This is a genomic window from Paenibacillus ferrarius (assembly GCF_002027705.1).
GTDB lineage: Bacteria > Bacillota > Bacilli > Paenibacillales > NBRC-103111 > Paenibacillus_E > Paenibacillus_E ferrarius.
The window spans coordinates 173,014-230,684 of sequence record NZ_MBTG01000005.1; the positions used below are offsets into that span (position 1 = coordinate 173,014).

A 57,671-nucleotide genomic window follows, 5' to 3' on the forward strand; every position below is an offset into this window, starting at 1 on the left:
AGCAGCGGGAATGTGACAGCGAGCACTAGGGCTGACAGCCAATCCAAGCCTGACACAAAACAAAATACGGCAGCAGGAATGAGCATGGACAAGGCCATCTGCGGCAAATAGCGGGCCAAGTATGTCTCCAATTGTTCAACGCCTTCGTATACAGTGCTGATTAATTCTCCGCTGCGCTCGCCTTTGGCGTAGTTCGGTCCTAAATCGGCGATTTTTTGCAGCAGCCTTATACGAAGATCGCTCTTAATGCGCAGCGCCATACGGGACGATACATAGTCACTCGCTGTTTGAATTGCCGCTCTCAGGCCAATCCATCCGAGAAGCACAACCAACACTGGAAACAGCGCAGCAAGCCCAAGCCCTTTCATAAACGCCCCGTTAACAATTTGAGCCAAATAGGAAGCTTCTACGATAATGAGAGCTCCCCCGGCTAGGCCAAGCCCAATACAGATGGCAAACAGTTGCATCGTCCCCGGCACTTTCAGTAATAGCTTCTTCATCATACTAGTATTCCAAGTGATCTTTCACACTGATCCGTTTGCGGAATACCCAATACGTCCATGCCTGATAAGCGATGACCAAAGGCACGGTTGTTAAAGCAATGATCGTCATCACTTTAAGCGTATACGTATTAGAAGCCGTGTTATATATCGTAAGTGTCCATTCGGGATTCAGCGAAGAAATCATCACTCTTGGAAACAGCGACATGAACACCATGATGGTGGACAGCGTGATCGTTAATCCCGTCATGATGAATCCCCAACCGTCACGACCTGCCTTAAGGAAGAAATGGACGGACAGTAAAGCCATTCCCGCCGTAAGTGGAACCATTCCCGGGATAATGCCGTCACGGGTAAACATGTCTGTCTGGAAGTAACACAGCAGAACGAAGAGCAGAAGCACTGCGCTAGCCCACGCTCCAAAGCGTTTGGCAGCTTGGCGAGCTCGTTCACGGAGTTCTCCTTCTGTTTTGAGCGCAAGATAGAGCGCGCCATGTAGTAAAAACAACAGTACGATGCTAATCCCAGCCATAACCGAGAAAGGTGAAATCAAATCCCAAAACGTACCGACGTAATTCGTCTTGGCATCAATCGGCACCCCTTTCATCAAATTCGCCAACGCAACACCCCATAGCAGCGGAGGCAGCAAGCTGCCGAAAAAGATGATCCAATCCCAAGTTTGGCGCCATTTGGTATTCGGCAATTTGCTCCGAAACTCGAACGCCACACCTCTTCCGATCAGGGCAATGAGCATAAGAAACAAAGCCATATAAAATCCACTGAATAAAGTCGCGTACCAACCTGGAAATGCGGCAAACATGGCACCTCCCGCTGTAATGAACCACACTTCGTTGCCATCCCAGACGGGTCCAATCGCATTGATAAGAACACGTCTTTCTGTATCCGTCTTGCCAAGGAAAGGCGTCAGCATGCCCACGCCGAAATCAAATCCTTCCAGAAAGAAAAAGCCGACAAACAACACCGTGATCAGTACAAACCATAAGGTTTCAAGCATAGGTGATTTCCCCTCACTTTCTTATTAGTCATCAGCTCCCTGTCTTACAGCAGGGTTGCCATGGTTTCCTCACGTTCATCCCGATCATGAAGACCGTGTCCTTCCTCCTCGACTCCCTTGCGTACAAAATGGACGATAAGGTACACAAACACGACGGCCAAAATGCCATAAACAAGCATAAAGCCGATTAACGAGGTGGCTACCATGGAGGAGGAAACGAGAGGTGACACCCCTACCTCTGTCTTATGCAATCCGAACACAGTCCAAGGCTGCCTACCGACTTCTGTCATGATCCAGCCCGCTGAGTTCGCAATAAATGGAAGACTAATGGCAGGTATCATCCATTTCAAATAATGACGATACCCTTCCAAGCGATTGCGCAATGCGGCGTAAGTTCCTAACAGACTTAGCAGAATCATAAGCACGCCAGCCGCTACCATGATGCGGAAGCTCCAGAAGGTCGTCTTCACTGGCGGAATATAGTTGCCAGGACCGTATTTCACCTCGTACTCAGCTTGCAGCTGATTCATACCAGGCACACTGCCTGTAAGCTTGTTATACGAAAGAATGCTTAACGCATAGGGAATTTCTAGTTGAGACTTGTTCTCCTGCTTCTTGACATCAATTCGGGCAAATACGGTCCACGGGGCGCTGTCTCCCGTTGTATTCCATAGTGCTTCTGATGCAGCCATCTTCATCGGCTGAGATTTCATCAAATGCTGCGCTTGCTCATGTCCAGCTACAGCTGTCATCAAGCTTGCCGCGAGCGCGATTGCGATCCCTATTGTAAAAGAGGCTTTAAATAAATCCACCCTGTGTTTGCGTAAAATTTGATAAGCGCTGATGCCTGTTACGAACAATGATCCTGTAGCCAGTGCCCCATAAATAACATGCGGGAACTCAACCCATAGCTGTGTGTTGCCTAGCAGCGCGAAGAAATTCGTCATCTCCGCACGCCCATTCTGAATCGTATAGCCAACGGGCTCTTGCATGAATGAGTTCGCGCTCAGAATCCAGAGTGCAGATAACGTTGCTCCAATCGCTACTATCCATATACATGCCAAATGCACCTTTTTCGGAAGTCGATCCCAACCGAAGATCCATAACCCTAGGAACGTAGATTCCAAGAAAAAAGAAACTAAAGCTTCTACGGCAAGAGGTCCCCCAAACACAGCGCCCACAAACCGAGAATAATCCGCCCAGTTCATGCCGAACTGGAACTCTTGCATAATCCCTGTCACAACACCTACTGCAAAATTAAGGAGAAACAATTTCCCCCAGAATTGTGCCATTGCTTTGTATTTGTCATCCTTCTTGACCACATACATCGTTTGCATACAAGCAATCAGATAAGCGAGACCGATAGATAAAGGTACGAAAAAAAAGTGGTAAACTGTTGTTATTCCAAACTGCCACCGACTCAAGTCTAATGCTTCCAAAAATAGCGCCTCCCTTCTTTTCGTTGTAAGTATAAATCGTGGCGAATTGTTTGCATGTGAGGAATATCACAGCCGCGGCAATTTCTTTTGAACAAAGTTTGAACGCAGAAAAAGCGACCTAAGCGGTCGCTTTTTCTGTCTTTTCCTATTTGCCAGACCTATTATCTAGACATCACCGGACGGATTGATAAGAGCCAGAACCTGATGATCCTCCCACACTCCGTTAATCTTCACGTTGCTCCGCGAGATGCCTTCTTTGTGAAAGCCGGCATTCTCCAGCACGCGCATAGATCCCGGATTGTGGGGAGAGACTTCTCCGATGATCCGGTGAAACTTCAGCTCCTCGAAAGCATAGCGCACTACCTGCTTCAGTGCCTCTGTCATATAACCCTTGCCGTTTTCAGCCTGGTCTAGGCTGTATCCGATCATGCAGCTCTGAAGCGATCCCCGCGCTACAAAGAACAGCCCTATGTTGCCAATAATCCGGTCGTCCTTCTTGTGGCATATCACAAAGTTATATTTCCGATCCTCTTCCTTATCGGCCTTGCTCTTAATAATCGCTTGAAGCTGGTGCTCCTCCGTAAAGTACTCCTCCGTGTTGCTTGGCGAAAACTTCTCAAAGAACTCCCGATTACGCTTGTACATGGCTGCCAATGCTTTGGCGTCTGCTTCCTCAGGGAACCGAACGTACACTTGCTGCTCTGACATCTGCCTCATCCCTTCAAACTTTAATAATAAATAATTATATCACAGGATAATAGGTTCCGATAATGATTCCGTTAACGCAAAAAAGACAGCCATTGATATTGGCTGCCTCGTTGTTGCTATTAAGCTATCGAGATTACTGAGGTTGCAATCAGAATCCGACACTCGTAATCGTTATGCTTGAAAGTGGACCGCCGTAGGAATATCTGACGACGTACGTGTCTTGTGATAATCCATTGATACTAATGTTAAAATTAGCTGTGCGAGGACCGCCGCTGATAACATTTGAACCTCTGGCAACATGCTGTTCTGTACCGTTTACTACACGGTAAACATCAGCAAATACCGCTCCGGATCCGCTGCTTTTAACATACAAATAGCCAGAAATATTCAGTGTCCCTTGACCTGTAACGGTATCTGTTCGGCTTATTATAGTATTAGCGCTGGCGGTGACCGAAAATAAGAAGAGCAACATGGCAGTTAGCATTAATATTGTTAACCTCTTCGCTTTCATTACATCCATCCTTTCATATGTGAGACTAGTAGAAGGAGTCTCTAAGGTGTGAATGCTGGCCAGCTTTCTATTGTATGTGCATAAGCCTTCTATCAACCACTATATCATAATGCGGTCAAGTGAACACTAAATATTTGAATTTTAGTAAATTACAGTAAACCCTTAAAGCTTCTTCAAAAGCAATCCCAGCCTGTCTAAATTTTGTTCATTAGCTTCTTCACACATGGGTTTTAGCTTTTTATAATCTTCCTCTGTTTCGAAAGTCTGCCGGAACGTAATTTCTGTCTTACCGCCAACGTCCTCGAATGTAGAAGTCAGGGTAAAGCGGGGGGTGGAGTCGTGCCGCAGCACAATACATTCTGGTCCGATTTCTTGAAAAACGTTGCGGTTCGGATAGTCAGCTCCACCCGGGCCATGCATCGTAAATTCCCAGACTCCTCCGGGCTTTAAGTCGAATGCGTGGAACGTGTTAGTAAAACCGTTAGGTCCCCACCACTGGGCAAGCAGCTCCGGTTCCGTCCAAGCCCGGTAGACCAAATTCCGCGGGGCATCCAGCTTTCGACGGGACACAAGTTCAAAGTTTTCTGCGTTGCTTTCCCCAAGGGATTGCCCGAGAAGATCCAGCATTTCATTCGTTCCATGCTCACGTTGTTCCGGTGTATCCAGGCCGTCGAAAAACGCTCCTTGTTCTGTAAACACCACTTTAGTGCCATCGATCGTTGGGATCAATTCAATGGTTGCGATGGAAACCGACATCCGGGTATCTCCTTGGTCCAGGCTGTAAGTGTACACTAGTCGCTCATTAGGCACGATTTCTTGATAATAAGCGTCAAAGGTAAAAACAGGTCCTCCTGCAGGGCCACCTTGACATAATTCTCGCCCTCCAACTTGAAAGTCAAACACCTCGGCAGGCTGAAACCAGCGCTCTTTGGCGCTACGGTTCGACCATGCTGCGAATACGCGTTCAGGAGCGGCACGGTAAATGCGCTCAATTTGGAATGTAGAGTGGGTTGTATATCGTTGTTTCATAAAGTAACTCCTTCCTCCCTATAGGGAAATCATGTCTCATTATCGTTCAGGAAATCACCAAGCAGATCCAAACGGCGTTCCCAGTTCAACCTGCGCTCAATAATATGTTTTTCGTGGCTTAACTTCATCGTTTCCAGCAATGATATAAATGCCTCAACGGAAGGCGGTTCCTGCTTGTTCATTCGTTCAGCAACGCGTTCGAGTTCTGCGAGAAGTTTCTGTTGGGCTTTCACATTTTTCCGCACCCGTTCAATCTGAATCTCGACAATGTCAGACGGGGTATAGGTATGTTCTTTAAGTATTGACTGAATTTCCTCTAGTGATAAGCCCAAGTCTTTGAGAGATACAATTTGGTGCAGCCGTTTGATATCGGCTTCGTTATACAACCGATGACCGGTATCGGAATGCCCTGACGGCGAAAATAAGCCAATCTGATCGTAAAACCGCAGGGTGCGAACTGTAAGTCCGGTCAATTTGGCAAGATCCCCCACCTTCCAATACTGCTGCATAACCCACTCCTTTCTTTGGTGCTAGCTGTTTACCGGTGTCTTTAGTATAAAACATGACGTAACGTAAGGTGCAAGAGTTTGTTACTATTTTTTTCGTATGGAAAACAGCAGCGTCGCCAGAGTCCGGTTTTTCGAGCTAGCCTCACCGTAGCGTATTTCCGTCGATACAGCCATCCTATGAGGTTGTGAACACGAAGCAACGTAGCTTAGCTGCTCGATAGCGGAAAAAAGGCAGCCGAGCTCGCGGCTGCCTTTTTCTTTGTTTTTGTAGTGCTCTCAATTCTCCTTACACAGCTTACAAGAAATTCGAAGTTCTCCATTTGGAGTAAGTTACCTATTTCTTCATAAGAAAGTTATATAACGCTTCAGCGGTTTCCATTCGTAAAGCCGTGGAAGAAGGAGAGAAGCGCTCGTTTGATAGGCCCGAGAGAATACCTAGCTCGATCGCCTTGTTCACATCTTCTAAAGCCCATGTGGAAATTTCTCTTTGATCTGTATAGCTTTCAAGTTTACGATGGATTGACGTATAGCTGCCATTCAAATACTCATAAGCTCTGACTAGTAGGATCGCCATCTGTTCACGAGTCATTTCCGCATTTGGATCGAATGTCTGTTCCGTGACTCCCGAGACCAAACCGGTTTGACTCGCTGCAGCAACATCTTGGGCATACCAGGCATCTTGCTGAACATCTTCGAAATTCGAAGTCCATGTTGCCTGCTTCTTTAAATGCAAGGAACGTACCAACAACGCAGTAAACTGCGCTCTAGTGGTTATCCCATTGGGGTTAAACTCACCCGAAGTAATGCCTTCAATGATATGCTTCGCAGTCAATACCTGTACCCCACGAAAAGCCCAGTGCGTTTCAGGCACATCTTCAAACTTTTTATGAAACTCTAACATAGCGTAAATGCCCGGTTGGTCCGGCGTGAATGTAACTTCTTTAGACGATAGGTCAATCTTTCCACCTACGTATTCCCATTTCCCGCTCGCTTTATCATAACAATATACGCCAAGCAGTGCCGGATCCTTGCCTGTAGGATCAAACGGCAGAACAAGTTGAACGCTTGATTGAAGTTCTTTTGCTAACCAAATCTTACCTTCATCCGAACGTAAGCTGAGTGAAAATTCAATGGCAGGACTTGCTAGATATACATCAACAGTTGGATCTTTTACACCATTATGCGTAAGGTATGACTCCAAGATTGGCCGCGCTATAATATCTAGTATTGTTTGACTACCATCGCCACCTGCTTTCTCCTTAAGCACTTTAAGAATTTCAGGAAGAATTGTAATCTGAGCGGTTTCTAGGTGAACTTCCAGAGGGAGACTCGGAATCTGCGCAGTTGGCACAGAGACGGCATTCGTTCCTTGTTCAACATCAACCTTAGCTTTACCGTCCTTCACTATGACTTTAGCTGGCTGAGCCGTTGGTTCAGACTCTGTTTGTTTAGGATCAGCGGGGCTAGATCCTGTTTCTTCTTCCGGCTCAGCAGGTTTATTTAATGTGCGCACCGTTACGACAAGTGATTCTGCACTCCAATTTCCAGCTAAATCTTTCGCTTTTACATGGAATGTATACAAGTGATTTGGCAGTAAACCTTCAATTTGTTGATTATGCCTTTGGCCTGAAACCAAGAGAGACTGCTCATCTTCCCATTGAATTTGATATTCTGTAACCTCGATATCATCAACCGCTGGAGTCCAATTCAATGTCACTTTGGATGAGGTCACATCCGATATTGTCATCTGAGCTGCATGCCCCCAGGTCGGTGCTGCCGTATCAGGCTCAGGTACCATTTGCATCGATACCAGCTGAGATTTACCCATTGTATCTTTTACATTTACTTTCAATTTCAATTTAGGGCTTAGCTGTAGAATCTCTATTCGATCATCCTTGCTAATCACGTTTTGGGCTGACTTATCCAACTCAAGTTCAATATAACCCTTATTCTCCAAAGTAGGATCAGCAACTGCTATCTCATAAGCTCCTGTATATTTGTTCCCTTTCATCATGACGGATGCTTTGCTATTTGAAGTCAAGCCATCTAGGGTAGTAACTTTATCCTTCCAGAAATTGAAGCCTGTTATTCCCAGCTTATTCTCACGAACAGCTTGAACGTCCTGTGAATTGGCCAAAACTGTATAATCTGGAGACGAGGCATACACAGAGCTTTCAGACTTGCTTGCATTAGGCAGGATGGCATATTGATAGGTATCATGGCTTGGATTAGAACCATGATCGAACCACATCGTCAAAAAATTATTTTTCAAAAGCTCTGAAGGAACCGTTGAAGATGGCGGATTACTAAGGCTCGTATCTGAATATCTACCCTCTTGTTCTGTGCGCATAAATTGAAGTGATTGTGTACCAGGAAATACGTAGCCAACATCCGCTCCAGCCACATTTCCTTGCAAATGTACCCACTCAGGATGCTCCAGGGTTTCCTCTTCAAAGAATCCGTTCTTCAACTCCCCATTTACATAAAGTTCATTCGCATTATTTTCTTTAAGCTTACGCTGTTCTACGATTGTCTCTACGTTCTTATTATCTGTACTCGAAATGTCAGAACCTAATGCAACAATTTCATTATCAAAAGTAAACCACGACTTATTCGCTTTCATCTGTGTGCCGTTTTGGATTAAATTCATTCCTGTAACACCATATTGACCCAATACGGCACCACCCGCCCAGGAGTTCGCAGGAGCCGTTTCCCCATCTCCATACTGGTACTGGTCTGAAGCTCTAGGTCTCACAACGACAGTCGTACCTGGCAAGCGATACCAATTAATGGTTTGCCAATAATGATCTGTGTATTGAGATAAATCGTTATTGTACAGATAGGTCATGCCATCACCGGTATACCAGCCTTTCGCATTTTCACCATTCGTCAATTCATAGGTTGCTATTCTCTTAGAACTCTTACTAACTCCAAACAGATAGCCATCGCTGGCATGTACGCTGCGAGCCATCGCATTCATTTCGAAGTGTTCCGGTAGTTCATCTATAGGTTGAATAGTTGGGTCTTCCATCCATCCTTTTATCGTGTCTCCCAAGTCCAAAGGAAGTTGATCGTATGACAAACCTCTAGCCAAAAGAAACTGGACATGATATTTAATAAAGCTTTTTAAATAGGCAGCCCTCTCCTCTGAAGCTGTTTGCGCAATACGGGAAATACCAATTAATATATTTTTGGCCGAACCATAGGCATCCAAACCTTCCCTAACGATCGCACGTCCACGAGTCATATCCAGTATCTGCCCTTTGTACATGACCGGAGCATATCCTTCTTTGATCCATCGATAAACATGCTCTACCTCAGGAACAACTGGCTGCCAAGTGCTCCCGTTCAATAACAGAAGCAAATTGCCCATGCCATTAATTAGAACTTCGCCATAACTTCCTGTATAAGGAACCGTACCGTGCTGAATAAATGAACCATCCTCATAGAAACCATCGCCAGTTGTCACATAATCAAAAAGTGGCGTCAGTCCATCACGTGCATGAATAAGACGATCATAATTTTTCTCAACGAGACCCATTCTCGTTTCAATCAGCATAATATCTGAACGGTTTGCTCCCTGCTGTGTAAACGTAGGCAAGCTCACATCTCCAATGAAATGATCAATGCTTGCCGTGTTTTTTAAAATCTGTTCTGGCGTCAACTCGTCATACATGAAGATGAGAATATCCGCCAGCCGCGTAGGTGTACCGATATCCCAGTTCCACCAATTTCCAAACTCAATCCCTGTATTCGTGTATAAATGATCTAACATCCAATTCATAGCTTGAAGAATGTCTGCCTTTAAATCAGGGTTATTATACAGAGATGTTCCCTTCGTTGCGAATGATTGTGCCATAGCTTTCAAACGTGTATAGTGATCCACAACATAAGTTGAATCCGTAGTGGAACTCGGTAAATCTGCCCATAGTGTCGTACGGGTGCCACTAATTTGCATGCTGTCCCAATACATTTGTGCTTTCGCTGCGTTGGCCTCAATTCTGTTTCTAACCTCTCTGTTGTCAAGGTCCAATGAATCTTTGCCTGTTAATGTTTCCTTCCAGCGAATTCTAATTTTATCGTATTCTTGCGGATCTTTCAGTTCGGGAGCTTTAACCTCAATCGTCGCAGATGCTTGCTTACTATTCGACGATGTTGCTGTTATAGTTGCCACGCCTAATTTCAAAGCCCTTAAACTTCCATTCTCATCAACACGGATAACACCAGGATTATTGGATTGCCATGTCAGTAGCTTGTCGGTTGCATTAGCCGGCTCCACGAAGGCCTCCAATTGAAAGGTATCGTAGTTGGTCATTTGTAATGGCGCATTCGTGAAACTTACACTTGTTAGAGGAACGAACCGAGTTACGGTAACCGAAGTATGGCTTGTTATTGTCGCATCCAGGTCAGATGTAGCCGTAATCATCGTATTTCCTTCAGCAAGTCCCGTTACTACCCCACTCGCATTAACAGTTGCGATATTCGTATCGGACGAATGCCAGTTGAGCTTTGTATTCGTCGCGTTTTCAGGTTGGAATATAACGGGCAACGAAAGCGATTTCCCTTCTACTAAAGAAGCTTGGTTGGGTAAGGCAATGTTTTCTAAAAGGATTGGTTTGACGACAGTTATCGGAATTATTTTCGCGTAAGCGCCTCCATAAGTACTCACAGTAACGGTCGTGTTGCCTTCCTTCACTGCGCTAATCCTGCCATAGGTGACGGTAGCAACGGTTGGATCGTCAATACTCCATAATAGACGTTGATCAGATGCATCTGTGGGTACGGTTAATGCCGTAATGGTAGAACTGGTCGTCTCTGATAATTCAAGTGCATCAGGAGAGACTTTTATCCCTGTCACTGGGACATAATCAGAGAGCTTCAAATCGTCCACATACCACTCGCCCTGAACCCCGGCCTTAAAATATTGATACAGGTAGATGTGTCTTATATTTAACCAAGCTGCGGGAAGCGAACATTCTCCGAGATATTGATCATTAACAAAATAGGTTACCTTCCTGGCAGCGTTGTCAACGAATAGTTTCAAACGGTACCATGAATTAGCCTCATAATTGGCCAACACTTGATTATTCGCATCCTTTATCTTACCCGTGTTATCAAATGAGATGACAGACACATTCGTAGTTGTCGTGGCGGGAACTGGTGCGTTTAAGCTTCTGAATTGAATGTCCCTGCGATGCTGGGTACTATTCATGTTTACGGAAGCCTCGAACACAAGATTCCCCGAAATTCCGGTACTCCCTGTTGTTGCTCCACCCAAATTGTTTCTTCCCGTATTTATGTTTGTCGCATTGGAAACAATCTTGAGACTGTAGTCACTACGTAAGGGGGCTTGTTCCATCATGAGATAATCTGTATTCGCAGCGGAACTATAAATACCCCACGCGCCCCCGATAGTACCGTTGTAGGTTGTCCCACTGTAAAGCTTCGTGTTTTTAGCCGTCGTACTTTCATCATAATTCACATGAACGTGCACGGTTGCAGCCGCTTTTGCGACTGACAAGCCCCCATGACTTGGACTTATCCACAATGAGAAGAAAATCATAAGAACCAGTACGCCTGCCAAACATTTCCTGATCAAGAGTCTCATACTACGCCCCCCTCGTTTTTCAAATTTCCATCTGCAAAACAAACTCCCGTGGCATTGCGTCCTTACACACTATTTCGATTACTGTCGTATGGTCATCTCTATTTTCTGCGAGTCGACATCCCAAGAAGTCTCCTTTCATGATCCAACTTCCCTTCAAGACGATACGTATCGTGGATGGCATACTTTCAGCATGGATCCACTTTCGAGAATAAACGCTTACTTCTACTTGATTTCCAGCCTCATCATATTGATCTGATTCCTTGCCATCATATAATCGTAAATCAGGATCGACAGCGCTTACGATGAGTTCATCGCCTGCTTCCCGAATCATGATCATCGCAGGTGTGTCAACAGCAAGAACCCATCCTGTTCTGACGTCTGCATTTGCTTCGAACAACGCATAGGCCGTCGTTTGGTTAACATGATCCTTCACGATGTGTGCGCTATGATCTTTGCGAAGCACTCTATATGCCGCGGATTCCAAACTTCGCATGTTCTTGCAAAATGCTTCAATATTAGCGCGATTCGTTTTCACAAGTATCGTATATTCATAGCTGCCTTGTTTAGGTGCACATCCATGCCCCAATATGGCAGTAGCAAAACTGCCCTGCGTATCCGCATCCGTAGCTTGATGCTTGGAATGCTGAACACTTTTAGACAACGAGAGCATTTGTCCTTCTGGGATGTAATAACCATTCTCCAAATGATCCAGAAGCCATATAGGTTCGTCCAATACACGCTCATATGCATATGGAAACTCACAAATAGAGTTGTTGTCATTCACCCAGATTGGACTTCCTAGATCAGCAAGGTGATTCTGAAACAGTGTCGTTTCGGTAGGATAGACTAAGTTCGTATTCTCAATATCCGAACCAAGACAAATAATTCGGTTATCAAAAAAGAAGACGGATTTGCGTGCACGGTGGCTTCCTTCATATTTCGGATGCTCGTGCAGCTTCATCGCGAACATACCGTTCCGTCCTTCCAAATTCAATCCTCCGGCATACGTTTCATCCGAAAGCAGCATCTCTTCGAAGCCGCTAAAGGTATCCACGTTCCGAACATTCGAGCGCAGATCGGCTATCGGTTTATGCACGGTCGTTGTCCCTGGCCAGCGGTTCCAATCCCAGCCGTCGTGATGATAACCGCTGTCCGTATGATTTATGGGCTCACCTTGGCTCATGATTTGCAAATGGCCATGCGAAATGTACCGACCATATAGGTTGGCGCTTACGTACGTTTCGTTCGCCCACAAATACCTGCTGTGCCCTCTTGCGCCTGCAAGCCAAGAATCTCGGCGATGAATCGCCAGCGCTGCAAAATTCATCGTCCAATGTCCGTCTGGATCCGCTTCCGGTGCAATGCGCATAGTTAAAAACTGCTCAGCTGCTTCGGATTCCTCCTTGTGAGGGAGCAGCCGTAAATAGGCGGCCGCCACCTCTTCGTCAACCGGTTTCGATCCATCCGGGGTACCCGATAACGCCATATATTTGTAGGGTTCTACTTCCAATGCTCCCTTACCTGTAGGATGACGGGCCGAAAGACTAAGCAGCCATTCGTATTTGTTGGCATATAATCGCATTGCTAGCAGCGCCTTGCGAATAGATGCGTGGGCTCGTTCATCAATTCGATAGACGGTACCGCTTATCAGATAGATGACTGGCGTAACCCCCAGAAAGCCCCCTATTGCATACGCTGGGTAATGATTAACATGATGGTAGGCAGAACCGTCTGATTTGTAGGCGGATCTTAGGCCGGGTGCGGGTATAAGAGATTGGCTGAGCCATTCTCTGAACGAAGACAGCTCGCGCACTTTCGTGAGCGTGTCGTACATAATCAGAAGACTTGCTAGAATGCCATGCAGCGTGGTGTTGAAAATATCGATATTTCCTTCAATATCTTCAAGCGGTGAATGTATTCGTCCAGCGCCGCTAAACCAATACATCGTTTTCTGTGTTCGTTCAAGTCGCCCCGCTTGTTCAAGCTCAGCTCGCATCAAAAAAACAGCCGGATAATAATGACGGAAATTGTAACCGAAATGATGGACCGTCCCTTGGGAGCTACCATACGCCCACCCTTGCTCATCCAAATGATCCAGTAAATCAATAAAGATAACTTGCAATTCTTGTTTCCAACTCGAACGTCCTGCAGAACGATAGTGCAAAGCAATTTCCAGCATGAAATCTGTGTAGGAAGATAGCTGTATACTGTTCGCGAGCTTCTTCAAGCGTTCTTTGTCCGACTTTGGAAAATGGTCGAAGAATGGAAGATCGATGGGCCTTCCAGAGATTACATCTCCGTTTCGTGAAATTCCGAAGGTGGAAAAAATCTCCCTTATTCGTTTGATGTCCTCAAGGGCGACGAATCGATCTTGTAGGATCAGCTTCTCGAAACGCTCATTGATCATGCCATGCGTCCCTTGCTGCTCGGATGCACCGACTTCGGGCACCGAATTCCTGTGCTCCAGCTCAGCAAAAGCATACAAGCTGAGCCAGTGTGCGTTAGCATTTTTATCTGCCTCTAGATTAACGAATGGCACTTGCTTATCCCGTGTATGAAAGCGAGGATCAATCGGTGTATTTAGCATAAGCTGATTGATGTACAACTTCCCCATGCCAATTCTTCTCGGTGCGAGAATGATCAGCGTGTCCATTTCGGGATGCGGGTCCCCTTGCATATCTCGCTCATAAGCAACCCAGGCCGTACGCCACCCGCGAAAATTGAGGTGAAACACAAACTGGCAATCCACCTCTTTGTTTCGTCCAAATTGAAACGTAAGCACATCTTCTAATGGTTCTGGGTTATAGATCCATACAACGAATGAATCGCGTTCCTGACTGATCGAGCCCTCTTGAAAAGGACGGTAAAAAATGGGTTCATTCACTTCCAAATAGGAATTTGAGGTATATTCCCATTGCAAACTATGCGTACCATATTTGTATTGCTGATCGCTTAGAGATAAGTGTGAGCTGTGATCACACGAGAATTGCGGGGGGATTTCATTTTCAAATGAAAATATCTTCATACTTACGCTCCTATTAACTACCGACTATGCATGCCATTTGTAGACGTCCTTATTTCGTGGCCTGATAACGGTCATACACTGTTTGATAAATCTTAATCATTTTATCCAGACCCATTTCATTCAGCTTCTTCACATAGTCTTCCCATTCTTTGTCGATGCCGCCGGACATCATCCATTTGGCATACATCTTGCTAACGTAGGCATCCACATCCGTCAAATAACGTGAAATTTGATCGTTTTCTTCCGCTGTGAAATAAGCTTTGGGAAATGAATCATTGACAAGAAATGGCGCATAAACGTTGTCGATATCGACTTTGGACCTTTTTCCTGATGCTGCTGCTATAGCCATGTCACCTACCGACTTCGTGGTAGCCCAAACAGAATAAGCAGTTGGAGGCACTTGTTTGAAATCATCCTCATTAGCCCCTTGGGGAAGATTCACGGTTTCATACTTGCCATCTGAGCGTCCTTTTAAGCTTTGTCCACCAATCACACCTTTGCTAAGCTGCAAGGAGTTTGTCGGATCATACATGTTATCAATCCAGCGAATGGTGGCTTCGGGATGCTTGTTAACATTCGTAATCGCGAACGAACCTCTCAGCAGAATTCCTGCAGGATACTCCGCCCACACCTGCTTCTGTCCAGCCGGCCCTTTCAGTGGCGGAAGCGAAACGTAATCTTGGTTAGCCGGATTCCAATCGAAGGCGACGCCTACAATCCCTTTAGCTGTTTTGGCATTGAAAACCTTGGTGTCCTGGGTGAAGCTTTCTTGGTCGACCAACCCTTCGGAAATAAGCTTGTTCACATATTGGATTGCTGCCTTATATTCCGGCTGAACAGCCGTATAGATCACTTTGTTATTCTCAACGGACAAGTGATTGTTACCCGCTTTATGAACATCACGATCGAGACGACCAAAAGCGCCGAATAAGGAATTCAGATCGTTATTCCAGTTTTGTTGAAATGACGTCGGGATCTGATCCTTTTTATTGTTGCCCCCAAGATCATTATCCTTGAAAGCCTTCAACGTTCGATACAGTTCATCGGTCGTCGTCGGCATAGGCAGCTTCAGCTCATCTAACCATTTCTTATTGATGAACATCGTTGATTTCGTTCTAGAATACGTTTCATCAATTGTCGGCAGTGAATATATATGTCCGTCCGGGGCCGTTAACTGCTTTTTGTAGACTGGATTATCCAGCAACATTTTCTTTAGGTTCGGCGCATAGGTATCGATATATCCTTCCAGCGGAATGAGAATACCCTGTGATCCATATTTAACTACATCCGTATCTTCGCTCAAAATACCATGCGCATAGAAGGCATCCGGTAGCTCTCCGCCGGCAAATAGCAGGTTTTTCTTTTCCTGCCAGCTGCTTCCCGGTGTCAAGTTCCAATTGATATGGATGTTCGTTTTCGTTTCAATATCCTGAAAAAACTTATAATCGTTCAAATCTTTACCTGATGGTGGTTTGAACGCAGCGATGTTTAATGTCAGCTTTTCTTTGGCAATGGGAAAATCAGTTACGTTCAAATCCTTCGGCGCTTGCACCGTCGTTTTTTTGTCATCAACAGTTACAGCTTGCTTATCTCCACAACCTGCAAGTCCAACAGCCATACTTAATGTGAGTGCAACTGTACCTAATCCCCATTTATAATTCATATGCCAGCACCTAACCTTCCGAATGGATAATAATTTATACAATTCGCGACTATCCTTTTAAAGAGCCGACTAACGCCCCTTTCACAAAGTATCTTTGGAGAAAAGGGTACAAGATAAGCATTGGCAGACTGGAAACGATAATAATAGCGTATTTCATCAGCTCAAGCTTTTTCTGTTGCTCTTGTGAGCCATCTAGTAAATTTTGCAAATCAGAGCCTTCATTCATGATGAGTATGTTCCGCAAAATAATTTGCAGGGGCTGCATGCCATTGCTTTTTAAATAAATCAACGCCTGAAAATAGGAATTCCAATGCCCTACTGCATAAAAGAGTACCATCACTGCCACAATCGGCATCGCCAAAGGAATTGCGATTTTAACAAAAAACTTTACATTCGAGCAGCCATCGATCATGGCCGATTCGAGTACCTCAGCTGGCACATTCGATTGAAAAAATGTACGAACAATGATGACATTAAATACGGAAACAGCATTCGGGAGGATCATGGCCCAGGTTGTATTCAGAATGCCCAGATCTTTGACCAGCAGGTAGGTCGGAATAAGCCCGCCACCAAAAAACATCGTAAATACAAGCAGAAACATGAATGCATTTCTTCCAACCAAATCTGATCTGGAAAGCGCGTAGCCGGCCATCACCGTCAGCACTACATTAAGCGTCGTTCCGGTAACCGTATACCATAACGAATTTTTAAAACCAATCCAAATGACCGCATCGGAAAAGAGCCTTTTATAGCCATCCCATGTCACTTGTTGAGGTAAAAACAACAACCTTCCCGAGTAAATCAAATCCGGATTTGTCACCGAAGCTGTTATAACAAAATAAAGCGGGTAGATAACAAGTAAGAGTAAGATCACAATCAACGAATAATTGATTACGTCGAAGGTAATATCTGTCCTATTTTTAGCCAGCTTCATAGATTCCCCTCCGCCCTTTTACCATAAGCTTGTTTGTTTTAACGATTTAGCTATTTGGTTCACACTGATTAATAAGATGAAGTTAATAATGGTATTAAACAAACCAATCGCAGAAGAATAGCTGTACTGTGCTTGAACAAGTCCCGCTTTATAAACATAAGTCTGAATCGTCTCTGATGCATCGATATTCAGTTGATTTTGCATCAAGTACACCTTCTCGAAGCCAACACTCATCATATGACCCATGTTCATGATCAGCATGATAATGACGGTCGGCATGATGGCCGGAATATCTATGTGGAAGACGCGCTGCAGTTTCGTTGCTCCGTCGACAACCGCTGCCTCATGATATTCAGGATTGACAGACGTCAGTGCAGCAAGATAGATGATCGTTCCCCAGCCTACATTTTGCCAAATTCCAGAGAAGACGAATACGGTCTTGAACCAATCGGCACTGCCCATAAAAAAGATGGGCTCAATTTTAAATGCAGCCAATAGACTGTTCACTGCACCTGTTTTGGGTGACAGCAGCAGATACACAATTCCGACGACAACAACTGTGGAGATAAAATGCGGAGCATATGTAACCGTTTGCACAAAACGTTTAAAACGCTCGTTTGTTAATTGATTAATCATTAACGCCAGTATGATTGGAGCAGGGAACGCCACGAGAAGTTCATAGATACTGATACCAAGCGTATTTCTAATAATCGTTCCCAGTTGATACGATTGAAAGAACCGTTCAAAATGATCGAAGCCTACCCATGGACTGCCGACGATCCCTTTTAACGGATTGAAATTTTTAAATGCAATCTGCACGCCATACATCGGTACATAATGAAAAATAATAAAATAGGCAAGCGTCGGCAGCAAAAGCAAATATAAATCATAGTTACGTATAATTCTTTTGATCATTTTCGAATTTAATGACATTTTGTTTTCACCTCCGCTGTATCTTATTTGTTATTGATACACTGCCAAGAATTGAATCCGCCTTTATACATGTCATTTAATCATCCCCACGACAGCCGGTATATAAGTGAGATCGCCAATCCGCCTATGCGAAATTTATGATCTGCCCCATTTCAACCCCATATGTCGAATTTGAACCGCACATATGCTGTTTTCAACGTGTTAATTGTCTACTTTTCTTGTTTTCGGTATTCACCAGGCGTTATCCCAACTTGCTGTTTGAAGGTACGGATAAAACTTGATACATCATAGTAGCCTATCTGCTGTACAATTTCCTTAACGGAGCTGTTCGTGTGTCGAAGCAACCGTTTTGCCTGTTCGATCCTTACCTCTTTCAAATATTCCATGACAGTTCGACCTGTCTGTTCTTTGTAATAACGACTCAAATAGGACAAGGAGAGAGAAAAGTGCTCGGCAATCTTTTGTACGGAGAAATCGTATTCGCTATAGTATTGCAAAATATATTTGTTTATTTGGTCGATCATTACGGCAGGGGATGCCGATTTAGGCTCGTCAAGGGAATGACATAATGCTGTACAAGCGGTAGTGAGTAAGTCAGCAATTTCATCTAATGTCGTATAGTCGGTCAGAGCTAAAATGTCCGGCAAGCGATCACTTGAGCATCCTGGACTTCTATTTTCCATGAACGCAATAAATTTATGAATGATGTCATAACAAAGCTCTTTGGCGATAAACAGGGTCATTCCACTCTGTTTAATTTTAATGGTGATTTGATGGACATCTCTGGTAATCCGCAATGCTTCACCGTACTGCAACACAATTTCCAATTCATCCAGAATACGTCTAGGATTCAACAAATCTGCATGATCATGGGCCATTAAGTCATCGAAAAAGATAACTCGCTGATTCCCTTTAATCATCTTATAATCTATCGCCGTTGATGCTTCCAAATAGGAACGCCCCACTTGCGATAGTGCCCTATACCCGTTTCCAATCCCCAGCGTAATCGGTATGGCATACGTCATATTCAAATGATCGTGTAAACGGTTCAGCCACAGCTTTCTATCCGGTAGCTTGCCTCCCCATGACAAAATAAAAATCGCTCTTCGTTCTTCTAAGCCGATCTTTACATGTCCCACGGCATCTCCTCCGAACTGCCGCTCTACTTCTGCAATCAACTTTTCCTTATAGAACACTTGGGAAACAGGGACTTCCAGGATCATCACCGTAATATCTGGAAAAGGAAAGGTAACGCCAACTTCTTCGCCCCGTTCATTAACATCGTCCAGTGTTTGAAATTCACCCCTCAGTAAACTGCCGAGAAAATGATCTCTTACCGCTGAACGATTTTCTTCCAACTTGCGGCCCAAGGTTCGATTCGAATCGGCAATATCGTTGATAACACTGCCAATGGCTTCGAATATGTTCGTTTTGTGAATCGATTGACCTCGAACTGTTTCTACGAGAGAGGCTAGCTTTTTAACCGGATTGTAATTAAATAGCATAGCAACATAAATGAAAGCGCAACCAATTGTGAAAATGAATAACAAGTAGCCAATCCACTTCAGGATGGCTTGATGAACTGGCGCTACGACTGAAGAGTAGGGAAGCATAATGACATAGGTCAAACCGCTTTGCATTGATTTTTGAAATGAAACAACAAACTTTTGATGTTGAAATTCTTGAATATGTCGTTTGTTCTCCCCATTCACGATTTGCTTGTAAACGTCGAAGGATTTCATGGAATCCAATTGTTTGTAGGCGGATATTACCCTGCCTGCCTGATCGAAAACGATCGCGTTCCCATTCGGCAGCAGTTGCTCTGGATTAAGTCCTTTGAGTAATGTGTCTTCTTTCAGTTCAAACAAGACCGTCCCATACGGTTTTTGGTTCCTCATCGGAATAGGCACGATATAAGTAATCAGACGTTGTATGGGTAACCCCTCTATCCTAACGTCCTCTGCTGGCCGAAGCATAATGGTGTTCACATGGTTCAGATCATCATTAAATTGTTCTTCGGTCCATTCGGAAAAGTGGTACAAATTGCTCGCAAAGTCTTTGACCTTATAAGTACTTAACGAAGAATATAATTTCTCCGATCCGCGAATATGGAGAACAATTTCACGAATACTGTCATCAACAACCTTACCTTCCAATACCTTTTTCCCTTGAAACATATTAAACATATCCTGTGTCAGCATATAGGGTGACAGTTCCGGAGCTTCCGTAATCTGATTGGCAATTTTATTCATCAGAATTAGTTTGTTATCAACCTCGAACTGGAAGCTATTCAAAAGCGACTTATTGTTTCTCTCAACTTCGTCCCCCACAATCGTTGACAATTGATAATATCCTGTAATTCCCAAAAAAAGCATAGGCAAAAAAAGAAGCAAAGTAAACGAAAACAAATATCTATTAAAAACCGACATAACCCTTGGTCTGTATTTCGTAGACTTCATCATCATTGATTACGCTCATCCTTTGGGCTATGACATGAACTTATCCATATCATTATGCATAGTATCAAGACAATCCAACAGGTGAATAATTTATACCCCTGTACAAGATAAACACCTATCCTTTAGAATGTAATCATTTAAATTGCCATCAGAACGATATAAAAAGGGCGCCACATTGTGAAAACTGTGCGCCCTTCTTATGAGCCAATCCGATGAAATTTTCAAGCTTGTACCGTCTCCCGTTCTTTATTTTCATACAATCTCTCGATTGTTCTTTCAATGTTAGGTTCCTTAATATGTAAATCAACAATACTGTTGCCCTCAGTGATTTTAGCAATAGCTTCAGCAATTGCAATCTCGTTCGTATTGATGATAATCGTTTTTCTCGGTCCCTCTTCACTAATAACCCTCAATCGAGAATCATTAAGTGATACATTGTCTTCTGCAAAATCCACGATTAACATGTACCCTTCACTGTATAAGTCTTTTAATTCCCCTATGGATCCGTCAAATATCTTTTGCCCATGATCAATCATGATGATTCGATTGCAGATTTGCTCAATATCGTCCATATCATGAGTGGTTAATAGGACAGTCGTACCTTTTTCTTTATTTAATTCCCTCACAAAACGTCGAATACGACTTTTAGCTACGACATCAAGTCCAATCGTAGGCTCATCTAAATATATAATTTCAGGGTCATGTAGAAGAGCAACCGCCAAATTGGCTCGCATCTTTTGTCCCAAGCTTAGTTGTCTAATCGGTCGATTCATAAATTCCTGCATCTCTAACAACTCAACATAAAGGTTTACATTTGATTTAAACTGTCGCTCTTCAATACGGTACATTTTCTTATACAGTTGAAAAGTCTCTGTCATTGGCAGATCCCAATACAATTGAGATCTTTGTCCGAAAACTACACCCATTTTCTCCGCATTCTTCACTCGATTTTCGTGAGGAACTCTCCCATCAACGCGAACAATTCCAGAAGTTGGTGTCAAAATACCTGTTAAAATCTTGATCGTAGTCGATTTGCCAGCCCCATTTGGACCGATATATCCAACAAGCTCTCCTTTATCAATGCTAATATTTATGTTTTGAATAGCGACCTTTGTTTCAAATTCACGAATAAACAACGATTTTAACGTCTTAGTCCAACTTGAATTTCTTTTATACACTTTAAATTCCTTGCATATATTTTCCATTTCAATATAAGCCACATAATCATCCCTTTCATCAAGACCCTGTGCTGTTATAGTGTTTAATCCCTTTGAAGAAAAACATAAGTGCCAGAGTAAATAACACAATACCGATAATCGGATTAAGAAATTGAACCAATGGATGAAACATTAGAAAATCGTTTTTTTCGAGAAAATATTGTGCTGGATAAAAATTGATGAATGCATAAGGAAACAATAAGGTTAATAACACCTGCAGAAACTTGCTGTACGCAGATATTGGATATTGGATAAACCTTTTTAAATCAAACATAAATAGGTCAATTAATGCTTTATTATTCGTTATCCAAAAGGCGGGCACAGAAGTGAACAGAAATGCTGCGCCTTGTATGAGAGTACCTCCAATTAATACTAGGACAAGGAACAATAGATTCATTGCGCTTAATGTGATTTGAAGTTTGTTGAAACAAATGATGATAACACCGATGGCAACAATCACATTGTTAAAATACCCGGTGCTGAATTCTTTGCATACTAAATATAAAAAAGGATTAATTGGTTTTGTTAAAATTTCATCAAATTCTCCGCTTTGGATGCGTGAAGCTAGTTTCATGCATGGATGAAACAGAAAAAATCCAGCAAAGGAATACGAAGCTAAACTTAATGCATATAAAAACATAACCTCGTATGTTCCCCATCCAGCTATTTGTTTGAATTTAGAGATGAGAATATAAATGAGTAGAAACTCCGTTACCCATACGGATGCTTTGGAGAAAGAGGTGAGTAAAAATGCCCCCCGATATTCTACCACTCCGTTTAGCTTAATTTTGATAAATGCCAAATATAGCGGCAGTCGACTCATTTTAGCCTCCATGGACGATCACTTTTTTTTCAACTTTATTCCAAATTAACTTTTCCACGATGATCAAAAGAATGATCCAAACAAATTGAGTACAAATAACGTTGATAGACTCATGCCAAGACAATTTCCCCAAGAGTATGGCAATTGGCTCGAATGCGACAAGATGAAAAGGCAACATTTTGCTAATGTATAATAAAAAATCTGGATAAAACCACAGGGGGACAAAAGTGCCTGCAAAGAGTTGAAAAAATGCCTTCATAAACCAATCAATATAAAATGAAGTCGTCATCCAGAACGTAGTTAATCCCAAAATATAATTGAAGTAGTAGATGATTATAAAACCGTTAATCAGGCTAATAAAAAACAGCAAAAGGCTATTTGTCTGATATGGCCATGTAAACCCCGAATAAATAATAATAAGCAGAATCGCTGGAACTGTATTGAAGATGAGCATGTACACATTCTCGCCGATTTGGTTAGCAAATATGTAATACTTAAAATTAATTGGCTTGATGAAGTCGGTGCTTATAGAACCATCAACGACTTTGCTCCCGATCTCATTAGCGATATTCGAATAGATCAAAGAACCAATTATTGAATTGACGATGACAAAATTAATCATATCTGTTAATTGAATACCGCTAATAGCCGATTGTCCTTTAAATAAGGCTGTCCATATACTGATTAGTATTAACATCTTAATTAGTGAACTGATGGCGCTAATATAGGAGTTCATTCGATAAACAAACTTTTGAGAAAATGATATTTTAATGAACTCTAGGTATACTCCCACTCAATAGCCTCCTGCTTCTTCTTGTTCCAATGATTTCCAAAGGGTACAAACATCGTAACTTAATTTTTCCCAAAGATGAATTGTCAAAATCTAAAATCAATCTTCAATATTGAAAGTCAAGAAAAAAAGCAGCAAGGCCAGCCCCCTAAGAGGCCAACCTGCTGCATACAACCCTAGCGATCCAACATACGCATAACCACCGTGACGGCTTCCGCTCTCGTCGCCACGTCAAACGGTTTAAAAGCATGATTCTCCCGGCCATCAACTAGCCCAAGTGAGTTAGCCCGCGAAACTAACGGCAATGCCCATGAGGGGATCTGAGAACTGTCGCTAAACGAAGACGCAGTCGATGTTCCCTCGCTTTGTGGCAATGCCCTTACTAACATGGCAACCATTTCAATTCGATTTATTGCCTCATTAGGACGCAGAGATTGGTCTTCATAGCCCTGAATAATGCCTGCTTTCAACGCAGCGCCAAGTTCTCCCGCCGCCCATGCCGGAATACTCGCCTCATCCGTGAAATCCGGCTTCGATGGTTCCGGCTTCAAGCCCAGAGCGCGAACCAGCATAGCAGCGAATTGAAGTCTTGTCATCGGTTCGTCAGGTTTAAAACTGCCATCTGAATAGCCGTTCACAATGCCCTTGGCAGCAGCCTTGCTGATAGCTTCTGATGCCCAATGTTTCGGCACATCTACAAAAGTCCCCGGCGTTGGTACTGATGTGGAGGGACCCGGCGGTTTTGAAGGCTGTGGAATCGTCGGTTCAGGCACCGGGTTAGGCAAAGGCGCTGGATTATACCCAGATGATGAATCCGATGAAGAATTCGATGAAGACGAATTGTTTATCTGCGGGCGTTTTATCATCATGGTATACGTTTTATGAATGCCGGACGGCATCGACACATCAATCAGAACAACACTGCCGCTTTCTGCAATGGCCAGCGGTCCGCTTTCGCTGCCGCTTCTTACCGACTGCGCCGAAGCCCCGTCTACGCTCACCTGAATGTCAGCCCTCTGACTTAAGGAAGCCGGCGTAATTGTCATGCTGCCGATTCCAGTGGGAGCCATCACCGTATAATAGGTAATATCCGAGCGGAAGGCTGGCGTGAGTGTCAGAGTAGAGCTGATCTGAAGGCTGCTTAACTCCGGCTTGCCTTCTTCTTCTGGCATGCTCCTGCCCGCAGATGGCCCAACATCGGCAGCCGTAAGCGGCTTAAGTGTAGGAACGGCTGCTTGGTCGTACTCATCTGCACCAGCGTCGGGAGTATGCGTCCGCCTTTGACCGTCCATATCGTCCAAAGGAACATATGGACCTTGGGCGCTATCAACCGCGGGACTTAGCGGCGACAAGCGAATCAGACCGTCGCTGCCACGGACCAGCTTCAGATCACCTTTGTAAGTGGCGCTAACGACAGTTGCATTCGCCGCCACAGCAGCGAGACCATCGACCATATTGCCGACATAAGTCGGTCGGCCTGCGGACGTGATATCTTTCGTTTCATTGAATATCGTCCCTACGTTACTGAAAATGACATTATTATAAACTTGCGTTCCCGTCGGTTGGAACGTGCGCTGGGCAACTTTGAGGGCCGATGCTTTATTGCTTAAGTTTACGATTGTATTATTGTAAATTTGCACATTATATTGCCGCCAATGCCCACGCAGCAGCTCCTGCTGCCGTTCTGCCGAAAGGCTCCTAAGTTCCGCGAAATCGTTCGGCCCAGTGCCCCAACGTATAATGGGGTTCGTGCCTCCCTCCGGCCCCGCATCTTCCGTTCCGCCATCAAGCTGAATGGCATCATCCGTAAGTCCTTCCATGTAATTATTATAAATCTTGTGATCATTCCCATAGAGACGGAAACCGCTCGTTCCAGGTTTTTTGCCATCTGCGATAATGAAATTGCCATAAAAGCTGTTGCGATGACCGTGCCGGGCTACCATTCCTCCATAGGAATTCAATACGGTGTTGTAGCGGATTATATTATCGCTGCTCTTCACCGAAACGATCTCGTCCTCGCCGTTCAATCCGTCGAACAAATTATATTGAATCGTAACATGTCCAGGCGCCAAAGATAATCCGGAAAGCCCCAGGCGGATCGCTTCCAATCCGTTACTTACCCGTGGACCGATATCATGGAAGTGATTGTATTCAATCACATCGTACTGCGAGACCGAATCCTTGCCGTCATACGTCATCACTGCGCCGAAACCGGTTTTCGGACCGATGTCATTGTAAGCAATCCGATTGTGGCTGCTGGTGCCTTCCACCCGAATATAATGCCGGTCGGTTCCGCCGTCCGTAAGCAGCGCCGAATTCGGGGAGTGCGACGTTTCGCCCGTATAAACAGCTCCGTTCGGATCATAGGTGCTGCCATAACGGCAGCTATTTTCAACGCCAATCACACACCAAATTGGTTTATTGACGCTGTTCTCAGCCTTTGTAAAGCGATATTTCTGCCCCGTTTCATCCAATGCAAAGGTATTGCGCACAATGGAGACATTGCTGGAGTCATATAATTCCACACCTGGGTGCAGTCCCTTCAACGTTGCGATCCTGTCTTCCGGGACCGCTCGGCTCCGCAGCGTATCCTCACCAAGAGCCGATCCGCCACCGGAGTGGAACGTAAGTCCCTCAACCTCAATATAATTTGCATTTTCAATATGCATGTAGCTGTCGCCAGCGATAACGGCCTTCCCTAGTTCAGCAGCGACAATACGAATCGGAAGCGCAGCCGTACCTGCCTTATCTTTGACAACGAATGGACCGTTTTGTTGATACGTACCATTTTGCAATTCAATCGTCGTCCCTTTAGCGGCTTGATCCAGCGCATTTTGCAGTTCTTGCGCGGAATTGACCTTCACCACCCGTACCGGAGGGAGGGGCTCCACGGGTTTATCACCTGCTTGCGGAGGACCGCTTGGCTCTGAAGGCTCATCCACTTTGGGTGCAGTGCCCGTATAAAGTTCAACTTCGGTAATACTATTCCAATTGCCTGAGCTGCCCGAAGCCGTATTTCCATATCCGACCAGCCGCAGATATCGAACTTCTGCCGGAGTAGTCAGCACATAAGGCTGCATAATATCATCTTCGACTTTGAGCAATCTACTTTTTCGTTTAGGCAGCAGCACGGTCGGATTCTGGAAATCCGCTTGATTGGAGCCTATAATTTCGAAATTGCTTTGACGGTCGATCGCGTTCAGGAAAGCAATATTCAAATAGGTAACCTTCTCTGGCTGACCCATATCGAACTGCAGCCACTCCCCTTGTCCAGAAGCCGACCAACGGACATCATTATTCCAAACACCGTCCACGACATTCGCAGGAATATTCGTCGTGTTCGGCTGGTAGGAACTAGCGGTAACCGTACTTGCGTTCATCGGCACTTGGCCATTCGTTCCTTTGGCCGATAGCCGATAGGCTTGCAGCGTATACGTATTCATTGCATCGCCGTTTGATAATCGGATCGTGAGCTTGTTATTGCCCGGCGTGAGATGAACTTGGGTAACATCGCTTATAGGCTGATTCACCCCTGCAAGATTCGTCAGGGTCACCGCCGTTGAAATACCGCCACTGACTTGCATGGCTAAACGGATGGAATCGGCAGCCTGTGGAACGATGACCTCATACCCGTCCATCTTGGAAGACACGAAGGGAATATTCATCCCGATCTTTTGGCCGCCGTTCCAAACATCGAGAGTAGATAACTGGATGGCCGGCATTTTCTCCACAAAGGTGAAAAAGGATCCATCAGTAAGCTCCGTATCCGCAGCGTAGTAAGCTTCGCCATGCACCTCCACAGGAGTTAATGACAGTGGAACCGCGTGGCTGAAATCGCTGCTTCCGCTCGTCAGCAGCAAGCCGCCTAGCGGAAGCATTGCCGCAGGAAAGGCAACTTGCACAGTTCTGACATTTCCCGTATTTCGAACTTTCCATGTCCGCGCTGACTGCTTAAAGTCCGCACCGTAGGGCGCAGAAGGAGCCAAACTTCCGTTATCTCCCCACAGAAGGTACTGCTTGTCCGCCAAAGCTTGTTTAGCGGTAATGATGACCTGCGCAGAGGCTTGTCCTTCGCTGCTCCGGCTTGTTGCTTGCGCCAATGCTCCTTGCTGATCGCGGGCGATACCTGCAATGTTATTGCCATAAGCCATATTGGCATCCGTTGGCCAAACGACCATCGGCGAAGGGCCTGCCGATACATAGTCCTTCCCCTTCAGCGGCGTTCCGAACTTAAGGGCCATGTACGTCTGCACTTGACTTTGCTGTACGTCTGTAAGTGTCTCACCAAACACGATCATCTCGCCAATTTGTCCGTTATAGCCGGATCCTCCACCGACAGCAGAACCGAGAGACATCGGGTTACTTGCGTTTCCAACCATTGGAAGGCGGGCTTGTGTTGATTTGGCTATCGTTTGCCCATCTAGCGTAATTGCTTGATAAACAGCACTGGAAACGGCTGGATGCGAATCATAATGAAACCCCCAACTATTGTATTGAAGAGGAGGGATTGAATAGCCTGTCGTGAGTCGTGGATTTCCAGATAGGGTAGCTCCCGAATCCCACAAAACTTGCGAAGTGCTGGAAGGGATATATGCTCCGAACACTCCTTTTCCTTGCAAAGTTTCGTAAAAGATTTGAGAGTTCTGATTTGATAACGTTAGCCCCCCAGCAACCAAATAAACACTCGCCTGCTCGACCGGCTCATCCTGGTCAAATAACCCATTTTTGTCCAATAAAAGACTTCCATTGCCTGAACTGGCTGAACGAATAAATTGCACCGAAGGCTGGAAATTCAGTGCAGGATTGGACAGAGTATACTTCGGCTTTGCCCTCGGACCCTTGTCGCCAACCGTCCCGTCATTGATGAAATCATTGCCTTGTGGACTGCTGTCCTTCCATACCGTTATATCGCCATTCCCACTACGGGTCACGCTGTCGGAGTCCGCTTTCAGCCACAATTTCAGCATGTTGGCATCCACACCGCCTGGTGTTCCTGCCACTGTGCTATCTGCATGTACTTTGGATCCCCCTAGCGGCAACCACGTCAATGTTAATGCTGCTGCGAGCAGCAAGCTGACTCCCCGTTTCGAACGCACTCTGAATTCTTTGGACATCTTGCTCAAATTCTCATCACCTCTTCTGTATTGTGAAGCTTTTAGGCATCATTGCTGAATACCGTAAAAGCAGCTAAACTCATCCTTAGAAAAACGGTTTCGCCACCCTGAGAGATCAGCCTATTGTTAGCGACCTATCCTATTGAGGGAACTCTGGGAAGCTATTTAGGCAAATAGCAGGGATGCGAGGGTCATAGCGGAACTACAGGGTCTTATTTCCACGAAAAAGCGCTGAATTTCCCATCAAAAGCCAAAATAGCGTACTATAGTTCCCTCAACCTCGCTATAATGCTACTTTTGGCTAGAATAGCGCCCTGTAGTTCCCCCTTACAGGTCCTACATCATCTACTGTGAGCGGTTTCATTGCTAAAGCATGACCGGAATCGTATTCGTCAGCGCCAATGGCTATACTTTGCTCGCTTGCCTCAGCTTGCTGCATCGCACTTGTCTCCAAAATCATCGTTTCCGTATGGCTTACAATTAAGTTGTTATACACCTTCGTGCCCACGGGTTGGTACGTTTTTCCGCCAAGAACAATAAAATTTGTAAGATTCCCCGTGTTCACCAGCGTATTATTGAACACCTGGACATGATATTGCCGCCAATGCCCACGCAGAAGCGCTGTTCGCTCCTCTTGCGAAAGATCCTCCAGAACCGCAGACTTTTCCTCATCTCCACTCATCCACTTTACCGTAGGATTTAGGCTTCCTTCAGCTCCTCCATCATGTGATCCGCCATCCAGTTTTATCACATGATCCGTCAAGCCTTCCATATAGTTGTCATAAATTTTGTGATCGTTGCCATAGATGCGAAAGCCGCTCATCCCCGGCTTTTCCCCGTCACCCAAGAAGAAGTTGCCGTAAAAGCTATTGCGATTCCCGTGTCGAGCGACGAATCCCCCGTACGAATTCCGAGACGTATTATAGCGGATGATGTTGTCGCTGCTCTTCACAGAAATAATCTCATCCTCGCCATCAAAACCGTCAAACAAATTATACTGGATCGTTACATACCCAGGCGCTAATGAAAGGCTTGATAAACCGAGCCGGATCGCCTCCAATCCGTTCGTAACACGCGGGCCGATCCCATGGAAATGATTATATTCAATCACATCATGCTGCGAGATCGTTCGTCCGCCATGCCCCTCTCCGTCATAAATAAGAACGGCGCCAAAACCTCTCTTGGGCCCAATATCATTGTAAGCAATCCGGTTGTAGCTGCTCACTCCCTCCACTCGGATATAATGGCGGTGCGTTCCATTGTCGGTGATCAGTTTAGCATCTTCATAAGGGGTCGGACCGCTATAAACGGCTCCATTCGGATCATAACTGCTGCCATAACGGCAGCTGCCTTCGACGTCATACAACCCCCATACTGGACCTTTATTCGTGAGAAAACGATAAGGCTGGCCGGTCTCATTCAAGGCAAATGTATTGCGAAGAATCGAAATTCGGCTAGAGCTCTGCAGTTGAATTCCTGGATGTACACCTTGCAAGATACGGTGCGATAGACCTCTGTCTCTAAGCGACCGTTCGCTGGAAGAAGAGCCGATCCCACTATGGATCATAAGCCCGGATACTTCGATATAGCTTGAATCCTCTATGTGCAAATAGCTGTCACCTGAGATAATAGCCATTCCCAAGTTAGCAGCCTCAATCCGAATCGGCATGCCGTCCGAACCCTGCTTATCCTTTACAACGAATGGGCCGCTTTGTTCATATATCCCGTTTTGCAGCTCAATGACGCTTCCTGCGACCGCTTCATCCAATGCCATCTGCAATTCTGCAGCCGTGCCAACCTTTATGTATGTCAGCATCGGCCGCACTTCCCTATGATCCCCCATATCCTAACTCCTCCATAATTCTCTGTTATTCACTTGCATGCTTAGAACACACGATGCTTCCAACCTTGCAGCTTGGCAAGAGCTTCAACATAATAGTAGTCGCCATAAATCAACGATACATTCACATTCGTCTCAGCCGGTTTATGCCCCGTTCCCCCACGGAGAATGCCTTCATGCTGCGGTTCATCGAAGGCGGTATATCTCTCCGATAAAGATTTCAGGATGCGCTCAGCAGCCGAGCGGTACTTATTGGCGTCCTCCGCTTGAACGACTTCGGCAAGCTCAAGCAAACCCGACGCCGCAATGCTTGCAGCAGACGTATCCCTTGGCGCCTCGCTGGCATTCGGTACCCGAAAGTCCCAAGGAGGCACCATTGCTTCTGGCAGCGAGCTAATGAAATGATGAGCTACCTGCTGAGCTGCATGCAGGTACTTCTCCTTCTTGGTATAACGATATGTGTTTGTCATGCCGTATAACGCCCAAGCATTCCCTCTGGACCAGCTGGAATCCTCCGCAAAACCTTGCCCGCCCATATGCTCCAGCAATTCCCCAGTTATCGGATCGAATACAGCAATATGACAAGTCGATCCATCGCCACGGATCATATGCTTGATAACTGTATCTGCATGAGCACAGGCGATTTGAGAAAATCGCGGGTCTTGCAGCTCTTCCGAAGCCCAGAACAAGATGGACAAGTTCATCATGCAATCGATGATGGCCCAGCCAGTCATATCACGATTCCAAGCCCTAAGAAACTGCCCAGCCAGATTAAATCGGCCTGCAAGGAAGTTGGCTGCTGCAAGTCCTCGGCGTCGTCCATCCATATCTCCGGTCAGCTTGTACTTGAGTACAGATGTGGGCAAATACTGAAACCCTACATCATGATGAAAATGGTTGTCTTCCAGCAGATGACGTTCCATCCGTATATCCCACTCCCAGGCAGCAAGCTTATAGCGTTCTTCGGCGGTTAAATCATAAAGAATCCACAGCATCCCCGGCCAGAATCCGGAGATCCACTGATCAAGCTTTAAGCCATCATATCCCCCTGACTGGGCGGCATGCGGCGCTAGTTCAATCCCTCGGCTCAGCATGACATCAACCTTGTTCTGCACTCCATTCCACCAAAGATCGAGAGATGCTGGATCAATTATTGTTGGCTTTTGAATTATTGTTGATTTTTCAATTATTGTTGGCTTTTCCATGAATGTGATCTTCTCCTTTTTATCCTTTAATGGCCCCAATTAAAGCGCCTTTCACAAAATATTTCTGCAGGAAAGGGTAGACCATAAGAATCGGCATTGTGGCCACGATAATGGTAGCATGCTTCAAGGTTTCCCCTACGATCGCCACATCCGCACCGCTGGACCCGCTCGCCATCGAGCCTGCTTCGTTCATCAGCAGAAGCTCTCTGAGCACAAGCTGCAGCGGGTACAGCGATCGATCTTGCAAAAAGATTAGCGCGTTAAACCAAGCATTCCAGTGACTCACCCCATAGTAGAGCAGCATAACAGCGACAACAGGCATGCAGAGTGGGAACATAATCCGAAACAAAATAACGAACTCGTTGGCCCCATCTATTTTTGCCGATTCTTCCAGACTATCCGGTATCGCTTCAAATGCTGTTTTCATCAGAATAAGATTAAACGCTGAAATTGCTTGCGGTAAGATTAATGCCCACAAGGTATTCGCCAAGCCCAGCCCCTTGACAGTAAAATAAAAGGGGATCATGCCACCGCTGAAAAACATCGTAAAAACGATATACAGCATGAGAGGCTTCCGATAGCTCAAGCATTTCCTCGACAAGGCATATGCGCCTAAAGACGTGAGAAAAATGTTAAGCGTTAATCCCACGACAACAATGATCATCGTATTGATATAGCCGTTCATGATTGTTCCATTTTGAAACACAAGCTTATAGGAATTCAGATTAAACTGAAGCGGTTTCCAGAGAATTCCGCTATGCTGCATATAGAGAGTAGGATCGCTTAGTGATGCAAACAAGACATACACAATAGGATATATAGTAGCTACAGCGAGCAGTGACAATAACGCATAGTTCCCGATATCAAAAGTCCACTCACCGACTGATTTGCGATACATATTCATCCTCCCTCTACCACAGGCTGGTATCGTTCAGCTTGCGGCTTAACCAGTTGGACCCGACAACAAGCGTAAAGTTAATGGCCGAATTGAATAAACCGACGGCCGAGCTGAAGCTGTAATTGAATTCCTGAAGCCCTACCCGATATACATAGGAACTAATAACATCAGCGGTATCATAGATGGTCGGATTATAAAGCAAAATTATTTTTTCTGTCCCCACACTCAGCATCCGGCCCATCTCAAGAATCAACAAAATGACAATCGTAGGCATGATTCCTGGCAGCGTGACATGGCGCATTTGCTTCCATCGTCCTGCGCCATCGATCTTCGCAGCCTCATACTGCTCGGTATCAATGCCCGCCAATGCCGCTAAATAAATAATGGTGCCCCAACCAATATGCTGCCATACCCCCGATGAGACATAAATCGTCCGGAAAAACTGAGATTCAAGCAGCAGGGAGAGTCTCTCCCCGCCCAAAAAAGCGATAAAATCATTGATTAATCCCCCGCTTACGGTGAATTCCTTGATCATTCCGCATACGACGACGAGTGAGACGAAATGCGGCATATAGGTAATCGTTTGGATAGATCGCTTGAAGATCGTCTTCTTCACTTCGTTAAGCAGCAGAGCCAGGATAATCGGCGCAGGAAAGCCAAAAACGAGATCATACAAGCTGATAAGAACCGTATTTTTAAGCGTGCGCCAGAAATAAATCCCTTCGAAAAAAACTTTAAAATGCTCGAATCCAGCCCACGGGCTTCCTATAATGCCAAGTCTCGGTGAGAAATCCTTGAAGGCAATGATTGCGCCATACATGGGAATATAGTGAAACAGTGAAAAGAATATAAGCACAGGAGCCAACATGAGATAGAGCAGCTTATTTTTGCTAATGTCATTCAACATTCCCCCGCCTGGGAATGAATTTGATTTCACTGAAATACCACCTCTCTATCTCTTGTTATAGCGATCAAGCGAATTCTGATAAATGTTTACGGCGCGATCAATGCCCAGCTTTTTAATTTGTTCCACATATTTGCCATAATTCTCAAGCGGTTCCTTGCCCATAATAAACTTCGCAAACATTTCTTCCTTATAATTGCTTATATCGTTAATAATTTTGCCGAGCTCTTTGCTTTCTTCTGCGGTTGGCGTAAGAAATGCTGGAATTGTATGTTTAGCCGCATCGGTATTTGACCATATTTTGACCGCCTCATCTTGCTGAGGATATGTATTCCAGTTTCGACGTTCATCTGCTTCATAAGGACCGTTTGGCTTTGTAAACTGTGCGACCATTTGCTGCAAGCTGTACTTCTCATTTTTCACGATCTGATCTGTATACACAGGATTTCCGTCTTTCATGACATAACTTTCGCCCTCGACGCCAAAATTGAACAATAGACTGCCTTTTGTGCTGTAAGCATAATCCAGCCAGCGAACAGCCAGCTCCGGATTTTTCGTTGTTGCCGAAACTGCTTTGCTAGGACCAGGATTATACTTGAAATCTCGCTGCCCTGTAAAAGGCTTCTCTCCCTTTTGAAGGACTGGATAAGGCGAACCTACCAAATTGAACTTCGGATCCTTCGTTTTCATGGCATCCATCCATTTTCCCATGCCTCCGCTCAGCAAGGAAACGGTTGCACCTGTTTGACCGCCAAGCATCTTCGTATCCAGCACTTTCCCGTCCGTCAATGCAAAATCTTTATCAAACAAGCCTTCTGCATACCATTTGCGGAACAAGGTTAAAAAGTCCTTATATTGGGGGTCGACAGGTCCATACTTGACTTTGCCTGCGTCATCGAGATAGAAGCTGTTTGAAGTATGATAAGCCCCGATAAAAGCATCGCGAATCTCAAAATTCCCATTGACATAAGTCACACTAAGCGGTGCTTTTGCTCCCTTTTTGTCACGGAACGCTATCAATGTCTTTTCCCAATCATCGATCGTCTCAGGCAAAGGCAATTGAAGTTCATCCAACCAGTCTTTACGAATAATCGGTCCACGGAATACAAGTCCAGAAGGGTTGCGGATCATCGGAAATACGTAGTATTTGCCGCTATCCGTTTTGATCATTTTGTCGAGCTCTTTGTCCTCCTGCAGCTTCTTCTTCAAGTTCGGCGCATATTTATCAATCAAATCATTCAGTTCCAGAATGACTTTATCGCTAATGGCTTTCTCGGGTCCGCCAGGGTAAGACCCCGAGCTTCGCCCTGTCCAATCGTATTCAATGACATCCGGCAGTTTCTCAGAGACAATCATGAGATTGAATTGTTCTTTCAATTGTTGATCATTCGGATGGACATACTTGACTTCAACACCCGTTTCTTTCGCGAGCTGCTTGCCAAAAGGAGTTTCAGCCAAATTTTGATAAAACGTGATAGCATTGTTATTTATGCCTTCCCATGATGTTAGCGTTTCCTTCGTATTCATTGGATAGGTTGCTGTAGACTTGGCTGGATCAGCATTGGGCGTATTTACGCCATCCTTGCCAGTACTTCCGGTTTCCGAGCAAGCCGCAAGTACAATACTTGTTAACATGAGGATACTTAACCCCGCAGCGCCATATTTGCGATGCTTTCCTTGTGATCTTAGGCTTTCCATATTGGTTCCCCCTAATCAATAGTTAACGGTGTGCATGTTTCATTTTGCTTAAAAGATTAGAAAAAGTATATATTCAAAAACTAAACCCGTACGTTAAAACCAGAAATACGAGGTTTTGCGTACGGGTTTAGTTTTTACATTATGGGCTGTCTGGCCCTACATTCGAAGCCGCAAGCGGTGCACGGACAATAGGAGTAGAAGAACTAAAATATTCATCTGCCCCAATATCGTTTGTTGAACGCGTTTGGCCATCCATATCCTCTACTACATAAGGATAGCTGCCAACAGCGGCATTAACGGCTGCGCTTCCAGCAGTTAACTTCTGCAAACCGTTGATCGTTGTGAACGAAGGCGTTATGTTGAGAATTTCCGATGATGATCTTGAACGATTATTTAATGTACTGCCAAAGCCAATATTCCCTTCAAACACAGTGTTCGATGTTTTCACTTCCTCATAAAGCGTCCCTGTACTATTGCGAACGATGTTGTTGGCTATTCGACTATCTACGGGTGCTGAGGTATAGCTTCTGCCGACGATGATGCCAAATGTGCTGTTAACGATCGTGTTGTTCGCAACTTGCGCTCGGTATACTCGCCAATGCTTGCTTAAATCCCCACTGCCGTAGTTCGTCGAATTTGGTCCACCATCCCAATCTCCCCCATCCAGATTAATAGCATCCGTGGTTAGACCTTCGAAGTAGTTATTATAAATGCGATGATCTGTGCCATAAATTCGGAAACCTCCAACTCCGGCTTTAGTTCCGTTGCCCAGAAAGAAATTGCCATAGAACTTGTTGTTATTCCCGTGTCTTGCGGTTACCTGCCCTTGCGAATTCCGAATTGTATTGTAACGGATCGTATTGTTGCTGCTCTTCACCGAAATAACTTCGGGGTCTCCATCGCAATTCTCGAATAAATTATTCTCGACTGTCGAGTTCGCGTTTAATAAAGATACTCCGGATAAGCCAAGACGAATACTCTCTTTCCCGTTATCAATCCTTGGTCCACTGTCATAGAAATAGTTCCCGTCAATCATCGTATACTGTGACATATAGCTGCTTCCGTTTCCATCTACAGCGATGATGGGTCCTGGGTCAGCTTTGGAGCGGAATGCATTTCGGTCAATCCGGTTATAGTCGCTGTTGACACCTCTGATATTCACCCAAGTGTTCTTAACCCCGGTTTCATTCAGATTGAATTCATTACGTGTCAAACGGATATGGCTGGATTCATCGATTTTCACAGCATAGTTGCTTGTGCTCGTTGTAGTTGTGAATTTCAAACCCGAAATCGTCACATAAGACGACTGATAAAGATTGAAATATGCTCCGCCAGCTAGAATAGCTTGCCCGCGATTAGCGGCTTTAATTGTAATTTCATTGCCATCCGTACCGTGAATCCCATTAAGATTGAAAGCGCCTGATTGCGAATAAGTACCGTTCTCCAAATAAATTACCCTGCCTGGAATGGCTTGGTTAATTGCCGTTTGCAGTTGTCCGGGGGTGGAAACCGTTACTGAATCTTCAACGGGAGTTCCGCTTCCATTTCCGTAAATCTCTACCTCCGTATAGCTATTCCAAGCGTTCAGCGAATTGCCGTGCCCAACAATGCGCACATACCTGACAGAGGCAACATCAGGAAAATCAAATGTTTGCAGGCCTTCTACCAAGCTGCTTGTTACATTCGCTTGAATGGTCGTAAAGGTCGTGTTGTCTGAAGAAGTCTGAATATCAAATGATGAGGTGCGTGTCGAACCATTTAAGAAAGCAATTTTGAGATAAGCGACTGTTGCGCTAGAACCAAGATCAAATTTGATCCACTCCCCATCACCGCTGGCTGACCAGCGAGTTGATGCATCTCCATCTACCGTATTAGCAGGAACATTCCCATCATTGGAGCTTGCCGTTACACTAGACCCTGAAATTGTAAATTTGGTGTCTGCAGCAGCAGCTAATCCAGGAATCAAGCTCATAAACAACAATGCGCATACCAGCAGCAGTGAAGCCTTCTTCAGTGACATCCTCATATAACTAACACCTTCCTTTTCATCTAATCTGATTGATTACCGCGACATAAGAGTGCTTACAATAATGTAGTCTTACGAAGTTTTTCTGAACACCACTTCCTTTCCGCGTCTTCTACCTCTAGTTTATCTCGTGTTACATCATTATTGAACCTCATTTGGCTTCATTTGTTGATAGGCAAAAGCAAGTATGATGTGTAAAATATAAACTCAATCGATCGTATTTTGCAAACAACTATGTGAAATCAAAAAAAAAGAGCCCATACCGGACTCTTTACCAAAGTTAGATCTTCTGATACTTGCCAGGAGTCATCCCTTCAAATCTTTTGAATATGCGCAAAAATGTGCTCACATCGGCATAACCCACACGCCCGGCAATTTCGTTAACAGTTAATTTTTGCTCGGAAAGAAGTGCCTTTGCCGCTGTCAATCGCGTTTGGTTGATGAGATCAAGCAGTGTTTCTCCAGTATGTTCTTTAAATATTTTGGACACGTAGGATGGCGTTAACGAAAAGGATTCTCCGATCATCGAAATATTCAAATTCACATCTCGAAAATGCATCTCAATATAGGCTCGTATATCATGAATCAAATAGGTATGATGATTTTTCTTTTCTGTTTGAATCCATTCACATATCTGCATGAGCACCCGGTTCATATGCGTCATCATTTCCTGAATCGTTTCACAAATCAACAAACATTCTACGTCTTTGACATGAGCCTCAAAATTACGCCTGCTGATCGTGCTCACCTCATCCAGCGTTTTGAGCATAGTACTTGCCAGATTGAACAAAAGGCATTTGGCAAGGGCAACCGAAACAGGATGGACCTTGAAATTGGCCTCATAAATCTCTCCTAACAGCATCTGCGCTTTGGGCAAGTTGCCCGTCTTCACATAGTAAATAAGCTGTTGTTCAACGCTTAGAGGGTAATAATAATTCCGCTGAGATTGAGCAGACTCGATACTTTTTTCCTCGTACTGGATCAGTTGTCCACTCCCAAGTACGATTCGATACTCCAGCGCTTCCAATGCCTCATGATACGATTGTGAAATTCCATAAACATCACTGTGAACTCCGCTCACAGCAATCGTCATTTCGGCATAAATATGTTCCTTCATGAAGGCTTGCGTTTGAGAAGCCATCCGATTTAATTCCTTGATTTCTTCTTCCTCACTTAGAGTTGGCTTCAAATTAATGATACAAGCTATCAGTTCGTTCACTTCCGTCGAATAAACCGTCGCGTTCTTTCCGGCCAACTCCTCAATCACATTGCTTAGAATAAAGTGGAGCATCTGCGTCTTTTGCCCGAAAGCGTCCCGCCCTTCATCGGATTGCAGCTTGCCATAAGCATCCACACTGAAAAGCAGCACCGCAAATCGATCGGAATGGAATTGAACGTTGTGGGCGATGAAAGATTCCTGAAGCGGAAATTTCCGTTCCAATTGTCCTTTCAATAAACGTGTCAAGAAATGAGCTCTAATCGTATTATTATGCAGCTTTAAGCGGTCGCTGATGGCATCTTTCTCCACAAACGTATGATGAAGCGCGTTTTGTAGAAATGAGTATTCATTTGATTTCCCATCAAAACGAAACCCTGATTTTTGCGTCATGTTCTGCAGCAGCACCTGTATCGGCATATAATTTTTTCGCAGGAAAATAATCGTAACAATGATGCCAATCAACAAACCTAAAGCAATACTCAATCTTGTTATTTCTTTCAAATATTCCATCTTTTCATTGAAAATATTTGCCGGCAAAACCGATACATATTTCCAACCCGTTAGCTCAGATGTAAAGTAAGACAATGCCGCTTTATCTTGATTCATTTCTGCATAAACCAAACCCTTTTTCCCAAGCAAACGCTCATAAGGCAGCTGGTCTTGAAGCTTCTCTTTATCTTTGGACGATGCAATGAAGTGATTATCTTTATCCAGAATCAAAACTCTCGAATCATTGTATTGCGGAAGGCTTTCCAACAGCTTATTCACATTAATTAGGAAAATAAGAATGGGATGGGGCTGTATCGGATTATTAAAGATGAGCGAGCGGGCAAACATTACCGTAGACGTGGGCTTTCCTTCGTTCCAATACAGCATGGGGGAATACTTGTTGACATATTTACCAGCAAATAACTGAGTCCATTCCTCAAAGGTAGTCTCATCGCGCTGTCTCATGATGGCATGCAGACCACGGGAATCGATGTGGTTAAACGTAGATATAACTGTATCGCTATTCGCGTACATCACGTAAATTTGCTCAATATAATCATTTGCATTCTGATAGGTTCTTAAATTCTCGGCGATATTGAACAGTTGAAAATAATGATCATCGGATAATGGCTTCTCTACATTCGTGAAAGAGACTATATTTTTGTTTAAAGCCACTTCCACACTTAATTGTTCCAAGCCTTTTAGCTTACTGTCAATGGATAATTCGATTTGCGTGAGAAGCAGCTCATTTGCCCGATTAATTTCTTTCTCCACCAGACTATGCGTGGCAGAGTAAAGAATTAAACTAATGACAATAGGAACCAACAATACAGATAAGTAAGAGAATATCCATGTTACAATTACACTCCTATTATATTTTCGGAGCTGCAGCCGCATACGAATGACCTCCTGACCATATTTCTGTACCTATTATACATGGCTTATGAGAGCGATTACAAACGGTGTCATCAAGTTTTTTGGCGATATTCGGTTGGCGTAACCCCCTTGTGCCGTTTGAACATTTTGGAAAAATGGACGTAATCCGGAAATCCTACGGAAGCGCTAATTTCATAAACTTTTTTGGCCGATCCAGATAGTTGTTCGGCTGCTTTATCCATGCGCAGGCGGATCAGATATTGGCTGAATGGAACGCCAAGCTCCGATTTAAACATATGACTGAAATTCGCAGGCTTCACCTGGAGGTCATAAGCCAGCTTGGTTAAGGTGAGTTCAGAATCTCCGTAATGCTTATCCAAATAGGCAATAGCAGCTTGGATCACTTTCCCGTATCCCCAGTTCCTTATCCCTCGGATCGATCCCATTGCGGCATACATCTGGGTGACGAACGCCTCGAATTGTTGGGCATTCTTCTCTACACCTCGCGGAACAGGCAATTCTTGCCCTGCAGATGAGCGAAACTCGTCCTCCAGTAAAGCGAGATACCCCGTAAGTTTTCGCTCCATATCATTGGCCGTTAACCTGTCCGCGATTAATTCATGCTTCAGCGTGCTCAGTTCTTCCTCAATCTCCGCTTCACGCAGATGCCATAAACTGCTCGCCAGCCGTTTGGCACTCAACTTGAACGACCACAACTGCTCCTTGTTGTCATGCACGATGCGCGATCATAGTTGACGTTGAAACCAGACAAACGATTTAGTTCTTTCTTGTAGATGTCGTCTTGTTTCGCCTGTTTGGCATAGGCAAATTCGGAATGGGACAGAAGAATATGAATGGGCGCCGATGCTGGTGCACTCGAAGCTGACGTTGGCGCTGCTTCATTGGTGGCATTGCTGCATCCTGCCAATAGGACAACAGCCATAACAGCGCCGACCATCGTGGTAGTGCTCCGTTTGCGAAGAAAACGGGAGTTATACGTATCTGTTTTCAAATGAAGTAGCCCCTCTCTCAACTCATTACTATCATGGGCCCATGATAGTTTTCATTATATGGGCACTTACAATAAATTTACATGTGTTTTTAGTCAGAATTATGTGTTTATTCAAAATACATGATGATTATGATAAACAAAATGAGGCTGTCCCATAAGCCAAGTTTGTATTTAGCGTCGACGTTCGGTCACCTGGTAGTAAAAACCTGCAAAAATGCAGGCTTTCTCTAAAATAATCCCTTGAAATGTTAAAAAAGATGCAATTGTGCAGGCTTTTTAGACATCTTAAGCCTGAAATGGAAAATAAATCAGAAAAAGATGCATTATCGCAGGAATTTACCTCCAACAGATGAAATCAAGCCTAAAAAGATGCACAATTGCAGGCTTTCTTCTTTTCAGATGATTTTGTTAGGCTATGTTAAACGTTATTGTTGATATTTGTTATTCTTGTTAATACGAATGGGCAGAATTGTTCCAATATATGGTACTATTGTATTGGGAATAAGTCTTCTATATATAAAGGTCAAGGAGAGGAGTATGGTTATGGTTAGCAAAGAAATAAGGGATATAATTGAAAATTATCTTGAGGCATACAATTCATTTGAAATTGAAGGCATGGTTAACCTCTTGCACAAGGATATAATATTTAGGAATATTTCTTATGGAGAAACCACCACGGAAACCAGAGGAATACAAGCATTTAGGGAATTGGCAGAACAGTCGTCAACGATGTTCTCCAGCCGTCGCCAGATAATCACCGAGTACAGTGTCATAGATGACAAAGTAGAGGTTGGAATAGATTATGAAGGTATTCTTGCCGTGGATTTACCTAACGGATTAAAAATAGGGGAAAAGCTGCAACTAAATGGAAAGTCAAAATTCGAGATTGAGGAAGGAAAAATCTCATTGATTGAAGATTACAGTTGAGTAATACAACGTTTCAACTATAGAGGAACGATAGCTCAATAAACCGCCTTTTCACCAAGGCGGTTTATTTATGGTCAAATATCAACATTAGAATTTAACATAGCCTAAAAATCATTTTTCTGAATGGCAGCCGTGTCCTAGAAGTCATTAGTTCTTACTTATGGGACACCCTCATTGTCGTTTGCTAAATTAATTGTATACATTCAATTCGCGAACCGACCACCAATTCGAGACGGTTCCAGTTTGCACCACTTTCAAGTACCTTGCCGATTGCGCGGCAAAAGTGACTGTAATTTTCGCCGTGCTTCCTGTCCCGCTTGCTACCGCGCTGCCCCAGTTCGTACCGTCATTCGAGACGTAAACTTCATAGCCGCGGGCATAATCATTATTGCTGCCAGTTGAATCCATCACGATCTGATTAAAGTTCTTGGTACTCTTCATATCCACGATAAAGTATTGACCAGGAGCCATCGCAGTACCCGTACTCCAGCGAGTAGACATACTGCCATCCAGCAGATTGGCAGGCACATCACCGCTCGTAGGATTCGATGTCGCTGTCCATCCAGACCGGTCAAGCGGCGTTTGAGTTCCTCCGGCTGACGGTGTTGTGGCATTGGCAGTGTTGCTGGCCGCAGAACTATTCCCAGCCGCGTCATTCGCCTTCACGGTATAGCTGTAGGAAGTCGCTGGTGTTAAACCGCTGTCGGCATAAGATGTCGTCACAGAAGAACCGACTTTCGCGCCATTGCGGTAAATATCATAGCTGGTCACGCCTACGTTGTCCGTGGAAGCTCCCCAGCTTAGGTTGATTTGACTGCTGGAAGCCGCTGTTGCCGCTAAATTGGACGGTGCCGTCGGAGCTAGCGTATCGCCAAGGCCAGTGCCTTGGAATTCAGCAACCGTTTGAACCATAGCCGCTGTTGGCGAATTGGCATAAACATTGCCGCCCAAGTTGTTGATGACATGGGTGATTTCACTTCCAGCCATACCGGACAACCATACACTTGTCATATGGTGGATCTTCACACCTGGCACATTGGGAACCTCAATACCGCTTTCCAGCTTTGCCGCTGCATCCCTGAAGAAGGAGTAAACGCCAAGCCCCCAAGCCTCATGGCTAGTTACGGAATCGGCTACTTTATAGGAAGCATAACCATTGACGGTTCCATTCTTGCTCATCCAAGCCGATTGGCTAGGAACATCATAGGGAATCTCGGATTGATAGAAGTATACGCGGCCGCCATTGCCGTTCCATAAGGTTTGGTACTGTTCATGATGTTCATTAAATAAACCGTACATCGTGACATTATTGCCGTTGACAATCAGCCCATTCTTACTGGCATTCGTCGTCCAGCCCGCACCTGCTCCGTGGTCTGCGCGCCATATCCAGAAGTCGTCGCCAATGACATGGTTGCTGTTGATTTTCAGGGCGACGTCTGCCGAGCCTGGTGCAAAGCCGCCTATGCCAAAGAACAAATCATACAAGGATGTCGGATTAGCCGAGTGATCTTGCGAACTTCCTGTAGGACCAACTTCCATTAAGGAAGGTGAGTTCACGGAACCGGCTTCAAACAGCAATCCGGCAACTTTCACGCCGTCCACATCGGCAATCGATAAAGCGACTTGCCCATTATCCGGTACCAACGTCGCGAATCCGAGTCCAAGTACAACCGTGTTCGGGTTCGTGACACGAATCGTATCGTTCAGATGATAAATGCCTGGCGTAAACAATAAGTTCTTGCCTTGACTTAATGCCGCATTAATGCTCGCCGCATTCGATGTTGCCGGATCCGCAATATAGAACTGATTCAGCGAGATCGCCTGACCTGGCGTTGGCGCGGATGCCCAGCTTACACCTTTGGTGTTCGTTTGAAGATCAGGAACGAACACGTTATATTGTCCAGTGTTATCAATGTACAGATATGGTTTTTCCCGCATAACTGGTGTTTGATCAACAACCGTATACGGTTTGGTTGGGAACGTGCCTGCCGGAGGTGTGGCATCACCTACAAACACCATGTTCCAAACGCCGTTCTTCCATTCCGAATATTGATTATTTCTGTTAAACCACTGCTGCTGCGACGCCGGCAGAATGAAGCTGTCGACTTGGGAATCCGCCATATAACCGCCGCTTCCCCAGCCAGCATTCCAGCTTGGATCAAAGTCAAACAAATACATACTGCCTTTCACATGCACGCGCCTCATTGGTGCAGCTTGGGAAACCGCCCACTGCATGGCTCCGCTTGGAATTTGCGCACTGCCGATGGACGGAGTCACGGTAAAGTTTTCGATGGAGCGCCAGAAATTCAGGGTCGCATTGGCGTTCATCCATTTGGCGTTTGCATTCACCCCGCCATTAATATTTACATCACCCGGATTCTGCCCTAGACCTGCTACATGTGTGTAGAAGCCAACTTTGATATTGAGATTATTATAGGTACCTGGTTTAAATAATAGCGCATACCGTTGATTGCCAAATTGATTCGTTTCTTGCGAAGCAAAAATGGTATCTGCCGTGCTTTGAATGCTTGCAGTTGACATCGAGGGATCAACAATATACACATTAGGGCCTAAATTCAACTGTGTAGTTCCAGAAGCCGCTGACGACAAGGCCGATTCGCCTCCAGTGTTAACGGCTGAAACTTTGTAATAGAATGTCGTGCTGGCCGTTAAGCCAACATCTGTATAGCTGCTTGATGGATTAAGCGTAGTATTGACCTTGCTGAACACGCCTCCACTGCTGGAAGAGCGGTATACATTATAGCCCGTTGCCCCGGCTACGGCTGTTACGTTGACATTGCATAAATTCGTCGTACAAGTAACGGCGAGGCCTGTTGGTGTCGTCGGCCCTGCTGCGTAAGAAACGCCCGCATGAAGCGGAAATAGACTGACAACGACCGCTACAGCGGAAAAAATGGAAGACATTCGTTTGAACATATTAGTTCCCTCCTCAGATAAAAATAAGTTTTAAACCGCTTGCAAATCGATCCGATACGGTACCACATCCATCCATTTGCATCGTTGCTGCCATCTCTTGGATTGCCTCACCCCCTTCAAGGAAATTTCTCATTATTACTTATTTTTATTGGCGATTGCGTTAGCCTCTTTCCATGTCCGATCCAGTGCCTTAATAACATCGTCTTTGGAGATTTTGGTCAAATAGTAAGCTTGCAGCGCCTTGCCGACTTCGTCCTTTACCGCAGAAGGCATCGACAAATCCTTATAGGAAAGCCCTCTATTGACATAGCTTGAGGCATCCTCCACCCAAGGATACGGTTTATAGGTATGCTTTTTGGACACAGGATTGAATTTTAGGCTTTGATAAAGCTCATTGGATGCAAGGTCGTCGAGCATATAATTCAGTAAATCGCGGGCAATTTCTTTGTTTTTATTGTCGGGGGGCATAGCTAAGGATGTCGATACGGCAACGTTAATCATCGTTGATCTTGGATCGTCATTGATCGGCAGCGGGGCCACGCCAAATTCCAAACCTTGATTAACCTTGATGATGCCATCCGCATCCCAAGGCCCCTGAACCCACATTGCCGCTTTGCCTGAAGCGAAATCTGCCGCTCCGTCATCATTGCCGACTTCGAACGCGCGGTCCGTCCCGTTTTGATTGACGAGGTCGATAATATCGAACATTTCCTTGATCTCTGCAAAGCTGGCTTGATCCTTATTCATTCTGTCTATAAAGTCGCTATGGCTGGAATGGACAAGCCCGCCAACTGTGAGGGAAAGGAAGAGCTGGGGAATCCAGCTTTCTTTGTAACTAAGCAAGAAAGGTTTAATCTGATGATCGTTCAATTTCTGTGTAATCGTTCTCATTTCTGTTAACGTTGATGGAGGTGTTATTCCCAACTCGTTAAAGATCTTTTTGTTGTACAAATAGCCCCATTCCAAGCTCTCCAGTGGCACGGCTACTACTTGATTGTTGATCGTGACAAGCGGCTTAATTCCGTCAAGAAGCTTGCCGGCAAGCGGCTGGTCGGATAAGTCCGCTAAATACCCGGCTTTGTAGTAATCCGGCAGATCGTTCATCGCATGGATGTTGAAAATATCCGGTACGTCGCCAGTAGCCAAACGGGTCTTTAAAATTTGTGAAGCATTATCATTGCCAGGGTACTCGGTATTAAATGATACAACGATATTTTTTTCTTTCCGCTCTTTCTCCGCGAACTGGATGAAATAATTGTCCAACTGATCACGGAATCGATCCATGCCTCCGAGGAAAATGTTCAATTCTACTTTTTTGGGAGCTCTTTCGAACTTCGTCCCCTGATCTTTGGCAGAGCACGCGAAACACACTCCCAAATTGACTAAGATCATGACGATGGTAAGTGCTCTCTTCATGGAATTTTCATTCCCCTCAAAATGATAACGCTTACTTTATTTAGTATATACGTTTGCTTGCTGGCTCACAGTAGACTGGATTTGCGTCTTCGACTGGATAATATTGATATAAAAGGATAACGTTCACCTCAATTGCGCTGGGGTATTTCCGGTCATTTTTTTGAATATCCGATGAAAATAGTTTAAATCCGAATACCCTACTGCTTCCGCTGCACTTTTGATGGAGACAGAGGGGTCCTGCAGCAGCAGCTTCGCTTTTTCCATACGTTTGAAAATGATATAGTCCATTACGGTCGAGCCCGTCTCTTGTTTAAACGTCCTGGAAAGATGTTCTTTGCTGATAAAAAATCGGTTTGCGATGGATTCCAGCGTAATCGGCTCCGCAAAAGAGCGTTCTATAAATTGTCTGATGTCCTCAATGTCAATCCTACTTTTGCTTTTCCTCCTAAGAATGAGCTCCTCCAATACGGCCGCATATGCGCTTGATAATACCTCAATCCATTGCATAATTGGCGTATTGTCTGTCACGAAAAAGGCCCCCGTATGAATGGGCAGCATAAAAGTGATATCCGCACCTGCCATAGACGCTTGCTCTTCCAGCAATAACATAAACTGTTTATACAACGAATTGTTGATCCCCGGCTGCAATGCCCCTTGCTCTTCCAATTGGCGGCCTAATTCCAAGAAGCGTCCCTGTATGTCCTCAAGATGAAGCTCCTGAAACGTTCGCGCAATGATCTGTTTATACGTCGTAATGACTTTCAGTATTTCCTTATCCAAGGGTTGCACGGCATGCAGCCCACGGGAAATTCGCAATTCGCGAATTGCCTTCTCCAAGCCTTGATTCAGTTCCTCCGGATTAATCGGCTTTAATATGTATTCATCGACCCTAGACAGGATGGCTTGCTTCGTATAAGAGAAATCTTCATAACCGCTCACGACAATCTTCCGAACAAAAGGGTAGTCTTCCGTTAATTTTTGCAATAGCTCAATCCCGCCCATGCCTCGCATTTTCATATCGGTAATGACAATTTCCGGCAAGATGTCTTGAATGATGTTCAGACCTTTCAACCCATCTTCCGCTTCCTCAATCTGAGTAATTCCGAAACGTGTCCAATCCCCCAATCGCCGAATACTGTCCCTCGTCCAAAATTCATCATCAATAATGACAACTTTCATCAGGCATTCCCCTCTCCTTGCGAAAATTCTTCCGGAATAACAACTTTGATGATGGTTCCAACTCCTAATGAACTCGTCAGGAAGAGGCCATATGCATCACCGAAAAAAAGCTTAATTCGCGCATGAACATTGGTTAATCCCAAGCTTCCTCCTAAGCCTCGATCCTCTGACTCCCGGTCCAAATGCTGACGCAGCTCTTCTAATCTCATGACGTCCATCCCCACGCCGTTGTCTTCGATGCTGATCTCAACCTCGTCCATGATTTTATGCGCTCGAACCGTGATCGACCACCGCCCCATCTTCCCTTCAAGACCGTGGACGAAACAATTTTCAACAATAGGCTGCAGCGAGAATTTCGGTATGGGACACAAACGGCAATCATCATCAATATCCATATGAAGGTGCAAAATGTCTTGAAAACGTAGTTTCTGAATTTGCAAATAGTTGGCTACATGCTCCATTTCATCCGCAACCGTGACAAGGTCCGACTTCATTTTGATCGTATATCGAAATAAATCGCTGATCGCCCGTACATGTTCATAAATTTCAGGGACATGGCGAGAAAGCGCAATTCCGCCAATCGACTGCAGGGCATTGTATAGAAAATGCGGATTAATTTGCGCCTGCATCGCTTTCAATTGAGCCGTCCGTTTCTCGATCTTGCTTTTATATTCAATCTGGATCAGTTCCTTAATCCTCAGCAGCATAGAATTAAATCGTTTTTCCAACGTCCCGATTTCATCGCTGCGCAGTTCGCTGACGCCCACATCGAAATTTTGGAATTCAACGGCTTTCATAGAATGCGTCAACCTTATAATCGGCTTTGTCGTAAAATAAGCGGTCATGATCGATACGACGATAGCCAGTAAGCTGAAAATAATTGCCGTAATAAAACTAAATCGCAGCGTAGAAGAAGCGCTGTTGGTCACATAACGGATTGGAATAAATTTAATAATCCAGAGCTGATCGTTCGCCACGGGCTGATAAAATAGAAATCCTTGTTTCAACTGAATATAACCAGGTTCGACCATGTCCGCTGCGAAGCCCCCCAGCAAATCTGGGTCTAGCGCTGCTACTTCCGTATTGGTGTAAGGATTATACAATATATCCCCTTGATTGTTTAAAATAAGAACTTGGCTGTCCGCCTCGGAATGAATCATATCAAACACACTGTTCATTAACTTCCATCTAACATCCAGTGATACGCCGCCAAGCACCTCCCGATTGTCAAATCGATTCATACTGTGAACTAGCGTAAAATAATTGGGCGTGGCGTGCATAATCCGGTTCACACCTTGAGATGTCCGGTCCATCGTCTCCCAATCGCCAAAAGGGGCTTCCAACTGTTCCGTCGTTCGAACAGCATCATTATCAACGATAAACAAGCGATGCTGAGCCTTTACATACAACGTGATTCGCACGATATTGCTGTTATTGGCAATGTACAACGACCTCATTTTCTCATTGATATAGAAATCTGCTTTCTCTGGACTGTCTCTGCTGCTATCTGCTCCACCGTTGGCATTGGGGAACAAGTTGTTATCCATCAGTAGAGAATAGGTCACTGTCTGCAGCTGATCAAATTTCTCATTAAAATATTTCGCTGCCCATTCCATTCTGGATTCGTTGGAGCGTATAATCTCCATACTTAACGATTGTTTTGTCGTTTTGGCAGCAAAGAACGTGACAAGCACTAAAGGCATAACCGCAATCGCAACCATCAGCAACATCAGCTTATACCTTAGGCTCTTCTGAAAAGGATGAAACAGCATTCGAATTATTCGGCGAACTGGAAATAAGCCCATAGATCTCCTCCTTCTTTGCTAGGTATGGACTTCAGGAATAGTCCGATAGATTACTAATTTTACAGTTATTTCTAATAAAACGAAATAGGACTTATTTGCGATTGCGCTGCTAAACTAGCCGTGTAATAAAAAAACACGAAAGCAATTAGCTTCGTGTTTGACTTTTTATATCTCGCAAGGTTTCGTCATCCTAATTTATACGGCGTAAAGACATAGATCCAACTGCCATCCTTGCTTCCGCCAATGAAGTCATGATTGCCTGGAGGGAGATTTAAGATGGTTCGTGATTTGTTTTCGTCTACGTTATAAAGCTCTAGTGTTTGAGACGCATGGGGACTCGTGCTGATCTCTTTGGTGTAAGCAATGTTATGAGTTCCTTTCAGCCAAAGCAATGGGGAAATCCGGTCCGGGAGTTGAATCTTCTCACTGCCGCGGTACATTCCACCATTATAATAATATCGGTAAGCACTATCGTCACTTGCTAGAAAACCGCTCCATGCCTGGTCCGCAACAGGAGGCTTCCATTGTTCAAACTTCCCTGTCTGCCATTCGTAACGATATTCCGTAATGCCCAAATTCTGATCGTTATACATATATGTGAATACAGAAGCACCGTCATCTTGGAAGTCTACAGGGATTTTGGCAGAAGAGACCTGACTTTCAAGTACTCTGCCAATAAGAATCTTCGACATTGTTACTGCTTTCTTGGAAACAAGATCATAGATAACGAAATCCAAATTATCTTCTTGTGTCTCTTTGCCTATGGCAAGAAGCACATGTTTCCGGTCATGGCTCAATTTTGCTCCATGCACATAACCGTCGATATGAATTCGATATGCCGAAGAACTTAGCGGAACCGTCTCATCCGTCTTGGGTTGCTCATAAAAAAAACCTCGAGTGTCTATCGTAAAATTACCCTGCCCCTTATATTGAGTCATAAGCGGTACAGGATAAGTCGTCATTGTATCTAGCATGACATCATAGACAGAGTATAACTTCGGCAACGTCTTATCACATTCACAATATTCAAGAAATTGGGAAGCAAGCATATATTCGGAATCCGCAAGAGCTTGTAAATGAAATGGTTCGGACAACGAACTGAGCTTCTCCACACGGCCGTCTTCTGCCGAAACTCGCCAGAGTTGGCTCGGTTTCCAGACGAGTGATCGGAAAATTGGAGCATCTCTTAGCACCTGCCCCGTATTCGTTAATGCTCCATTCACATCGAGGCTATAGCCGCGTGACGGATAGTCACTCTTTTTGATGCTTTGCGTTGAAACAGTAAGGTATACTTCCTTATCTGTTTGCCATTCGAAACGAAGTTCAGGTTTTGCAGGCAGCGGTTCCCCTGCAGTCTCTAGCCTTAGCAGTGCTTCTTCAACTGTTAGGCGGTTCATGTTCTCACGGAATACGATTGCGTATTTCTGTGGGGAGTCGGCGACCCCTGTCATGACAGGCGCCTTGAGAAAACCTCTGGGTTCCAGCGTAATTTGAACAGCATGGACTCCGTCCTCTACATAGGTAGGCGGTTCACTGTGCAAAGAGGTTGGTGACGCAGTAGGTTGCGGCTGTACAGAGTTCCCTGCACTATACTGTTCGGGCAAAGGCTTTGCCTCCCTCTCACACCCCATCATGAACGTTAGAAACACGCTTGCGACAATAAACAACTTCCATCGTTTCATACACTATCCCCTTCATTCCGCTTAAAGGCTATTTTTCGAGTATTACGAGAGAATGAACCGTATTAAGTCCGCCACCTCCCATAGAACTTTGACTAACAACTTTCCACCCCTGTGACAACAATTCGTTAAGTTCTTCTAAATTATTCCTTTTCTCCGTCAAGTAACTGACAATTATTGCTTTTTGCATAGAATATACACAACTCCCTTTAATCAATCTTACTAACAAATAATCCCATAAAATCAGACGTTGTAAATGCATGTATAGTTGCGCATAATCCATGCAACTCAAAAAATTCAAATATTAAAACTTGCTGCATGTTATAGAAACATGAAGCATTTAGATCAATAGCTTTAGGAGATGGCGTATTTGTTGGAGTAGCATCAGAAGAAATCGCATCATCGCTAGACGGAGAAACATGGACCTATCATTTGACAGACTCTAAAGAAAAAACTCGAATGCTTAATGGTATCACTTACGGAAATGGGCGTTTTGTTGCTGTAGGTTCTGGAGGATTAGATGGAGTTTGCGTTCAACGGATGGATTAATATGGGAAAAGCATCATAGTTATAGTCATTGGAGTGTTTGCTATGGCGATGGATTGTTCGTCGCGGTAGGTCCCTACGAAGCATCCTTTTCGTCAGATGGGATCTCTTGGACCAGAGTTACGATTCCTGAAAAATCTGGCGGAGGTTACCTCAGTACAGTCGCGTACGGTAATGGTCAATTTATCGCAGCAGGGGGAAGAGATGATTTATGTGATATAACATATGCACACGGTCAATTCTTTCTTGCTGGCATGCGATCATTCATATACTCCGAAGACGGACACGCATGGGATAGAAAATTGCTACCGCCGGACCTAAGTCTAAGCGCTATTGCTTACGGCAACAACGAACTGGTTGCTTCAAGCTCCCACTCTAGAATTTTATTACCCCGATAGCCCCATGATTGCTGGAAATTCACCATGCACAATGTTCAGGGAGACATCGTCCAACGTCCGAATGATCTCCCTGTCCATTTGATTAAACCTTACTACAGTTCAATGGTTTTTGTTGCAACATTTTCACAAAATTCCCTATCATGCTCGACAAAAAGAATGGTTGGCGAGTATTCAAGCAGCAACTCTTCAATCTGCATCCGGGAAATAATATCAATAAAATTAAGCGGCTCATCCCAAATGTGCAAATGAACATGCTCACTAAGACTTTTTGCAATCAATACTTTTTTCTTTTGTCCTCCACTAAATGAGGCAATATCCTTTTCAAATTGACTTCTGGAAAAATCAAGTTTTCTTAATATCGATTTAAACAGACTTTCATCAATCCCGCAGTCTGCCGCATAGTCAGATAAATTGCCTTGAAGATGGGATGTGTCCTGCGAGACGTAGGAGATTCTCAACTGGCTGTCTTTCCTGAAGGTGCCTGTATAGTTCATATCCTCACCACAAATAAGTTTGATGATGCTTGATTTTCCTGAGCCGTTTTTACCAGAAAGAGCAATTCGCTCACCTTGTTCAATCGTAAAACTCACATCTGCACAAACGATCTTCTCACCGTAAGAAATAGAAACACGATCCAGTTCCACAAGTTGGTTTTTGTGAAAAGCAAGCTGTGAAATCTCTAAGCTCTCTGAGCTCTCGATATTTTTTAGAAGTTTAGACTTTTCATGAATAGCAGAATGCTGTCTTTGTTCAATCGCTTTAGAGCGTTTCATCATTTTAGCAGCTTTGTGGCCAATATATCCTTTGTCTACCTTAGAACCGGAATTTCTTGTTCCGTTTTTTGTTTTTTCCACTTCGTGTGACCAGTTGCCCGTCCGCTTAGCCGAATTTGACAACCGATTAATGTCTTTTCGAAGTTTTTCGTTCTCGGCAAGCTCAAAGTTATCTTGTCTTGTTTTATTTTCCCACCAACTTGAAAAATTTCCTTTTTGTATTTCGATGTTGGTCTTATTGATAGAAAGGATGTGATCGACACAGTTATCAAGAAAAGATCTGTCGTGAGATACCAGAATAAATCCGCTTTTGGACTTGAGATAATCACTGACCAGTTTTCTTGCATGCATGTCAAGATGATTGGTTGGTTCATCAATTAACAGAAAACTATTTTCCTTAATAAATAAAGTAGCCAGTAAAACTTTCGTTTGCTCTCCGTTAGACAAGGAATCAAATGGCCGATACAAAACATCCTCAGAAACCTTTAATAACGAAAGCTCACGCATTAACTGCCAGTGAACATAGTCTGGAAAAATGTCGTTGATGACATCAAGCGTGTTATTTTGTTTGTTTTCTACAGGGAAAGGGAAGTATTCAAAACTGACATTCGCAGATATAGTTCCACTGTACTCATATTTACCAAGCAATAAATTGAGAAATGTTGTCTTGCCTCTACCGTTTCTTCCTGTAAACCCCAGCTTCCAATCGGAATCGATTTGGAAATTAACATGTTCAAAAATATTATCATACGTTCCTTCATAGGCAAACGTCAGGTTTGTTACATTTATTAATGACATAACATTATCCTCCTGTATGAAAAAAATAAAAGCTACAAGAAAGTTACATTCTTGTAGCTCAAATAAACACAGTTAATCAACCCCTGCACGGAGTTAAATAAAGATATCGTTTGAGTGAAAGATAATGTAACTTTCTTGCATACAAAATAAAACATGCGAAAATATCGCTTTTACTGTTTTATCGTTAGCAAGAAATCCTACATTATTCTTTCAACTCCAGTCATTAATTTATGAGCATTATATCATCCTAATAATTAATTATCAAGAATGCACAGCGCATTTTTCCAATTTCCAAGCTAATCCGCCTCTTTCAGCTCCGCCAATTTCATGAAATTATCTGCCGCGAGGCGGATAGCCAGGACGCTGCCCGTATTGAGAGAATTATCGAACAGGAGGACATGATTGTTCTTCACGGCTTTCAATCCGTTCCACACAGCCGAGCCTTGCTTTTCCCGAATTGCCTCTTTGGCCACGTCAAGCGTGTGCTGAATAATTATGTAATCAGGATTCATCTCCGACAAAGCCTCCAGAGAAAGAATGGCGCTATCTTCGGGATATCGATCGGGTTTCATCAGCCCAAAGCCCGTCGTTTCGTTATAGTACGTCGTGTTTTTTATCCCCTGAGCGGTAAAATTAGATTTACTATCCACTCTCAGCAAGGCGAAGTTTTTATTTTTCAGGCTGCCCAATCGATCTTTGGTTTGCTTAATAATTTCTTGAGTTTCCTTGATCAACTGCTCTGCCTTGTCCTCTTTGCCGATAATTCGGGCGCAAATCATTGTCGCATTTTCCCATTTATCGCTGTAGTCGATTTGGATGACAGGCGCGATTCTGCTTAACTTATCATAATTCGTCTCATCGATATGGCCCTTAAAGGTAACAATCACATCCGGCATGGCATCGATAATCGCTTCCATATTCAAGTCTTTCCCAGCGCCCAAGTCCACTATCTCCGCTTTTCCGACATAGGGCTGCAGCGTAGCGAACTCCTTCATCGATTTCGCTGCGCTTCCCGAGGCAATCGGAGGTGTGTCGAGCGCGAAAAAATAATCCAGATACAACGGATGAAGCACCGCTATGCGCTTCGGACGTTCCTTAAGCACCACATTGTGGTTGGTCGCGTCCGTTATCGTTCTTGGCCATCCGCCCCCCGCTTCAAGCGCACTTGCTCCCTTCGACTGCTCGCCTTCGCGCACATTTACAGCGTTCGTGGGAGACACATTCCCTACGGAAGTTCCAGAACCGGAACAACCGGCTAGAGTTCCTATCAGCAGGATAAGCGCAACAATTAGACCAATCCATCTATTCATATTGCTCTCCTCCGGCATGCTCACCAGTTTTGACGTACAAGTGTTTCATCAGATCTCGGTTTTTTTGCGCGAAAACGTCATTATGCGAAGATATCATTCCGTGCGGATTGGCCTCCGGCGAAATATATTGCTTGGCTTTATTTACTGCATTCGCCGCATCTTGGAATGCTCCCGCAATCAAATGCAGCTTCCCTTCATGGTGTAAAATATCACCCGCAGCATAAAGCCCAGGCACCGATGTCTCGCTCATGGACGAGCCTGCAATCCAGTGATCCTTCAACTCGATTGCCACCTCGCTGTTGGCCATCAGATCTCTGTCGCGTTCATAGCCGTGATTGATAATTACCTCGTCCACCTCCAGCTCGAACGTCACTGCATCCTCATTACTCTTGAGAATCACGGTATCAATGGTTTGATGATCACCCGCGGAAATCAGTTTCTCGATGGACGTGTGCATCTTACTATTCTCCTTGTAGGCTAGGGTAGCTCTTGATTCGAGGTTGCTCTTATTTTTTTGGTACCTTGTTGGATGTTAAATACCTAAATGCTCCCTCAGAGTAGAGCCTGTATATTCGCTCCGGAACAAACCTCGTTCAACCAGTTGAGGCATCAGCTTTTCAAAAAATAATGCCATCGATTGTTCGGATCCCCCTGGAAGAGCTATAAAACCGTCGATAGCGCCTGCTTCGAACCGTTGTATAATATCGTTCAAAACATCCTCTACCGTTCCAACCGAAACCCAATGTGCAGATCCTAAGACTTCCGGTCTTGCCAAAACCTCAGCTACTGTGGGTTGATAGTTGGCAATATATCTCCGAAGCAAGTCGGCATGCGTTCGGCTGCGGACTGGCTGATTCGGATCAGGAAGCATAGCTGGGGTCACGCGATCACTCAATTCAAATCCACTCAAATCAAGGCCCAAAACAGACTTGAGTGCGGCATGTCTGCGTGCGATACTAAAGTGTGCGTTCGCCAGCTCAAATAATGCTTGAGCTTCCTCGCGCGTATCGGCCAAGAAAAAATATAATCCCGGCAATACTTTCATGGTGCTCGTATGACGCCCATGCTGCTCCGCTCTTCTCCTCAGATCGCTCCGCAATTCTATCCCTGACTCAAGATCCGGCATCGCCGCAAAAATAGCATCCGCAACAGATGATGCGAAATCTCGTCCAATGTCCGATGCGCCTGCTTGAAATAATGGAATCGTTCCTGATTTGTGGGCAGGCAGCGTGAGCGGCCCTTTAACGCGGAAAAACTCACCTGAATGATCGATGGGAGAAACTTGATCAGGATCGGAAAATTTGCCTGACTCACGGTCAACCAGGATCGCCTCATGCGGGAAACTCGCCCAAAGCTTTTGCATGACGTGAGTAAACTCCCTTGCTTTGGCATATCTTACTTGTGGAGAAGGCATGGGTGAATCGCCAAAATTTTCCGCTCCTTCAATCGAGGTCACAATGTTCCAACCCGCACGTCCGTTGCTAAGCCAGTGCAAAGACTGAAGCTGTCTTGCTGCGACATACGGTGGATTAAAGGTTGTGGAAACTGTCGTTACCAGTCCAATCCGTTCCGTCGCGCAAGCAATTGCCGCAAACATGACCGTAGGATCAGGACTTCCAAAATTAGCAGAGTCGCCCAACATTTGCGGGCTAACATACAGATAATCTGCGCGGAACAGAAAATCGAGCTTTGCCTTCTCTGCCAATTGGGCCAAGTAGATATAATAATCAATGGACTCAAGCTTCTCCACACCGCTATCCTGGGCTCGCCAGCTGTGCCCTTTCATCCAAGTTGCCGATAAAGAAAACCCGATGCATAATTGCCTATCTGTATTCACTGGTTGCTAACATCCTTTCAACTATCAACAATAACGATAATCATTCTCATTGAATAGTTTAGCAAGGGCTCCTCTTTAAGGGAATGCATAGATAACTAATCCGACATGCATAATTATTAAATCCACCTAGCTGTTCAGTAACACCCGCATAATCTGTACTCAATCGTCATTGCCCATGTAAGCAGAGGGAGACACGCCAAATTTCTTTTTAAATGCCCTGCTGAAATAGAGCGGATTCGCGTATCCGACACTAACCGCAATGTCACTGATAGGAAAATTCCCAATTCTAAGCAGCTCACTTGCTCTTTCCATTCGATACTGAATAGCAAAGCCGATGGGACGGAAACCTGTGTATTTATAAAAGTAGTAGGAGAAGCGTTTGGTATTCATACCATGTATGGCTGCTAATTCTTCAAGCGTCAGCAGATTCATGTAATTTCTTTTAATATACGAAATAGCCTCCTCTATCACTTCTTTATCCGCAGAGTTGCTACTCACTCGATTCTTGTATCCAACCAGCACGTGATGCATGATGCTCAGAAATATTCCTTTTACACGAAGCTTTCCAATTCCCCCTGGTGTATCTGCATTCTGATGAAGCATTGTCAACAATTCGATAACTTTGGGAATGGTTTCAACCTCAAGCTTGAAGTGAGAATTGCATTCATGATTGCTGTCTTCTTCAGACCTGTTGCTCAAGCTATAAAAAACGGAGTAATACTCCAACTCGGACTCACTTGTAACCTTGGCTTCCATGTGCATGTCAGGAGCCGCATGAAATATTTCTCCTCGCCGCAGTTCGTAGATCGTATCATTTACGCTGATTCTGACGGAGCCACGAATGATAAAGAGAAAACCATACTTTAAAGTTCTGAAAGGACGATGTACACTTTTAGGCTGAATGACCAAACGATAAATATTGTCGATATGATAAGAATCATTAGCGAATCTCTCCGCTAATCTCTCCACATCAGGCATCATGCGCCTTCCCCTCCATCTCTGTTCCAAAATGTCTATGACACCAAAACCAGCACGATTTCCATACCATATCGTCATTGATTTTGCTTGTCAATATCCAAAAAAGCTGTCGAGAAGCTCTCGACAGCTTTTGGTTCATGGATGAGGGCAAGACATATAACTACTTCATCTTTCGCGAGCTTTTAGAGGCATAGGTGTTCCGTTCATGGTAATATCTATGAAAGGACTCTTGCTTTTATTGGTTAGCGCGATAGGACTTTTAGCTGGCTCGATATCGTTCCAAGGTGAATCGCTTCATGAATCAGAGCGAAGTTGAACAACTCCCCGGCGTTGTTGAATTGGAACGGTCCCAAAGCATACGGAGTTGCAAGTTTCTCGCCCAGCATTTCAGGTGTCAGCTCAGAAAGGCGTGAAAGCTGCGCCGTTAACATCTCAACCAACTCTTCCTTCGAGGGTGGAGCAAACGTCCAGTCCAAGGGCTTTGTTCCAGAGCTGAACAGCGTATCATACGAGCCCGGTATGGCTGACGGAGAACCGAAGCTTAGAGTAGAATACTTATCCATCCAATAAATCATATGGCCGACGTTCCAACGGATTGTATTGTTGAAACTGGCCATTTTAATGTCGAACAGTTCCTCCTGGAT

General features: G+C 44.6%; 38 protein-coding genes (2 of these 38 only partly in view). 1 reads left to right on the top strand and 37 read right to left on the bottom strand.

Going from position 1 to position 57,671, the window contains the following annotated elements; translation table 11 throughout:
- The 26 genes from cydD to BC351_RS07265 all read right to left on the bottom strand — a co-directional run.
- Positions 1–503 carry the 5' portion of a thiol reductant ABC exporter subunit CydD gene (gene cydD / locus BC351_RS07140; RefSeq protein WP_079410132.1) on the bottom strand. The gene continues 3,271 nt to the left of window position 1, outside the view, so only the first 503 of its 3,774 coding nucleotides appear in the window; the start codon lies at positions 501–503; the stop codon falls past the left edge of the window.
- 1 nt (position 504) lies between these two features.
- Positions 505–1,515 carry a cytochrome d ubiquinol oxidase subunit II gene (gene cydB / locus BC351_RS07145; RefSeq protein ID WP_079410135.1) on the bottom strand — a complete coding sequence of 337 codons (1,011 nt, stop codon included), beginning with the start codon at positions 1,513–1,515 and terminating at the stop codon, positions 505–507.
- Between the two features lie 44 nt (positions 1,516–1,559).
- The gene (locus tag BC351_RS07150) at positions 1,560–2,954 is read right to left on the bottom strand and encodes a cytochrome ubiquinol oxidase subunit I (RefSeq protein WP_079410138.1); all 1,395 of its coding nucleotides are present in this window, start codon (positions 2,952–2,954) and stop codon (positions 1,560–1,562) included.
- A 165-nt stretch (positions 2,955–3,119) separates the two neighbouring features.
- A complete protein-coding gene (locus BC351_RS07155) occupies positions 3,120–3,662 on the bottom strand; it encodes a GNAT family N-acetyltransferase (protein WP_079410141.1) in 543 nt (180 codons plus the stop codon).
- A gap of 148 nt (positions 3,663–3,810) precedes the next feature.
- Complete coding sequence (locus BC351_RS07160; RefSeq protein WP_079410144.1) at positions 3,811–4,146, bottom strand: hypothetical protein; 336 nt, start codon at positions 4,144–4,146, stop codon at positions 3,811–3,813.
- Between the two features lie 189 nt (positions 4,147–4,335).
- Positions 4,336–5,202, bottom strand: coding sequence for an SRPBCC family protein (locus tag BC351_RS44070; RefSeq protein ID WP_079410146.1), 867 nt, complete (start codon positions 5,200–5,202; stop codon positions 4,336–4,338).
- A gap of 29 nt (positions 5,203–5,231) precedes the next feature.
- Positions 5,232–5,711 carry a MerR family transcriptional regulator gene (locus BC351_RS07170; protein ID WP_079410148.1) on the bottom strand — a complete coding sequence of 160 codons (480 nt, stop codon included), beginning with the start codon at positions 5,709–5,711 and terminating at the stop codon, positions 5,232–5,234.
- Positions 5,712–6,045: 334 nt separating this feature from the next.
- Complete coding sequence (locus BC351_RS07175; protein WP_079410150.1) at positions 6,046–11,319, bottom strand: polysaccharide lyase family 8 super-sandwich domain-containing protein; 5,274 nt, start codon at positions 11,317–11,319, stop codon at positions 6,046–6,048.
- Between the two features lie 19 nt (positions 11,320–11,338).
- Entirely contained in the window at positions 11,339–14,344 is a 3,006-nt protein-coding gene (locus tag BC351_RS07180) for a chondroitinase family polysaccharide lyase (RefSeq protein ID WP_079410152.1), read from the bottom strand.
- A 49-nt stretch (positions 14,345–14,393) separates the two neighbouring features.
- The gene (locus BC351_RS07185) at positions 14,394–16,007 is read right to left on the bottom strand and encodes a type 2 periplasmic-binding domain-containing protein (protein ID WP_079410154.1); all 1,614 of its coding nucleotides are present in this window, start codon (positions 16,005–16,007) and stop codon (positions 14,394–14,396) included.
- Between the two features lie 49 nt (positions 16,008–16,056).
- The gene (locus BC351_RS07190) at positions 16,057–16,941 is read right to left on the bottom strand and encodes a carbohydrate ABC transporter permease (protein WP_079410156.1); all 885 of its coding nucleotides are present in this window, start codon (positions 16,939–16,941) and stop codon (positions 16,057–16,059) included.
- A gap of 18 nt (positions 16,942–16,959) precedes the next feature.
- Positions 16,960–17,874, bottom strand: coding sequence for an ABC transporter permease (locus BC351_RS07195; protein ID WP_244208908.1), 915 nt, complete (start codon positions 17,872–17,874; stop codon positions 16,960–16,962).
- Positions 17,875–18,083: 209 nt separating this feature from the next.
- The gene (locus BC351_RS07200; protein ID WP_158082005.1) at positions 18,084–20,216 is read right to left on the bottom strand and encodes a helix-turn-helix domain-containing protein; all 2,133 of its coding nucleotides are present in this window, start codon (positions 20,214–20,216) and stop codon (positions 18,084–18,086) included.
- Between the two features lie 338 nt (positions 20,217–20,554).
- The gene (locus BC351_RS07205; protein WP_079410160.1) at positions 20,555–21,553 is read right to left on the bottom strand and encodes an ABC transporter ATP-binding protein; all 999 of its coding nucleotides are present in this window, start codon (positions 21,551–21,553) and stop codon (positions 20,555–20,557) included.
- Between the two features lie 16 nt (positions 21,554–21,569).
- Complete coding sequence (locus tag BC351_RS07210; protein WP_158082006.1) at positions 21,570–22,373, bottom strand: ABC transporter permease; 804 nt, start codon at positions 22,371–22,373, stop codon at positions 21,570–21,572.
- A gap of 1 nt (position 22,374) precedes the next feature.
- Complete coding sequence (locus BC351_RS07215) at positions 22,375–23,166, bottom strand: ABC transporter permease (protein WP_079410164.1); 792 nt, start codon at positions 23,164–23,166, stop codon at positions 22,375–22,377.
- A gap of 173 nt (positions 23,167–23,339) precedes the next feature.
- Entirely contained in the window at positions 23,340–28,277 is a 4,938-nt protein-coding gene (locus tag BC351_RS07220; protein ID WP_244208913.1) for a chondroitinase-B domain-containing protein, read from the bottom strand.
- Positions 28,278–28,578: 301 nt separating this feature from the next.
- Positions 28,579–30,120 (bottom strand): polysaccharide lyase 6 family protein, encoded by a 1,542-nt coding sequence (locus BC351_RS07225; RefSeq protein ID WP_079410168.1) that lies wholly within the window; start codon positions 30,118–30,120, stop codon positions 28,579–28,581.
- A 41-nt stretch (positions 30,121–30,161) separates the two neighbouring features.
- Positions 30,162–31,322: a glycoside hydrolase family 88 protein gene (locus tag BC351_RS07230; protein ID WP_079410169.1), complete on the bottom strand. Its 1,161-nt coding sequence runs from the start codon at positions 31,320–31,322 to the stop codon at positions 30,162–30,164.
- Between the two features lie 19 nt (positions 31,323–31,341).
- On the bottom strand, positions 31,342–32,220 hold the full coding sequence (locus BC351_RS07235) for a carbohydrate ABC transporter permease (RefSeq protein ID WP_079410171.1): 879 nt from the start codon (positions 32,218–32,220) through the stop codon (positions 31,342–31,344).
- 13 nt (positions 32,221–32,233) lie between these two features.
- Positions 32,234–33,127, bottom strand: coding sequence for an ABC transporter permease (locus BC351_RS07240; RefSeq protein ID WP_079410232.1), 894 nt, complete (start codon positions 33,125–33,127; stop codon positions 32,234–32,236).
- A gap of 45 nt (positions 33,128–33,172) precedes the next feature.
- Positions 33,173–34,822: an extracellular solute-binding protein gene (locus BC351_RS07245; RefSeq protein WP_079410173.1), complete on the bottom strand. Its 1,650-nt coding sequence runs from the start codon at positions 34,820–34,822 to the stop codon at positions 33,173–33,175.
- Between the two features lie 139 nt (positions 34,823–34,961).
- Positions 34,962–36,848, bottom strand: coding sequence for a chondroitinase-B domain-containing protein (locus tag BC351_RS07250; RefSeq protein ID WP_079410175.1), 1,887 nt, complete (start codon positions 36,846–36,848; stop codon positions 34,962–34,964).
- A gap of 280 nt (positions 36,849–37,128) precedes the next feature.
- Positions 37,129–39,453, bottom strand: a complete 2,325-nt coding sequence (locus BC351_RS07255; RefSeq protein WP_079410177.1) for a helix-turn-helix domain-containing protein — start codon at positions 39,451–39,453, stop codon at positions 37,129–37,131.
- Between the two features lie 71 nt (positions 39,454–39,524).
- Entirely contained in the window at positions 39,525–40,169 is a 645-nt protein-coding gene (locus tag BC351_RS07260) for an AraC family transcriptional regulator (protein ID WP_158082007.1), read from the bottom strand.
- Positions 40,130–40,444 (bottom strand): hypothetical protein, encoded by a 315-nt coding sequence (locus tag BC351_RS07265; protein ID WP_079410181.1) that lies wholly within the window; start codon positions 40,442–40,444, stop codon positions 40,130–40,132. Before BC351_RS07265 ends, BC351_RS07260 begins: the two co-directional genes overlap by 40 nt.
- A gap of 543 nt (positions 40,445–40,987) precedes the next feature.
- On the opposite strand from BC351_RS07265, the gene BC351_RS07270 reads away from it, so the two are divergent.
- Entirely contained in the window at positions 40,988–41,371 is a 384-nt protein-coding gene (locus tag BC351_RS07270; RefSeq protein WP_079410234.1) for a nuclear transport factor 2 family protein, read from the top strand.
- Positions 41,372–41,560: 189 nt separating this feature from the next.
- On the opposite strand, the gene BC351_RS07275 is transcribed toward BC351_RS07270, so the two are convergent.
- From BC351_RS07275 to BC351_RS07330, 11 genes are all read right to left on the bottom strand, one after another.
- On the bottom strand, positions 41,561–44,308 hold the full coding sequence (locus BC351_RS07275) for a discoidin domain-containing protein (RefSeq protein ID WP_244208909.1): 2,748 nt from the start codon (positions 44,306–44,308) through the stop codon (positions 41,561–41,563).
- Between the two features lie 135 nt (positions 44,309–44,443).
- Complete coding sequence (locus tag BC351_RS07280) at positions 44,444–45,724, bottom strand: ABC transporter substrate-binding protein (RefSeq protein ID WP_079410183.1); 1,281 nt, start codon at positions 45,722–45,724, stop codon at positions 44,444–44,446.
- Between the two features lie 123 nt (positions 45,725–45,847).
- The gene (locus tag BC351_RS07285; RefSeq protein ID WP_079410185.1) at positions 45,848–46,903 is read right to left on the bottom strand and encodes a response regulator transcription factor; all 1,056 of its coding nucleotides are present in this window, start codon (positions 46,901–46,903) and stop codon (positions 45,848–45,850) included.
- Positions 46,903–48,708 (bottom strand): sensor histidine kinase, encoded by a 1,806-nt coding sequence (locus tag BC351_RS07290; protein WP_079410187.1) that lies wholly within the window; start codon positions 48,706–48,708, stop codon positions 46,903–46,905. The genes BC351_RS07285 and BC351_RS07290 overlap by 1 nt, the downstream gene beginning before the upstream one ends.
- Positions 48,709–48,893: 185 nt before the next feature.
- Positions 48,894–50,390, bottom strand: a complete 1,497-nt coding sequence (locus BC351_RS07295) for a hypothetical protein (protein WP_079410189.1) — start codon at positions 50,388–50,390, stop codon at positions 48,894–48,896.
- A 1,033-nt stretch (positions 50,391–51,423) separates the two neighbouring features.
- Positions 51,424–52,902 carry an Lsa family ABC-F type ribosomal protection protein gene (locus tag BC351_RS07305; RefSeq protein ID WP_079410192.1) on the bottom strand — a complete coding sequence of 493 codons (1,479 nt, stop codon included), beginning with the start codon at positions 52,900–52,902 and terminating at the stop codon, positions 51,424–51,426.
- Between the two features lie 296 nt (positions 52,903–53,198).
- Positions 53,199–54,212 carry an ABC transporter substrate-binding protein gene (locus BC351_RS07310; protein ID WP_079410194.1) on the bottom strand — a complete coding sequence of 338 codons (1,014 nt, stop codon included), beginning with the start codon at positions 54,210–54,212 and terminating at the stop codon, positions 53,199–53,201.
- Complete coding sequence (locus tag BC351_RS07315) at positions 54,205–54,669, bottom strand: FAD-dependent oxidoreductase (protein ID WP_341865972.1); 465 nt, start codon at positions 54,667–54,669, stop codon at positions 54,205–54,207. The genes BC351_RS07310 and BC351_RS07315 overlap by 8 nt, the downstream gene beginning before the upstream one ends.
- Positions 54,670–54,744: 75 nt before the next feature.
- Positions 54,745–56,049: an NtaA/DmoA family FMN-dependent monooxygenase gene (locus BC351_RS07320; RefSeq protein ID WP_079410196.1), complete on the bottom strand. Its 1,305-nt coding sequence runs from the start codon at positions 56,047–56,049 to the stop codon at positions 54,745–54,747.
- 159 nt (positions 56,050–56,208) lie between these two features.
- On the bottom strand, positions 56,209–57,030 hold the full coding sequence (locus BC351_RS07325) for a helix-turn-helix domain-containing protein (protein ID WP_341865973.1): 822 nt from the start codon (positions 57,028–57,030) through the stop codon (positions 56,209–56,211).
- A 239-nt stretch (positions 57,031–57,269) separates the two neighbouring features.
- Positions 57,270–57,671, bottom strand: partial view of a DinB family protein gene (locus tag BC351_RS07330; RefSeq protein WP_079410198.1) — the 3' portion only. Its footprint extends 66 nt past the window's final position; the window shows 402 of its 468 coding nt (coding positions 67–468); its start codon lies beyond the right edge, outside the window; its stop codon occupies positions 57,270–57,272.

Coding starts and splice junctions, on each gene's coding strand:
- BC351_RS07295 (WP_079410189.1), bottom strand. CDS start 50,390: ATGAAACGATGGAAGTTGTTTATTGTCGCAAGCGTGTTTCTAACGTTC.
- BC351_RS07285 (WP_079410185.1), bottom strand. CDS start 46,903: ATGAAAGTTGTCATTATTGATGATGAATTTTGGACGAGGGACAGTATT.
- BC351_RS07170 (WP_079410148.1), bottom strand. CDS start 5,711: ATGCAGCAGTATTGGAAGGTGGGGGATCTTGCCAAATTGACCGGACTT.
- BC351_RS44070 (WP_079410146.1), bottom strand. CDS start 5,202: ATGAAACAACGATATACAACCCACTCTACATTCCAAATTGAGCGCATT.
- BC351_RS07275 (WP_244208909.1), bottom strand. CDS start 44,308: ATGTTCAAACGAATGTCTTCCATTTTTTCCGCTGTAGCGGTCGTTGTC.
- BC351_RS07195 (WP_244208908.1), bottom strand. CDS start 17,874: ATGTCATTAAATTCGAAAATGATCAAAAGAATTATACGTAACTATGAT.
- cydB (WP_079410135.1), bottom strand. CDS start 1,515: ATGCTTGAAACCTTATGGTTTGTACTGATCACGGTGTTGTTTGTCGGC.
- BC351_RS07230 (WP_079410169.1), bottom strand. CDS start 31,322: ATGGAAAAGCCAACAATAATTGAAAAATCAACAATAATTCAAAAGCCA.
- BC351_RS07220 (WP_244208913.1), bottom strand. CDS start 28,277: ATGTCCAAAGAATTCAGAGTGCGTTCGAAACGGGGAGTCAGCTTGCTG.
- BC351_RS07225 (WP_079410168.1), bottom strand. CDS start 30,120: ATGGGGGATCATAGGGAAGTGCGGCCGATGCTGACATACATAAAGGTT.
- BC351_RS07245 (WP_079410173.1), bottom strand. CDS start 34,822: ATGGAAAGCCTAAGATCACAAGGAAAGCATCGCAAATATGGCGCTGCG.
- BC351_RS07155 (WP_079410141.1), bottom strand. CDS start 3,662: ATGTCAGAGCAGCAAGTGTACGTTCGGTTCCCTGAGGAAGCAGACGCC.
- BC351_RS07235 (WP_079410171.1), bottom strand. CDS start 32,220: ATGTATCGCAAATCAGTCGGTGAGTGGACTTTTGATATCGGGAACTAT.
- BC351_RS07175 (WP_079410150.1), bottom strand. CDS start 11,319: ATGAGACTCTTGATCAGGAAATGTTTGGCAGGCGTACTGGTTCTTATG.
- BC351_RS07180 (WP_079410152.1), bottom strand. CDS start 14,344: ATGAAGATATTTTCATTTGAAAATGAAATCCCCCCGCAATTCTCGTGT.
- BC351_RS07315 (WP_341865972.1), bottom strand. CDS start 54,669: ATGCACACGTCCATCGAGAAACTGATTTCCGCGGGTGATCATCAAACC.
- BC351_RS07160 (WP_079410144.1), bottom strand. CDS start 4,146: ATGCTAACTGCCATGTTGCTCTTCTTATTTTCGGTCACCGCCAGCGCT.
- BC351_RS07250 (WP_079410175.1), bottom strand. CDS start 36,848: ATGAGGATGTCACTGAAGAAGGCTTCACTGCTGCTGGTATGCGCATTG.
- BC351_RS07270 (WP_079410234.1), top strand. CDS start 40,988: ATGGTTAGCAAAGAAATAAGGGATATAATTGAAAATTATCTTGAGGCA.
- BC351_RS07325 (WP_341865973.1), bottom strand. CDS start 57,030: ATGATGCCTGATGTGGAGAGATTAGCGGAGAGATTCGCTAATGATTCT.
- BC351_RS07190 (WP_079410156.1), bottom strand. CDS start 16,941: ATGAAGCTGGCTAAAAATAGGACAGATATTACCTTCGACGTAATCAAT.
- BC351_RS07210 (WP_158082006.1), bottom strand. CDS start 22,373: ATGAGTCGACTGCCGCTATATTTGGCATTTATCAAAATTAAGCTAAAC.
- BC351_RS07310 (WP_079410194.1), bottom strand. CDS start 54,212: ATGAATAGATGGATTGGTCTAATTGTTGCGCTTATCCTGCTGATAGGA.
- BC351_RS07305 (WP_079410192.1), bottom strand. CDS start 52,902: ATGTCATTAATAAATGTAACAAACCTGACGTTTGCCTATGAAGGAACG.
- BC351_RS07240 (WP_079410232.1), bottom strand. CDS start 33,127: ATGTTGAATGACATTAGCAAAAATAAGCTGCTCTATCTCATGTTGGCT.
- BC351_RS07280 (WP_079410183.1), bottom strand. CDS start 45,724: ATGAAGAGAGCACTTACCATCGTCATGATCTTAGTCAATTTGGGAGTG.
- BC351_RS07185 (WP_079410154.1), bottom strand. CDS start 16,007: ATGAATTATAAATGGGGATTAGGTACAGTTGCACTCACATTAAGTATG.
- BC351_RS07255 (WP_079410177.1), bottom strand. CDS start 39,453: ATGCGGCTGCAGCTCCGAAAATATAATAGGAGTGTAATTGTAACATGG.
- BC351_RS07290 (WP_079410187.1), bottom strand. CDS start 48,708: ATGGGCTTATTTCCAGTTCGCCGAATAATTCGAATGCTGTTTCATCCT.